Below are 57,671 nucleotides of genomic sequence, written 5' to 3'. Positions count from 1 at the left end.
ACGTTTTTCAGTCCTTCGCGATATATGGCTTGCGCAAGGACTGTCGCCGTGGTCGTGCCATCGCCCGCTACGTCGGAGGTCTTGGATGCGACTTCGCGCACCATCTGGGCGCCCATGTTCTCGATTGTATCTTCGATTTCGATTTCCTTCGCGACTGTCACGCCATCTTTTGTGACTGTCGGGGCACCGAACTTTTTGTCTATGATAACATTGCGTCCGCGAGGCCCGAGCGTCACCTTCACCGCATCGGCGAGCGTGTCGACTCCGCGCTTCAGGGCTGACCGGGCATCAGGACCGAACTGAATTATTTTTGCTGCCATTATTTCAATCTCCTTTTGTTAAAGAATTGCAAAAATGTCACTCTCTCTCATTATGAGGTACTCTGTTCCCTCATAATTGACTTCAGTACCGGAATATTTTCCGTACAAAATCCTGTCGCCAACTTTCACCTCGATGGGAATCTTCTTTCCCTCGTCGGTGACTCTGCCTGGCCCAACGGCAACGATCTCTCCTTGTTGCGGACGCTCTTTTGCAGTGTCCGGAACATAGAGTCCGCCCTTGGTCTTCTCGTCAGCCTCAAGCGGTCTCACAACTACTCGATCTGCCAATGGCTTAATTTTCATTTCTAAACCTCCTTTTATTTTTTGCTCATTAGGGTTTGAATCCGATTGGCACTTTCATATTGCGAGTGCCAATTTAATTTGCCTCTTGCAAAAAGTCAAGCACTCGTGATGGTAGAGTGCCAACCTTCTTTCTAAGGTAAGTTGCCACTATTTCATGCGGAAAAATGACCTCAAGTATAGAATTGTGTCCTTTAATGCGGTCAATTCAAGCAAAAAACCGGCACAGCCATTGCCGTATCACGAATCAGGACCCGAATTATGGTCCTGCCGGAAATTGAAAATTCGTCCTAACGAAGTCCGTCAGAAGTTGATCTCTCGTGCGGACTTTTCAGAAGGAGGGCAGGAAATGACAAAGATCCAGAATGTTGAGCGCAATCTGACGACACAATTTTATGTAACTGACGACTGTAACGGCTGCGGATTATGCAGGAACCTGGCGCCCGACTTCTTCGACTACGTGGAGTATGCTTATTCATATTTCATCACGCACCAGCCGCGTACCGAATCGGAAGTTGCACTCCTGAGAGACGCGCAGGAGCTATGCGTACTGGACGCGATCAGGGAAACCGCCGATCAGGTTGGTGAAAGGATCGCTTGATGTTCGAAATACTTAGCAAGGACGTTCTAGCAAAGGCAATAACCAAATTTACTATACATGCTCCCTTCGTCGCTAGAAAACACAAAGCGGGTAATTTCGTCATCATCCGTGTGAACGAACATGGAGAAAGAATCCCTCTCACGATAGTTGATTCGGATGCAAAGGCTGGTACGATAACAATAATTGTCCAGACAATAGGGAAGACCACGAAGTTATTGAGTCTCCAGAAAGTTGGCGATTACTTGCTTGATGTGGCGGGTCCGCTGGGAAATCCGACTCCAATACACCGGTTCGGAACCGTTATCTGCATAGGTGGTGGCGTGGGCACCGCGGAAGTCTATCCGATAGCACGCGCGCTGAAGAACGCCGGGAACAAACTTGTCACGATCGTCGGCGCAAGATCGAAAGATCTTGTCATCCTGGAAAACGAGCTGAAGGAAATCTCCGACGAATTCTTCGTCACGACGGATGACGGCTCGTACGGCACGAAAGGACTTGTGACGTTGGCTCTCGATACTTATCTGAAAAAAGATCCTGACGTGAAAGGCGTTTACGCTATTGGTCCTATTATAATGATGAAAGCTGTTTCAGATTTTACGAAGCCGATCGGAATCAAGACATATGTCAGCTTAAATCCCATCATGATGGATGGAACAGGAATGTGCGGAGCGTGCCGCGTGACGATCGGGAAGGAGACAAAGTTCGCTTGTGTCGATGGCCCCGAATTCGAAGGTCATGAAGTTGATTTCGACGAGCTCATCACCCGCAACCGGTCATACATGGAGCTGGAAAGGATCTCGCTCGAGAAATTCGATGCGGATCTGGCAGCGGGAGATGGAGTTTCCGAAGACAGGAGAGCAGCAAATGCCTAATACTCTGAAGCCTTCGGAAAGATTGAAAATCCCCCGACAGACTCCCATCGAGCAGGACGCGGATATACGCAGAAAAAATTTCAAGGAAGTTTCTTTTGGTTTTGACGAAAGTCTTGTTTCACAAGAGGTGCTTAGGTGCATCGATTGCAAAGAGCCGCTCTGTGTTACCGGTTGTCCGGTCCATATCGACATTCCCGCTTTCATAAAGCTTGTCGTTGAAAAGGACTATTTCGGAGCGGCGAAGAAGATAAAAGAGAAGGACTATCTTCCCGCGGTGACCGGCAGGGTCTGTCCGCAAGAATCTCAGTGCGAAGCAGTCTGCCCGATCGGAAAGAAACATCTTCCTGTCGCCATCGGAAAGATAGAGAGGTTCGTGGCGGACTACGAACGCCTTCACGGGGCGTCGAACGGGTTTACAGTCGAGAACAAACGTAAGGAAAAAGTCGCAGTTGTTGGGTCGGGTCCTGCTGGACTCACTTGCGCGGCTGAGCTAGCGAAGCTCGGGTACAATGTGACAATCTATGAAGCGCTCCATGCAGCGGGCGGGGTTCTTAGATACGGCATACCAGAATTCAGACTTCCCAAAGTAATTCTCGATCAAGAAATTGAGAACGTCAAGAAACTCGGAGTGGAGATAATTACAAATTTTGTGATCGGCAGGACCGCCACTGTAGACGAGCTCATGGACGATTTGGGATTTGATGCGGTGTTCCTTGGAACAGGTGCGGGCACGCCGAATTTCCTAGGCATTCCTGGTGAAAACTTCCCAGGCGTATTTTCAGCAAGTGAATTCCTCACCCGTGTAAACTTCATGATGGGATACGATTTCCCGAACTACGACACGCCGGTGAAAATTGGGAAACGAATCGCAGTCATCGGAGGCGGCAACACGGCGATGGATGCCGTAAGAACTGCAAACCGGCTTGGAGCCGAGAAAGCTTACCTTGTTTATCGGCGGAGCAGAGAAGAGATGCCTGCCCGCGACGAGGAAATCCACCATGCAGAAGAAGAGGGAATTGAGTTCCACATCCTCACGAACCCGATCCGCATAATGCAGGGTGAGAACAAGTGGGTCAAGGCGATGGAATGTGTCAAGATGGAGCTCGGCGAGCCGGACGAATCGGGACGGAGGAAGCCTGTGGTAATTCAAGGATCGAATTTCATAATGGACGTGGACACGGTCATTCTCGCCATCGGACAGAGGCCCAATCCAATACTGCAGGCCACAACGCCGGGATTGAATATGTCCAAGCGTGGGACTGTAGTTGTGGACGATTCGTGCAAGACAAGTCGGGAGAGCGTATTTGCCGGTGGCGATCTCTCGCGCGGCGGAGCAACCGTTATACTCGCCATGGAAGACGGCCAACGATCCGCGGCGGCCATCCACGAGTACCTGGAGAAGGCAAATGTCAAAAGTCAGGGGCCAAAAGTTCAAGCCAGCGGTCAGAATTAATTCCAGATGGATCAGACATCCCGGTCTTGACCTTTGTCTATTGAAATTTTGAGGTTAAAACATGAACATCGGCATACCGAACGAATCATCCAAACACGAGAACCGAGTCGCGCTCACGCCGTCGGCAGTCGCCACGCTGACTCAACTTGGGCATCCGGTTTACGTGGAGTCGCAGGCGGGCATAGCGAGCAGGTTCACCGATGAAATGTACAGGCACTCGGGCGGCACGATAGCTTACGCCAAAGAAGAGATTTTCCGAAGATGCGAGCTCGTTTGCGGGGTGGAGCCGCCTACACCCGAAGAGGTGGAACTTATGGAGCCCGGCAAAACGAGTCTGAGTTTTGTCAATCTCCCCGTCGCGCGGCCGCAGTTTATTGAAGCGATCCTGCAGAATCGAATCAACACGATCGGCGCTGAACTGATCGAGTCGGATGACGGCGATCGTCCGGTGATACATTCGATGAGCGAGATCGCCGGCCAACTTTCGATCTTCATCGCAGCCAGATGTCTTCAAAGCGGCGATCTCGGGAGAGGAATTATCCTCGGCGGGATCGCCGGGGTCGCGCCGGCAGCGGTCGTCATCCTGGGAGCGGGAGTCGTCGGGACCGAGGCTGCCCGGACAGCAGCCGGTCTCGGGGCGCAAGTGATCGTGCTCGATAGAGATCTCGCCCGATTGAGGGAGGTTGACCGCCTACTGTCGAAGCGCGTTTCGACTGCGCTTGCAACACCGGTCAATGTCAAGAAGAGCGCGGCGTACGCCGATGTCCTTATCGGCGCTGTGTTCACGAAGGGAGAACGGACGCCGCATATCGTCACCGAAGAAATGGTGAAGTCCATGAAGCCTGGCGCCGTTATAATCGATGTGTCTATCGATCAGGGAGGATGTGTTGAGACGAGTCGGCCTACGACGATAGAGAATCCTACATTCCTGGCGTATGACGTCATACACTACTGCGTCCCGAACATTACCGCGACGGTGGCGCGCACTGCGACTTATTCGTTGACAAACACCACTCTGCACTACATCATTGAAATAGCACAGAAGGGAATCGTCAGAGCTCTGAAGGAAAATCGGAGCCTGGGACGTGCGGTCTGCAGCTTCGGTGGGAAGTGCACACAAAAACTTATTACAGAAATCTTCGGGGGCAAATACCTTCCGATAGAAAGTCTCCTGAGCTGATGGGCTGGATAGAGACATACAATAGCAAAGTCGCCACAGCCGCAGAAGCTCTGTCACTCGTAAAGTCGGGTGACAAGATCTACGTGCATCCCGGCTGCGCCGCACCGGAGGTTCTTATCGACGCGATGGTCACGAGAGCGAATGAACTCGAAAATTGTGAAGTGCTCCATATCCTGAGCCTCGGCAGAGCGATGTACGCGCGGCCGGAGATGGTCGCCCACTTCAGGCATACCGCCCTCTTTATCGGCAAGAACACGCGCGATGCCGTCAATTCCGGTCGTGCCGATTTCGTCCCCGTATTCTTATCTGAAATCCCCAGACTTTTTTATTCGGGCCAAATAAAGATCGACGTTGCTTTAATCCATGTTTCCCCTCCGGATGAGCACGGGTTCTGCAGCTTCGGCGTCGGAGTCGATACCACAAAGGCGGCAACAGAAGTCGCACGCACTGTCATCGCCCAGGTTAACCGGAATATGCCGCGCACCTTAGGAGACAGTTTCATACACGTCAGTAAGCTTCACAAGATTGTCGAGGCCGACGCCCAGATCATGGAGTTGCCGCAAGTGGAACCGGACGCGTCCGTAGAAGAAGGGAAAGTCTTCGAAAAGATTGGCGCGAACATCGCCGAATTGATCGAGGACGAATCTACCCTTCAGTTAGGTATTGGAAAAATACCGGATGCTGTTTTGATGTCGCTCGGGGGAAAGAAGGACCTCGGCGTCCATTCCGAAATGTTTTCGGACGGCGTGATAAAGCTCGTGGAGAGCGGCGTAATTACAAACGAAAAGAAAACTCTTCATCCGGGGAAGATGGTCGCGAGTTTTGTCCTCGGTTGTAGAAAGCTTTTTGATTTTATCGACAATAATCCGATTATCGAATTTCATCCTTCAAATTATGTGAATGATCCCTTCGTAATAAGTCAGAACCGGAAAATGGTCGCGATAAACTCGGCGATCCAGATCGACCTGACAGGTCAGGTGTGTGCGGACTCGATCGGGTACAACTTCTACAGCGGCTTCGGCGGTCAGGTGGATTTCTTGCGCGGAGCGGCGAGGTCCGAGGGCGGAAAACCTATCGTCGCCTTGCCTTCTACGGCAAAGGGCGGAACCGTTTCCAGAATTGCCGTTCATCTTGCCGAGGGCGCGGGCGTCACGACCTCAAGGGGCGACGTGCATCTCGTTGCAACGGAATTCGGAGTGGCGGACCTTCACGGCAAGAAGATAAGCGAACGAGTCAAGTCTTTGATCGGCATAGCTCATCCGAAGTTCAGAGATGAACTTACATGTTTCGCCAAACAGCGGTCGTGGATTTGAACAGAGTTTATTTTAGGGCAGAAATGATGCTCTATTTTATTCCGCAGAAAGGGAGTATCTATGACTACGGGCAAGTTATTGAAGATCGGAGATGTAGCTAGAAGGCTAGGAGTAGCCGTTTCGACCATTCGGAAGTACGAGGCTTCGGGAATAGTACTGCCGATCAGAACTGTCGGGAAACATCGCATGTTCTCCGAGGATGATGCTTACTGGCTTGCGGCTGTGAGAGACATGATAACCCACAAAGGGATGACTCTAGAGGCTATAAAGAGAATGATCGCGATTGTCCCATGCTGGGCGATGCAGGGGTGCTCCCCGGAGGAGAGGGTGAAATGTCCGGCGTATACGGATGACTCAGCGCCATGTTGGACCCTCGAATGTGTGAAGCGAGGCCGTACTACTGCCGACTGCCGGACTTGTTATTTCTACAAGAGCGTTACCCACTGCAAAAGTATTAAAGCTCTCGTTTCAGAGTATCTGGGCCCGTCCGGGAATTAGTCACGCGCAAATCCTCGGGCCCGCGTTGGTAATATCTGTGAGCTATTTCATCCAGATTTCTTACCGGGCGATTCTCAACCTGCGCTCAGCGATATTTTCAGAAGAATATTCCTCGGCTCTCCCCATGCTTCTCCGCTGAAGAACGATCCCTTCAACAGATACTCATGATTCAAGATGTTATTTACGAAGAACTCCGGTTTTATGCTGTAGCTTCCGATGAAAAAGGTTTTTCCCAAAGAGCCGTTCAAGATAAAATGCGGAGAGACATGTCCGTTGTTAAGTCCGTTCGTGAGTCCGCTTCCGTATGAGCCGATGAGTCCGGCAAAGGAATTGTCGTTCGTAAGATTCAATCCGACAGTATAGGTGATTCTCTGATCGTGGTCGAGATCGAACGCGGTGGTCGGCGGCAAAGCCGGCAGGAATCCTCCGCTTGTTTTGCCGTCACCCTCTGCATGGCTCAAAGCAATGTTAAAGAATCCGGAAAATGGTCCAGCAGGATGGTAATCGAGGCCTAACTCGACACCCCGCACAAAGATATTCTGGATATTGACAGCCGTCTCTAAGTTTGTCCCGGGAATCGTGTTGTCGTCCATACCTGGATTTTCAGAAGTGTAGTATCCGACCAGCTTGGAGGACAGCGAATTAGTTAATGCCTGTGTGATTCCCGCCTCGACATAATTACCTCTCACGGCTTTCGTCGGGGCAGAGATGGTTCCCGATGAGCCGGTGATCTCCCTCAATTGTTCCGCGAGGACCGGCACAAAGATTCTTCCATAGTAAACGTACGTTGTAGTTGAAAAATCCGGGAGGTAAGTCAGTTTTATTTTTGGCGAGACTTGTGATTCCTGACCGATGCCCTTTGCATAATGTTGATCGTACCTTATCCCGGCGCTGAGTTGTAAAACCGGCAGCGGCTGAAATTGAGACTGTGCATAAATTCCAAAATCGTAACCGCGGAGATTCTCAGAAGATTGCGGACCTGAACTGTTTCCGTTGAAAGCACTGAAGTCCTCGTTGCCGGTTGTGTAATAAAGCGCCGATCCACCTTTGATGCTCAACTCGTCTTCCGGACGGATTGTGACGTCGGTCTTGGCTCCATACACATCAAATTTCCTGGTCTCTGAAATGTTAAAGGCTGTACTATCTCCGGCGAAATAAAATGACGGCACATCATTTTCTCCCGGAGAGTATGATAACGATCCCCGCCTGTGTGTAAGTCCAAGGAAGAAGTCGCCCTCGTTTCCGCTGGACCCGAATCCATGACGGAAGATCAGATCCTGGAACCCGTCCGATTCCTGTTGATTGTCATTCGCGTTGATCCCGCCAGTCGAATCATACGGGACCTGGAAGGTAGACTTGCTCTGATCAATGTCCAGAGCGATTATGTCGTCGGGTGAAAGAATGTATTGTATCTTTCCAAGTCCGAAAAGGTCTTCGCCGTGATCGTGGAAAATGTCGGGAAGCGGTGTGTCTATTCTCCTGTCTGTGATTTTCCTGGAGCCGGCCAGGAAGTAAGCGAAATTGCCCGTGTGTCCTGTGAACGACAGCGACTGCCCGGATGAATTGAAGCTTCCTACATATCCGGAGGCTCCAGCGTTGAAGGAGGTCGCCGGTATTTTTGTCCTGACATCTATTATTGCCAGCGCGTCGGAATATTCCGCCGGTAGATCACCTACGAGAAATGATATCCTGTCGATCACTCTCGGGTCGAACAATTCGGTCATACCTTCGCTTTGAGTTTCGGGAACGGGCAGCCCGTCAACATTGTATGAATACTCTGCATGTTGGCCTCTGATGTGCACCTCGCCTGATGGGGCCTGGACTGCGCCGGGGAGGTTCTGCTGGATGATCGTCGACGGTAGACTTGTCGGTGTGGTGTGATACGTGGCTTCCTGAAAGACTGGCGCGCTCGTCGCGATGTCAAGTCTCTGTTGCCGGGGTTTTTCATTCGCCGCCGCTGTCACGGTCACCTCCTGAAGAGTAATGTCCGATGACTCCAGCGGAAAATCGAATTGATAATGCCTGGCAGTCAGAGTTGTATCTAATAGCGCTCTCTTGAAACCGAGCGTGCTTGCCTGAATCGTATAATGGTCGGGGGGAAGGTTTTTGATCTGGAAATTTCCAAGTTCATCGGTCGTCGTTCCCGTGACTACCGACATTCCCTTCAACACTACGACTTCCGCGTACGCTATCGGGTGCCCGTCCGTTTTCTCCGTGACCTTTCCGCTTATCGACGCCCGGTTTGGCAGATCAGTAGGGGCGGCAAGCAAGACAAAGGGAGCGAGCGAAAATAAGCCTGCAATTCGAATTAATGTGCTGAACATTAAGATTCCTTCTCCAGGAGAATGTTATTGGAAATGAATTTGGCGAAAGAAGCTGGATTACGCCTGAGGAGGAGCGCGGGCGAAAAGTCGGCGGGAGGTATCCGAAGAGATCCGGCCGGGGATCGAGAATCTGAGGAATGAGAATGATTCCGGGGAAGTGAAGTCTTGTTCCAGAACGGGAGTGCTGGCAGTAGACTGCGCGAAATTGTGCGCAGGGCAGACGAAGCTGTCGTCGTTGCTTCCAAGGTTCTGGGTTGATATGGCACCGGGCAGGAAGGACAGTCTGCTTCCGAGCGGAACACAATCCTTATGGGAAAAGGGGAAGGTCGCCGTTATAAAGGCGTAGACAATGAGTATCGCTTTCGCGAATGTCCTTCTCTTTTCTATCGACATACTACAACTTAGTTCGTTCCATTTACTATCTCAAATTACAGACGCAAAAAAACCCAAATAAGTTCCACAGTGATTGCCTTTGGCGATTTGCGGGCAGAAAAGAGCTCAGATTCTCGAGAGAGCCTGTTTCAAGTCGTTTATGAGATCGTCCGCGTCCTCGACTCCTACCGAAAGCCTAATCAATGTATCATCTAGTCCCGATTGAAGTCGGACTTTTCTGGGCAGCGAGGAGTGAGTCATGGAGGCGGGATGCTCAATGAGCGATTCCACTCCGCCTAGACTTTCCGCGAGTGCAAAGAGCCTGGTATGAGTTGTAAGCTTCTTCGCGATGGCCATCTTGTCGTTCTTGAGAGTGAACGAAACCATCCCGCCATAGCCGCTCATTTGTCTCTCCGCCACGTCGTGGTTCGGGTGGGTCCTGAAGCCGGGGAAGTTCACGTGTTTGACTTTCGGATGGCTGGCAAGAAACTCTGCGACCTTCGCCGCATTTTCGCAGTGTCGCTGCATTCGGAGGTGAAGGGTCTTTGTACCTCGGAGCGCGAGAAAACAGTCGAACGGACCCGGCACGGCGCCGCTTGACTTCTGTATGAATAGGAGCTTTTCCGCGAGTCCCGCATCGTTTGTTACTGCTGCGCCAAGGATGACATCCGAGTGACCGCCAAGATATTTAGTAGCACTGTGTACCACGATGTCGGCGCCAAGCGTGAGCGGTTTCTGCAGATAAGGAGTCGCGAACGTATTATCCACGGCAGTCATGATCTTCTTGCTTCGCGCAATCTTTGTTATTCCCTCTATATCGACGATCCTCAGCAGAGGATTCGTAGGCGTCTCGATCCAGATCATCTTTGTATTCGGCTTCAGCGCTTGAGTGACATTGTCGGGACGGCCCATGTCGATGAAATCGAATTTCAAACCGAATTGTTCAAAAACTTTAGTGAAGAGCCTGTACGTCCCGCCGTACAAATCATTGCCCGCGATTACGTGGTCGCCGGAACTAAGAAGCTTGGTGACTGCGTCAATTGCCGCCATTCCGGAAGCAAACGCGGCGCAAAAACTTCCGCCTTCGAGTGCCGCGAGATTGGCTTCGAGCGCGGTCCTCGTCGGGTTGCCCGCCCGGGAGTAATCGTACCCTTTGTGAACTGTGGGTTCGGACTGAACATATGTCGAGGTCTGGTAGATCGGCGTCATCACAGCTCCCGTGGCGCTGTCAGGTTCTTGTCCGGCGTGAATCGCGATGGTAGCGAACTTCATTATCTCTCCGTTTATTCGGCTGAATTCTGAGTCAGCGCGTACATCAAATCTGATTTTGTCAATATATCGAGCGTTTTGTCGTCGTGCTCCACGATGACAGCGGCCGCTTCCTTGTCGAGAGTCTTGTACAAGCTTTCGATCGAAATCTTGTCCTTCACAATAGGGAATGGCTTGTCCAGGAACTCTCTGACTTTGTGCCCGCGCAAACCCGGATTTGAAACAAGTGTCGATAGAACTTTGTTCTCCGTAAGGCTCCCGACGAGAGAACCGTTCTCGATTACCGGAAGCTGCGAGACCGCATTCTCCTGCATGAGCGAAATAGCCTCCACAAGTGTTGCCTCAGTTCCGACAGTGATTAATCCTCGCTTTGCTTTCCTGCGGGCCGTTATGTCACCTGCCGATAGTTTTAATTTTGGCTCGAGATACTGGTTCTCTTTCATCCAGTTATCGTTGTAAAGTTTCGACAGATATCTCGAACCGTGATCCGGAATTATCGTCACGATAATATCCTCTTCTGAAAGCCCCTGCGCGATCTTTAGCGCAACGTGAATGACTGAGCCAGCCGATCCACCGGCGAATACTCCTTCCTTGCGAGCGAGGAGCCGAGTAGCGAGAAATGATTCCTTGTCTGATACTGTAATTACGTCGTCGATATTTGTGAAATCCATTATCTTCGGCATGGAGTCCTGCCCGATTCCCTCAACCTTATATGGATGGCTTGTAGGAAGTTCTCCCGTGCGGAAGTAATCCGCGTATATACTTCCCTCCGGATCCACACCAATCACATTGACCCTCTTGTTCTTCTCCTTGAGATATTTCGCCACTCCTACTATCGTACCGCCGGTGCCAACGCCGCACACGAAATGAGTGATCTTGCCTTCTGTCTGCTCCCATATCTCTGGACCTGTCGTTTCATAGTGCGCCTGAGGATTACCCGGATTGTCATACTGGTTCGGGAAATATGAGTTGGGTATTTCGTGGTTCAGGCGATGTGCGACGGAATGATAACTTCTCGGGTCGTCCGGCTCGACGGCCGTAGGCGTTACGATTACTTCGGCGCCGAATGCGCGGAGCAGGTCGATCTTCTCCTGGCTCATCTTGTCGGGCATCGTGAAGATGCATTTGTACCCCTTCATCGCCGCGACCAGTGCAAGTCCCATTCCCGTGTTCCCGGACGTGCCTTCGATGATCGTGCCGCCCGGTTTCAAAATGCCGTTCCGCTCAGCTTCCTCGATCATTGTCAGCCCGATCCTGTCTTTCACGGAGCCGCCAGGATTCAGATACTCCAACTTTGCGAGAAGGATCGGTTTGATCCCGGGCGCGAGTCGGGATAGTCTCAACATCGGAGTGTTGCCGACTACTTCAAGAATTGAATTGTACCACATCTGATGTACTTTGGTTGATTTCAGATTCGTTAGTTAACCATGAATAGGTATTAAGTGAAATGGTGAACAGGGTAGAGATCGGTTCAACCTGCTTGTCCTGACCTGTATTTTCGAGCGTCTATTTCTTCCGACAATGTCAGATGAACCGTTGTTCAGGTTCGAAGCCTGCGGCTTTGATTGACCTCTTGATCTGATTTAGGTTGAAGCCGGAAAAATGTTTGGTTCCGGCAGCGCTCACTACGTTCTCTTCTATCATGAGACTTCCGAAGTCGTCTGCACCGAATTGTAGACCGATCTGAGCAACCTTCAGCCCCTGGGTTACCCAGCTTACCTGGATCGAATCGACATTGTCGACCATGAGTCTGGAGATTGCTAGAGTCTTGAGATAGTCGAAAGCAGAAGATTTCTCTCTCAGGTTATCGTGGTTCTCTGCCAGCTCGGTATTTCTCGGTTGGAAGGTCCAGGGTATGAAGGCAGTGAACCCACCGGTCTTGTCCTGGAGCTCCCGCACGACGATCATATGCTGGAGCCGGTCTTCATAACTCTCTACATGGCCGAACATCATGGTCGCTGTAGTCTTCAGCCCGAGCCGGTGCGCTTCGTTCATCACTCCGAGCCACTCGTCAGACGTGCATTTTTTCGGAGCGATTTTATCGCGGACATCGTCGACCAGTATTTCAGCGCCGCCACCTGGGATGGAATCGAGACCCGCGTCTATCAGTCTCTTTATCACTTCTCTGGTCTTGAGTCCGTTCTCGCGTGCGATGAAAACGATTTCCTCCGGCGACAGGGCATGCAGCCAGATTCTATAATTTGATTTTATAAATCTGAAAAGGTCCTCGTAATAATCCATCCTGAGTTCCGGGTTCAACCCTCCCTGGAGCAGGATCCTGGTCCCACCAAGATCGATAGTCTCCTGGATTTTATTTCCGAGCGCTTCATTCGAAAGTGTGTAACTTTTCTTCTCGTCTCCCACCTTGGCGTAAAATGCGCAGAACGTGCACTCGGTAACGCATACGTTCGTGTAGTTGATGTTTCGATCTATTATATAAGTCACCACAGGCTTCGGGTGTTTCTTCCTGCGGACACTATCCGCCATCATGCCGATCACCAACAGATCGTTGGAATCAAACAGCTCCAATCCGTCCTGCAGACTGAGCCTTTCTCCGTCGCGCACTTTTTCAAAAATGTGTTTCAGCATTTTTCTCTTCTAAAATTCGCAATAAACCGCAAAAGATTCAACGTTGAGGAAGCAGCAGAGGTTGCTCGTTTTCAGTGCTACATCAAATGTCTGCGCTTGCCGCATGTGACGGCGACACGCATCTACCTTGTCGGATCCGCTCGCCGAGTGTATAGGGAACTACTACCTCCGGCGGACTTCAGGGGCTGGAACGAGATGCCCTGTCGCTTCTTGATCACAAATTTTTAAATGAGGCTGCATCCCGCACCGGCAAAGCGCTCTGGTGCGCAGGTCTGTAGCGGGACAATCTTGAACGAAGACGCTTCGCGAGATTCATCATTGCGGCCGCCAAAACATTAACGCCGGACAGACCTCCGGAGTTCAGCACTAACGAGGAATACGTCGACTTCGCGAGATGTTTTGGAACTTCAGCGTGCGGTTGTTAAATTTTGCCACAAAGCGTATGAAGAAATGAGAGCATTGATCCCCGTTGCAGGGGTGGGAACACGTCTGCGTCCACACACTTTCACTCTGCCCAAAGTCCTGCTTAATGTCGGAGGCAAACCAATCGTTGGTCATATCGTCGACAAACTGGTGAAGATTGGCGTCAAGGACATCTCGGTTGTCGTCGGATACATGGGTGACATGGTAGAAGATTACCTTCGCGGGAAGTACAAAGCGAATTTCAAGTTTATTTATCAGGAGGAACGACTCGGACTTGGGCATGCGGCCTATGTTGCCCTCTCCAAAGAACAATCGAATGAACCACTTCTGATCATTCTTGGTGACACAGTCTTTGATGTAGATCTTGACCAGATAACGAAAAGCGAATACTCGTGTATCGGTGTTAAGAGAGTCAACGATCCAAGAAGATTCGGTGTCGCGGAGACCGTAGACGGAAGAGTCACAAAGCTGGTCGAAAAGCCGGATCAGCCCACTTCAAATCTCGCTATGGTCGGCTTGTATTATATAAAAGATCCCGGGACGCTGTACAGTGCGCTTAAGGAAATTGTGGAGAAAGACATAAGGACCAAAGGGGAGTACCAGCTCACAGATGCACTTCAGTTAATGTTGAATCGCGGAGAGAGGATCAATTATTTCGAAGTAGAGGGTTGGTACGATTGCGGGAAACCCGAAACTCTGCTCGAGACGAACCGACATTTGCTGAAGAAGACTAACCATTTCAAGAGCCGTAAGGACGTGGTGATAATCCCGCCGGTTTATATCGCAGATTCCGCAAAGATAGTACATTCGGTTATTGGTCCCGACGCGACAATAGATTCCGACGTAAGCATAGAAGATTCTCTAATCCGCGACTCCATCATTGGTTCAGGGGCTTCGATTCAGAAATCTCTGTTGGAAGGATCGATAGTCGGACAAAACGCGCAGCTCAAGGGAAGTTTCAAGCGGGTGAATGCCGGCGATTCTACCGAAATAGATTTGTTTTAGAAATTTACTGGAGACGAAATGTACAAATTGTTCACATCGGAATCTGTCACTGAAGGTCACCCGGACAAAATATGCGACCAGATTTCCGATGCCGTATTAGACAAACACCTTGCCATCGAACCCGAATCGCGGGTTGCATGCGAAACTTATGTAACCACCGGTCTTGTCGTCATCGGCGGTGAAGTGACAACGACTGAAGAAGCCAAAGCGAAAATCGACGTCGCCGACATCGCGCGAGGCGTGATAGAACGGATCGGGTACATTCACAGCAGCTATAAATTTGATGCTTACTCGTGCGGCATAATAAATGTCATGCATTCTCAATCGGTCGACATCAGCCGTGGAGTCGATCGTGGAGGAGCCGGTGACCAGGGGATGATGTTCGGTTACGCTTGCTCGCAGACGGATGAGTTCATGCCTCTTCCAATCGCGCTTGCGCACAGGCTGACCCGTCGGCTGGCAGAGGTGAGAAAGAAGGGAGACAGCTCCCCGATGAAGTACCTCCGGCCCGATGGAAAGAGCCAGGTCACCGTCGCGTACCATGAAGGTGGTATAATAACTGCCGAAACGATCGTGGTTTCAACTCAGCACGATCCGGAGCCGAAGGGAGTTAACGAGAAGAAATGGCAAGAGAAGATAGCTGACGACGTGAAGAAATATATCATCAGAGAAGCAATTCCCGAGAAATGGCTGACAAAGGATACTAAGTATTACATCAACCCGACCGGTCGTTTCGAAATCGGCGGGCCTCACGGCGACACCGGACTAACCGGAAGAAAGATCATTGTCGACACTTACGGCGGATATGCGCCGCATGGAGGCGGAGCATTTTCCGGCAAAGATCCGTCGAAGGTTGACAGGAGCGGGGCATACGCCGCGCGCTATCTCGCGAAGAACATCGTTGCCGCCGGACTCGCCAAAGAATGTATGATCCAGCTTGCGTATGCCATCGGCGTTGCGGAACCCGTCTCGGTCCTCGTCGACACACGGGGAACGTCTGCCGGAGTCTCGGATGATGAGCTCGGTCGAGTTTTAAGACGGGTCATGGATCTTACTCCCAGCGGAATCACGAAACATCTTAATTTGCGAAGGCCCATTTTCGAAAAGACTGCCGCATACGGACACTTCGGAAGGAACGAAAAAGATTTCACCTGGGAGAAAACCGATCTGGTCAAGGCGCTCCAAAAAGAAGTGAAGTAATAGAATTCCAATCACTGATTGAAAACTCATGGAGAAGATTATCAATGGATGAGGTGAAAGGGCTATATAAAGTCCGGGATATTTCCTTAGCAAGCGAGGGCAAAAAGAGGATTGCGTGGGCTGAATCAAGAATGCCTGTCCTGATGGCGTTGAAGGAAAAGTACAGCTCCTCGAAACCCTTCAAAGGATTCAAGATTGCGGGATGTCTTCACGTTACAAAAGAAACCGCCGTACTCGTGAAGACTTTTGTTGCGTGCGGCGCGCAGGTAAGCTGGAGCGGCTGCAATCCTCTATCAACTCAGGACTCAGTCGCGGCAGCGCTCGCCTCTGACGAGATCTCAATTTTTGCGTGGCACGGAATGTCGGTGAAGGAGTTCTATTGGGCGATCGACGAGACGATAAAGATGAAGCCGGACCTGACTCTGGATGATGGAGCCGACTTGATATTCACGCTGCATAAAAAGTACCCGGAGCTTGCGGCCTCGGCGATTGTGGGCGGGACTGAGGAGACAACGACAGGAGTACATCGTCTTCGAGCGATGGCGGCCGACGGGGCGCTGAAATATCCCGTCATCGCGGTCAATGATGCCGAGACGAAATGGGATTTCGATAATGTGTATGGAACCGGCCAGTCGACGCTCGACGGCATACTCAGGGCGACGAGCGTTCTGCTCGCCGGAAAGAATATTGTGGTCGCCGGCTTTGGACATTGCGGCAAAGGTGTTGCGCTTAGAGCAAAAGGACTCGGCGCTAATGTGATAGTTACGGAAGTAAAACCCACCGCCGCATTAAAGGCGACACTCGAAGGCTTTCGAGTCATGACAATGGACGACGCTGCGAAAATCGGAGACGTGTTCGTGACCGCAACCGGTGTAAAGGATATCGTCGTCGACCGGCACTTCGAGAAGATGAAGGACGGGGCGATAGTCTGTAATACGGGCCACTACGACTGCGAGTTGAACCTTGTCCATTTGAAGGGGATGACCAAGAAGGTCCAGGAAATTCGGCCCAACAACGAAGAGTATCTGCTGAAAGACGGCAGGCGTATTTACGTGCTGGCACAGGGCCGCCTCGTGAACCTCGCCGCAGCAGAAGGGCACCCGTCGGAGGTGATGGATATGTCGTTTGCCAACCAGTTCATGGCCCAACTCAGGCTCGCTGAATTACACAAGAAAGGAAAGCGGCTCGAGAATACGGTACACGATATTTCCCCCAAGCAGGATCAGGAGATCGCAATGGTGAAACTGAAGACGATGGGAATCAAAATAGACAAGCTGACTCCTGAACAGGTGAAGTATCAAACGGATTACAGCTCCGGTACCTGAGTAGATTCCTCTGTTCTATATAAAGGCTGTTCCTTTGAATAGGGGGACGGCCTTTTCTTTTTCATTTGGATGATCGGAAATCTGAGATGACTTTCGTTTCTCATGAGCCTTATAAAAGCTGCCGGGCATGAAGACCCTCGAAGTTGATTCGCTTGACATTCCTGAACTTGAACCGTACCGAACTATGAGACGGACGATCGAACATAGGGAAAGGGATATATTCGTAGCCGAGGGTGAAAAAGTAGTGAGACGTCTCATCGAGAGCGATCTGCGTGTGTGTTCCGTCCTTCTCACGCCGGAATGGTTCGGGGCGTATCGCGGCCTGCTGAAAGAAAGATCCATCGAGCAGGGAATCTTCATCGCGAACAAAGCTGTCCTTGAAAAGATTGTTGGATACGGACTTCACCAGGGAATCATGGCGATCGGTAGGGTTCCTGAGAACATAGATTTGAAAAGTGCCATAATGGAAATTCCGCGGCCGGCGCTCGTTGTAGCTCTTGATGGGATTGCCAATTCTGAAAACATGGGCGTCATCGTCAGGAACTCTGCAGCATTCGGAGCTCACATACTTATTTCAGGAGAAACCTCATGCGATCCCTATCTCAGACGCTCCGTAAGAAACTCGATGGGGACAGTGTTCAAGCTCCCTATGCTGAAGGTCGCTTCTCTCCGCGACGAGCTTGTCTGGCTTCGGGATGAAGCATCGTACAACATCATTGCCGCTCATCCGCGAAGTGATTCAATCGACCTCGAGAAAGTTGATTTCACGCATGACTCATGCGTCGTCTTCGGAGGTGAGGGCGGAGGAATATCGACGGCGGTTCTTGATATTTGTGATGTGCGAGCAACAGTTAGAATGTCAAACTCAATCGACTCCATTAACGTGGCAAGTTCAGTCGCGGTCGTGCTGCACGAGGTGGATCGTCAGCGGTGCAACGTTCAGCGGTAAGGAATCATCGGAGCTAACTTCGCTCGATCTCGATGTTCAACATACTCATGTATTGTACGGCGTGAATGAGGCAGAGTGCCTCCGGTTATCCGCCCGAACCGCGAAATCAGCCCGAATGAACGCCTGAAGCTGGCACACCCGTTGTCTTAATTGGCTAGGAACGTGACGGGGCAATCAATGTCCAGCGCGATTCCCCGGTTAAGGAAAATAAGGAGTTAGGAAATGTGTTTAGCCGTGCCAGGCAAAGTCGAGAGCATCTCACCTGATCCTTCCGGAATGGCGATGGGCAAGATCGATTTCGGAGGAGTCAAGAAGGAAGTGTGCCTTGCTTATGTTCCCGAGGTGAAAATTGGTGACTATGTAATTGTGCATGTCGGATTCGCGATAAGTATAGTTGACGAAACGGAAGCCGCGCGCGTCTTCGAATATTTGAAGCAGATCGACGATTTGAAAGAGATTGATCACGACAGTATTTAGTCTTCGTCTGAGACTTTTTGAGCGGGGGAATTGATGCACGAGTTATCGATTGCCGAAAACATTGTAAACATCGTCAGGGAGAATGTTGACGGCAATGCTTCGGGGAAAGTCAAAGTCGTTCGCGTTAAAGTCGGAGAGTTGGCCGGGGTGATACCTGAGTCCCTCGAGTTTTGTTTCAATGCGATCATTGGCGGTACTCCTCTCGAAGGCGCGAGGCTTTTCCTTGAACGAACCCGGCTCACAGCCCGCTGCTCGAGTTGCGGTAAGGACTCCGAGATAAGGGACTTCACGTTTCTGTGTGCGGCCTGTGGCAGCACTGATTTGGAAGTCATTACCGGTGACGAGCTTCAGGTTATGGAAATCGAAGTTGAGAATGATTGGGGGAAATCATTATGAGCGTAGTGACGATCGAGAGAAAGGTTCTCCAGAAAAACGACGAACTTGCGGCACAAAACAGGAGAGCGATCGAATCGAAAGGAATATTTGCCATAAATCTGGTCAGTTCTCCGGGCTCCGGGAAGACGAGTGTGCTTGAGCGGACGCTTGAGTTCATCAAGGGAGAGGTAGGGATCGCGGTGATTGAGGGCGATGTCCAGACGGATTTCGACGCTCAGAGAGTCGCGAAGTTCGGTGTCCCGGTAGTGCAAATTGTAACCAACGGCGGATGTCATCTTGATGCGAAGCTTGTCGCGGATGCGCTGTCCAAACTCAATCTGGATGGCGTGAGAATTCTCGTAATCGAGAATGTCGGTAATCTCGTTTGCCCTGCGGGATATGATCTCGGTGAAGCAATGAAAGTAGTTGTCGCGAGTACGACGGAAGGTGATGACAAGCCGCTCAAGTATCCGGCCATGTTCCGGAACGCTTCTGTCCTTCTAATCAACAAGATTGACCTTCTCCCGTATGTAAATTGTAATATCGAACATCTGAAGAGGAATGCGCTTCAGATAAACCCCAAGCTTGTTGTATTTGAAATTTCCTGTACGACCGGGGCCGGAATTTCTGATTGGACTCACTGGCTTCTCGAGAAAACGGGAAAGATTTGAGTAAGCGGCTTCACATTTCTTTGCACGGTGCCGTGCAGGGAGTCGGGTTCAGACCATTTGTATACAGGCTGGCAAATGAAATGAGATTGTCGGGTTGGGTGCTCAACTCATCTCAGGGAGTCTTCATCGAGGTCGAAGGAGAACAGCCGGACCTCGATCGTTTTCTTGTGCATCTCAACTCCGACAAACCTCCTCGATCATACGTACAGGGAATGGAAACGACCGTCCTTGACCCGTGCGGTTACAGCGGCTTCGAGATCAGGGAAAGTGATGATGCCGGGGAAAAATCAGTCTTTGTCCTCCCTGACATAGCGACTTGTCCCGACTGCTTGAAAGAAATTTCAGATCCGAAAGATAGACGATACCGGTACCCGTTCACGAACTGCACAAACTGCGGCCCACGGTTCAGCATTATAAGATCGCTTCCTTACGATCGGTCAAACACGACCATGAGCAAGTTTCAAATGTGCGATGATTGCCGCAGAGAATTTCAGGATCCGTCAGATAGACGTTTCCATGCGCAGCCGAATGCTTGCCCCAAATGTGGTCCTCATCTCGACCTCCGTGACAACGCAGGAGAAATAGTGGCGTCGTACCATGATGCATTGCTTGGTGCTGCGAGGGCCGTTCGACGCGGCGAAGTTTTGGCTCTTAAAGGGATTGGAGGTTACCAGCTCATCGCGGATGCCGGGAATGACGAGGCGGTGCGCATTCTGCGGGCGCGTAAGAACAGGGAAGAAAAACCGTTCGCACTTATGTTTCCAGATATCGAAACTCTGAATCGTTATTGCGACATCTCAGAACTTGAAGAATCGCTGGTCAAATCTCCAGAAGCGCCAATCGTACTTCTGAGACGGAAGAAAAGATCGGGCAGCTCAATCCCATCGTCAGATGAATTGATTTCAGAACTGGTAGCACCTCGCAATCCTTATCTTGGTGGAATGTTGCCGTATTCTCCGGTTCATCATATTCTCATGCAGGAACTTGGCTTCCCGGTGGTCGCCACGAGCGGAAACATTTCGGAAGAACCGATATGTACAGATGACACTGAAGCCTTCGCAAAACTCAGCAGGATTGCCGATTTGTTTTTAGTTCATGACAGGCCAATTGAGCGCCATGTGGACGATTCGGTCGCGAGGATTGTCGGGGGTCGCGTACAGCTTGTTCGCCGGGCACGCGGATTCGCGCCTTTCCCGCTCGATGTCCAAAAGGAAACGAAGATATCTGTACTTGCAGTCGGAGGACATCTCAAGAATACAATCGCTCTAAATTCCGGTAAGAATGTTTTTGTCAGCCAGCATATTGGTGACCTCACGACAAAGGAAGCAACTTCGGCTTTCCACAAAGTCATTTCGGATTTCGAGAATCTATTCGAAAAATTACCGGCTGTGATCGTTCACGACAATCATCCCGATTACTTCTCAACGCGGTATGCCATTGACCAGAGCCAGCGCAATATCGGGGTTCAACATCACCTCGCGCATATTGCGGGATGCATGGCTGAAAACAGGATCGTTGGGAATGTTCTCGGCGTTTCCTGGGACGGGACGGGTTACGGCGACGACAGGACGGTTTGGGGAGGAGAATTCTTTTTGACAAACGGAAAAGATTATCGGCGTATCGGTACGTTCAAATCCTTTCGACTCCCTGGCGGCGACACGGCGGTAAAGGAGCCTCGCAGAAGCGCGCTCGGAGTTTTGAACGAGATTTACGGCCCATCATTGTCGGAGATGCATTCTCTGAGTCCCGTTATGTCTTTCTCGGCAAATGAGCTGGGCATTCTCTTGAAGATGCTTTCGTCCGGATTGAATTCTCCTATCACGTCAAGTGTCGGAAGGCTATTCGATGCAGCGTCGTCGATTCTCGGACTCCGCCAGCGCGTGAGCTTCGAGGGCCAGGGAGCTATGGAACTTGAATTCGCCTGCGACGGCGTGTCATCTGATGAATCGTATCCTTTGTCTGTTGAACAAAGATCATCGGATGCAACTTCCAATGGTCTGTTAGTGATAGATTGGCGCGAGATGGTAAAAGCTATCATTTCTGATTTAGATGCGAATGTTCCTGTAGGATTGATCTCAGTGAAATTTCATAATTCACTTGTAAATGCAATTATAGAAATCGCGAAACGTGTCGGTGAAAACAAAGTCATAATGTCGGGCGGCTGTTTTCAGAACAAGTACCTCACTGAACGTGCCATCGTTACTCTTGCTCAGGAAGGATTCAGCCCGTACTGGAATCAGAGGATACCACCTAACGACGGCGGAATTTCGTTCGGACAAATTGCGTACGCGATGGAAATCCTGACTGATGATACGGGCGGGATTATGGAGCCGCCACACGGTGACAATGCCGAATCGACAATCGAGAGACAGACTGAATCGTCTGGAGTAGCGGAAACGAAATGAAGTTCCTGGACGAATACAGAGACGGCCCTACGGCAAAGAAATACGCCTGGATGATTTCCGAATTGACTACCCAGGATTGGACAATCATGGAGATTTGCGGCGGGCAGACTCACGCAATTGTGAAATTCGGCATTGATACTCTACTGCCAAACAAAATCACTCTCGTTCATGGACCCGGCTGTCCTGTCTGCGTTACGCCTGTGGAGACAATTGACAGGGCAGTAGCGATTGCCGCGCGTCGGGATGTAATCTTCACCTCTTTCGGCGACATGCTTCGCGTCCCCGGCTCTAATAAAGACCTCCTCACGATCAAGTCTGAGGGAGGGGACGTGAGAATCGTATACTCTCCTCTCGATGCTCTCAGAATCGCGGGGCAGAACCCCGCAAAGTCGGTCGTGTTCTTCGCGGTGGGATTCGAGACAACCGCCCCGGCGAACGCGATGGCGGTTTGGCAGGCAAGACAACATGCGATAAAGAATTTCTCAATTCTCTCGTCACATGTGCTGGTGCCTCCTGCAATTGAAGCAATTCTTTCCGCTCCCTCGAACCGGGTTCAGGCGTTTCTCGCGGCTGGGCATGTCTGCGCGGTGACAGGTTTTGAAAGCTATTTTCCGATTGCTCGAAAATATAGGACGCCCATCGTCGTCACAGGATTTGAACCTGTTGATATTCTACAGGGCCTATATCTCGCCGTGAAACAACTGGAAGAGGGAAGGGTCGACGTTGAGAACCAGTATTCTCGCGCTGTGAGAAGAGAAGGGAATAGAGAAGCTATGGAGCTCATCGGAAAAGTATTCGAAGTGAGCGACAGGAAATGGCGCGGGATCGGAACGATTCCACATAGCGGGTGGACGTTAAGGGCTGATTTTGCCCGACACGATGCTGAGAAAATATATGAAGTAGAAAAGATCGAGACGAAAGAATCTGTAGTCTGCATCTCAGGAGAAATTATGCGCGGGATGAAGAAGCCGCAAGATTGTCCGGCGTTCGGAGCGGAATGCAAACCTGAAAAGCCGCTCGGTGCACCTATGGTTTCGTCGGAAGGCGCATGTGCAGCATATTACCACTACGGCAGGATCAAATTGTGATTATAGCATTCGGAAAAAACTATTTCCTGCTTCTTGTTCCTTCAGAGTTGTCCCTCAACCGGTCGACTTTTGGTCTTATGACTTTGTGATTTGACTTTTAACACGGTGCCTTATGAGCCAGAAACTTAATTCCGACATACTCTCAGGTTTCTCTTGTCCGATTCCAAAATCGGATTATGCCAATGTTCTACTCGCTCACGGGAGCGGTGGAAAACTCACCAATCAATTGGTCGAGAAGATGTTCGTTCCGCAATTCAAGAACGACTTACTCGACCAGCTCCATGATGGTGCGGTCTTTGCGATAGGCGGACAGAAGTTTGCCTTCTCTACCGATTCGTTCGTAGTCGATCCTATATTTTTCCCCGGCGGGGATATCGGTGAGCTCTCAGTCAACGGGACTGTAAATGATCTCGCGATGTGCGGCTCGAAACCGCTCTATCTGTCGGCTGCTTTCATTATCGAAGAAGGGTTGCCAATTGACGATCTGTGGAAGATTGTACTTTCGATGCGGGCAGCGGCTGAAAAGGCAGGTGTCCTGCTCGTCACCGGCGACACTAAGGTCGTCGACCGCGGTAAGGGAGACAAGATATTTATAAATACGTCGGGGATTGGAATTGTGCCGGAGGACGTCGACATCGGTCCGAAAAGGGTGAAGGTCGGCGACCGAATAATTGTGAACGGAGACATAGCCCGACATGGCATCGCGATTTTGTCTGTACGCAACGGGCTCGAGTTTGAAACGGAAATTACGAGTGACACGGCGCCTTTGAACGGACTTGTTGCCGATATATTGAAGGTGAGCAAGAATGTTCATGTTCTTCGAGATCCGACGCGGGGCGGAGTGGCCACGATACTTAATGAGATCGCCGGGCAATCACATCTCGGCATCGTCCTTGACGAAGAAAAGATTCCTGTTGCCGATGCTGTCCGCAGCGCCTGCGAAATCCTCGGACTGGATCCGCTCTATGTCGCTAACGAGGGAAAGTTACTCGCCTTCGTCCCTCCGACCGACGCAGATAAAGTCCTGGCTGTTATGCGGAATCATCCGTTAGGTAAAGGCTCGGAAATAATCGGAGATGTCGTGGCACAGCACATCGGCACCGTGGTCATGAATAGCAAAATCGGCGGAGCCAGGGTCGTGGACATGCTCAGCGGCGAGCAGCTCCCAAGGATTTGCTAGAATCCCATAGAAGACTTTTCCTGCGGAGGCTGACCGACCGGGGGCACGCAATTTTTGTAACCATTTTTCCTTATCTTAATCGACGATTTCAGTCGAGCCAAAACCATATCAACCGTTAATAGAGAAACGAGTGGCATATGATCAAAACACTTAAGCTTCTTGGTCGCCTTGGTATGCTGTTGATGTTGACATGCGCGTCCTCCTTCTCTCAAGACCTGAGCAACGGGGACTTTCTTACAAGAGCGATTGACTCCACAGTCAGTCCGGGAACGGACTTCTTCAAGTTTGCCACGGGAACATGGATGAAGAACAATCCCATACCTCCTACCGAGAGAGCATGGGGTATAGGGAACCTCGTCGAGGATGAGACTTACAACCGGCTTAAAGGAATACTCGAAGAATCAGAAAGCTCGAACTCTCCTAAGGGGAGCAACGGGCAAAAGCTGGGGGATTTTTATTACACGGGAATGGATTCTGCGGGAATAGATGATCAAGGTTTGTCTCCGCTTAGTCCGGAACTTAAAGCCATTGGGTCGATTACGAGCAGTTCAGATGTCTTCAAGGTCGTGGCACTCCTGCAAAAGGAAGGCGTCAACGAGATGTTTGGAATATTTATTGACCAGGATCAGAAGAAGAGCGATTCGTATGCGCTGTATCTCTGGCAGGGAGGACTCGGACTTCCGAACAGGGAATACTATTTCCGGAACGACGCCCGCACTCAGAAGATACGGGATGAGTACAGGAAGCACGTGGCCAAAATGCTCCAGCTCGCCGGTGAAAGGGTCGATGATGCCGTTGCTAACGCCGACTCGATTTATCAGCTCGAGTTGTTTCTCGCTGACTCGTCGAGGAAACTCGAAGACCTGAGGGATCCATACGCGAATTATAACAAGATGGATTTTGCACGACTTAAGGAGAAATTCTCTGCCATTTCGTGGGGTGAGATCTTCGAAGACGAGGGAGCTCATAATGTCGATTCAGTCATCGTGGGTCAACCGGAATTTTACAACCAACTTTGTGCGGCAATTTCCAGGTTTGGGATCGAGAAATGGAAAGAGTATTTGAAATGGCATCTCTTGAATTCCTTCGCGGACAGGCTCGGGAGTAAGCTGGAAGAAGAAAATTTCCATTTCAAAGGAACAGTGATGTCCGGTGTCAAGGAGCAAAGACCCAGGTGGAAGCGTGTCCAGGACGCGACAGAACGTGCAATGGGAGAACTTCTCGGCCAGGTCTACGTTCAAAAGTATTATTCACGTCAAACCAAGAAACGGTATGAGAAACTAGTGGCCGACATGGTCGCTGCCTTTGCCCAACGCATCAAGAGTCTCGATTGGATGAGCGATTCCACAAAACAGAAGGCGTTGTACAAACTCAGCAGGATAACGAGAAAAGTCGGCTATCCTGATAAGTGGAAGGATTTCTCGAAATTGTCGATCGACAGAAGCTCGTTTGCGAGAAATACGATCAACTCAAACATCTTCTGGTTCGACCGGGACATGAATAAACTTGGAAAGCCGGTGGACCGTCAGGAATGGGATATGACGCCGCAGACTTATAACGCTTACTACAATCCGTCGAACAACGAGATCGTTCTTCCCGCCGCGATCTTCATCATACCGGGCGTTCCCGATTCACTCATCGACGATGCGGTTGTCTACTCGTATGCAGGCGCTTCGACAATAGGCCACGAGATGACACACGGCTTCGACGACGAAGGGAGACTTTACGACGCGAACGGAAATCTGTCCGACTGGTGGACAAAGGAAGATGCGGAGAAGTTCGAGGTAAGAAGCAAGAAGATGGTCGATCAATTCAACGGCTACGTCGTTCTGGACAGCATGCATATAAACGGGAAGGCCACACTGGGTGAGAATATAGCCGATCTCGGCGGGCTCGTGATTGGATACGATGCGTTCCAGAAGACAGCAGAGTACGTGGAAGGGAAATCGATAAACGGTCTGAGTCCATCTCAAAGATTTTGGCTCGGCTATGCATATTCATGGCTTGGTCATACACGGCCCGAAGCCCTTGCGCAGCAGGTACTGACCGACGTACATTCGCCAAATTTCCTGAGGGTGAATGGTCCACTAAGCGACCTACCTGCTTTCTACGAGGCGTTTGGGATCAAACAAGTAGAACCGATGTGGCGGTCCGAACAGGAGCGGGTAAAGATTTGGTAAGTATGCGAAATTCGAAGAGCGCTCGGCTACGGGATATGTTCAGCGCCGAAGAGAATGACTTCTTGCGCAAGTTCAAGAGGCCGTATGATATTCAACTCTACCTGAATGAACTGACTTACGACGCTATTCCGGGTACCGGCTCGCCGCGTGTGGTGATGAGAGAGCGGAAGGCAAACTGTTTCGAAGGGGCTCTCTTCGCAGCAGCAGCATTGAGATTTCTCGGCCACAAACCTGTCGTTCTCGACATCATGGCGCAACTTGATGATGACCATGTGATAGCACTCTTCAAGAAGGACGGACGCTTTGGCGCAGTCACGAAATCTAATACGACTGTCTTAAGATACAGGGAACCCGTCTATCAGTCAGTTCGCGAACTCGCGATGTCATATTTCGACATGTACTTCAACGTGAAGGGGAAGAAGTCGATGCGCAGTTATTCCAATCCGGTCGACCTCAGCCGGTTCGATGCGCAAGACTGGATGACCACAGAGGCGAACCTCGATTTCATCGGCGACTACCTCACCCGCGTGAAGCATCATAGTGTTCTGACGCGGGCCCAACTCAGAAACCTGAGCCCCGTCGATACTGATTTGGTCAAAGTCTGTTTTGCGGGTTCCGTCGAGGAAGGACTCTTCGACCCGGACTACGATTAGTGGCTTACAGTCCGGGACTCTCCGTTGGTGTCGGCCGAAGCATTTGACAATAGCCGTCATCTGGGCTAAATTCTCTTGCACATTGTCAGGGTGCTTCGTGAGTACGGCGAGTGAAAATCAACTGGAAAATTTCTCGTGCGACCGATTTGGTCGCATGACTCTTCGTTCCTTGAGGTCTGGCAGATTCAATTCGCGATTTCGGGGGACCCGATCGTAGTGTTATCGAAGAATGGGTGGTTCGTTATCGTAACTCTTTGATTTCTTCACACCTCATTCAAGCAGATCTGTGTACCGCAGTTACCATGAAGCCGTCTGACTGATAAGTCTCCTCAATTTCTGCACAAACGGAGGGTAAGATGAATAAATTCACAAAAGCTTTCATCGCAGTTGCCTGCCTGAGCAGTTGGATCATTGCGGGATGCAGCAAGAACGAGTCAACCACTGCATCGTCGGCAGACCAGGCAAAAGCCGTGGAGCGCGTTAATCAGGCGAATCTTATTTTTGTCCCGCGACTCGCGCTCGTGATCAGTTCAGAAGGTAAAGACACGACCGGGTTCGACATGTCCGCCGCGACTTCTTTGTACAAGGAAGCGCTAACCTACGACCCCGACAATGTCGATGCTCATTTTGGAATCGCTGTTACCGAGTTCTTTACAGTATTTTCAGATCCGTCGCTTCGATCTGCGTTTGCCAACCTGCAATCTCCAACCTCATTGATGTCCGTCTCACCATTTTCAGTTTTCGACCGCAAATCCGGGATGGAACGCTTCGGCGGTCTTCTCAACGGAAGCATCAAGTCTAATCTCGCCCAGGTCATAGATCCAATGTACCCGGTGAAGATGGCTCGAAGTCACGTGATGAGCGTGAATGGTCAGCCGTTCAGTTATTATCAGGGACTCATTGAAACGAAAGTCCTGCCTTCATTGTCAGACGCCATTTCGCATCTCAACATAGTCACCCAGCATTCCAGTTACATTTTTTACATTACTCCCGAGGAGGTCGGAGAGAACATTGGAGATTCAATTCGCATCGGACTCACAGAGATCTATGTTCTCCTTGCCACGTGTCAGACAGTGGACGCAGGCGCGTCACTTGTGGTTGCGTACAACGTCGATTATGATGCGACCGACTCTTCCGCTGTAAAGGCAGCTTGGCAGCCAAATTCCGCTTTCCTGGCACTCAGAAGCGGTGGAGCGCAAAGAATGAAGGACGTTCGAACGAACATCATTGCCGCCGCCACGAGCATCCAGAGTGGAGTGAACTTTCTCATACAACATCCGGCTAACGGCATAATTCCTTACCGTTCCGAGGATGCCGCCACCTTGAGCGAATTGAAAAGCGCGATGGATTCTGTCAAGACGTATCTTTCCGGCCCCGTCCAGATTAGTGTCTCAGTCGGCGGCAATAGTCAGGCTACCACCACGATCACGGTAAACCTGAAAAATGTTTTTGACAACGCCATTCCAAACTTCAAGTTGAAACTTCCCGGGTATACCGTGAGCATTCAACCTAATGGCACTCATTATGATGCGGTCCTGATGTGGCAGGCGGCTTCATTCTCACAATGGATCTTTCCTGACCCCACATTTAATAACATTCTTCCCGGCATGACGTCCGACGCTTTGCTCAAACAGACTTTCGGCATCACTTCTTCAGGTTGGCAGCCATACGTGATCATACCGGGATGAGGCGCGCCGTCAAATGGGCTCGCGTTCCGTTGCTCTCTTAACAGTATTCAGTCTCGCGGCATTCGTCCCGGGATCGGTGCATGCGCAGGACGTTCAAGGTTTTTTCCTGGACGGCGAAGAGGAGTTCATCCCGATGGGCGGGAACCCGCTTTCGCTGTTTAATTCTGATGTTCAATGTGAAAGCTTTATTCCAGGGAGTTTGTCGCGTTGCGTCAGTTTCAATTTCCACGAGGACAATGTATTTCGCGAGCTGCACGCGGACGGCACGGAGAATTTACTCCAGCGTTTCTCGCGTGAGGTCAATGTAAGTCTTCCGCTCTCGGAGAGTCCGTACTCACCGGGATTCAGACTCAACGTGTCGTCGGTAAGCTCGATGGGGTTGGTAAATCAGTCGCCTTCTGAGTTGGCGAACTATCAGGGCGAGTCGAAAGCGGCAACTCTCTACTTCCAAATGCCCCTCGGCCCTGCTTTACGTGTCGGGGCATCTGTCGGGCGTTCTCTGGCCGCAGGGCCCAGGAGCTTGAGTTACGAGAGTAGGTTCTCTTTCCTTTTCCAAAACGGAGTGCTTGTAAATGTGGACGTGGGCAGATGGAATACGAGTCAGACTTTGCAGATTCAATACGATGATGGAGAGGGCGTCCTTCCGCTCGACTTTGTTTCACAGGGAGCCCGCATTTCTGTGTCGGCACCTGTCGGCGCGCTGACAATGGTCTTGAGCGGTCACAAAAATTTCTTGTCTTCAATTCCCGACGCCGTCGATCAGTCTGACACTAGATTCTGTCCTAATGGAAATGATGCAGGCTTGAGACTCGATATTCTAGGATTCCTATCGGCGGGATGGAAAACCCTTCTTACAGCCAACGAGGAGGCGACGCTGGGCAGCGGGAGCTTTTATTCGGAAGAAAGGAAATATGGCTCACTCAACGGATTCGATCTCAGGACCGTCACTCTTCAGGCTGCGATTGAAAAGAAGGGTCTCTCGGGCGATATTTTCGAATCGGACCTCAAATGGAAACTATTGCGGGGAAAGGTTGATGGATTCGCCGAAGACTGGCCTTTCACAAGTCTGTTCGATTCGCCTATTCCTGTTCGCGAAAACATCAGCGCGTCGGGTTCTTTGAACGTGCTTCAACTTCATGCGGGATGGTTGAAACCAATTCGGGAGAGAGTCCGGTTCGGAATCGGTGCAAGTCTCCTCTGTATGAAGCCGCAGCTTGAACTCGATTCGTGGGAGTCGAAATATCTGGTGTTCGGAGTGAGAGGTTATAAGGAAAGATTTCTCACCGTAGATGTGGTTGATGCAGCATTGATATCGACCGGGCTGCAAGTCGACCTCTCACCATTCTCATTGGATTACGCGTTCACCCAATTCGTTCCTCTATACGTCGGTCGAACCAATGTGAACGGCACTTCCGGCATTTCGGGACCGGCGGCAGGGACGAGTCGCAGTTCTGGCGGTCAGTTCCACTCAGTCGGAATAAAATATGAGTTCTAGATGAAAGCGGATCCGAAACTCATCGCAGTCGAATTCAATAACTGTATTACAAACCATGATTCGGCGGGTCTGGCAAGTCTTATGACCGATGATCACGTCTTTATTGATCGAGACGGGAATGTCCATCGCTCTAAGGAATTTATGGTGAACGCCTGGATAAAATTCTTCGAGCAATTTCCTAATTATAAGAACACATTCACAAGAATTGAATCGCGGGGAGACAGAGCGGTAATGTTGGGTTACGCATACTGGTCTGAGACAAATCGGCACGATCCCGCGATATGGACTGCCGAGATAGTCGGCGGACTTGTCGCCGAATGGCACATTTACTACGACACAGAGCAAAACAGACGAAGATTCGGGCTCACATGAGACGAGCCGGTGAAATCTGATTTCTGAACCGAAATTTTTCCGCTCGAACTTGAATCAAAGGGGGAATCTAAAATGAAGAACGCCGATAACGCAGTTGCGAAGTTCACAGAAGGGTTCAACTGCGCTCAGTCCGTCTTCTCCTCTTTTTGCGATATTCTTGGGATAGAAAAAGACACCGCCCTCCGGATCGCGACGGGGTTCGGGTCGGGAATGGCGCGGAAGCAGGAGGTGTGCGGCGCGGTAACGGGTGCGATCATGGTGATCGGTGCCAGGTATGGACGCAGCAACAGCGAAAGCGCGGAGCGGACGGGAGAAACCTACGAGAAAGTCCGCCTGCTCATGGACAGTTTTGCCCGTGAGTATGGCACCTGGAATTGCAGGGATCTGTTGGAGGGTTGCGACCTCAATACTCCCGAAGGACAAAGAGAAATCAGTGAAAAAGATCTCTCGAACAAAGTGTGCCGCAGGTGTGTGAAGAGCGCCGCCGAAATGGTTGAGGAACTTCTCCGCTAGCGAAGTCCTAGAACTTAAGCGTGAAAACGGTTTCGCGTTGTGGGTCCGACCTGAGCGTTATGCTCCCGCGGTGAGCCCGCATTATCTGTCGTGACAAGCTCAAGCCGATGCCCGACCCTTCCTTCCTGGTCGTAAAGAATGGTATGAATATTTTTTCCTGGAGGTCTTCCGCAATTCCGTGCCCGTTGTCCATGACCTGAACGAGGACCGCTCCACGGCTGTCGATCTTTCCGCTCAACCGGATTGTGGGAGCTGTTGTGGCAGTGAGTGCGGAAAGTGAATTCAGGATCAGATTAATCAATACCTGTTCGATCAGGTCGGGATCGGCTGTCAATTCGAGATCCAACGGATCGACAGAATAAGCGAATTCTATTTTGCGTATCTGGAATCTGTCCGCAAATAGTTTCTGTATCCTTTCAAATAAATCCCGCACTTTAATTATCTGGAAATTCGGGATCGGGATGCGGGTCAAGTTCCTGTAATCGTCCACAAAATGGAGCAATCCCTCGCTTCGCTTCGCGATCGTATCGAGCGCACCCTTCACATCCCTGAGCCGTTCGCCATCCACCTCGGGCCCGCTGCGCCCCTCGCCAACTGAGTCCACGAGAAGCGAACTCGCGGTTGAAGAAAGCGACACTATCGGCGTGACGGAATTCATGATTTCGTGTGTGAGAACTCTTATAAGATTCTGCCACGCCTCCATTTCACGCTCTTCCAATTCGCTCTGGATATTCGTCAGCGACACGAGAGTGTAATGTTTCTCCCGCATCTTGAATTCAGCCGCATATATCGACAGCTGCGAAAGTTCATTATCCCCCGCGATCTTCACCAGGACTTTGTCGCCCGCCTTGATTCCGCGGAGTGTACCGGCAAGCAGCGGACTTACCGCGTCGAGCTCGGATATATTGCTGATTCCGTTCAGCTTCAGCAGGCGTTTCGCCGCGGTATTCACGAGCTCCACCTTCCCATCCTGCGTATATGCCATCAAACCTATCCCGACGTGCTGAACTACTATCTGTAGGTAACGATAATGTTCTTCCTTCTCCGATCGCGCTTTCCTGAATTCGTCGATCACATCGGAAAACGCGCTGCTCAGTTCCTCGAATGATGAACCTTTTACAGTACTCCTGAACGTCTGTGAGAAATCGGAATACTTGATCGATTCAAAGAACCTCGCGATCTCCCTGTTCGTCTTCTGAACATAATGCATCAGTGAGTATAATTGTGCCAGTATGAGCAGCGAAACAATAAAGGGCGTTGCTATGAAGCTCGTCCTTGTCACGAGATAGATCAGCACGAACACGGAAAGGCACAGGAGGACTGTCCTGAAAACGACTATGACGCTAAATCTTCTAAAGACCATATTTTTCGATCCTTCGATAAAGCGATGCCCTGGTGAGGCCGAGTTCCTTCGCGGCCTTCGAAAGGTTGCCGCCGTGTTTGCTCACTGCTTTCATGATGAGGATCCTTTCTGCGTCTTCAAGATGAAAACTGTTTATTTCGAGCCCGCTCTCTTTGCTGTCCTGCGATGAGAAATTGAAATCGTCCGGTCCCAAATTGTCAGACTCCGCAAGGATAACAAGCCGCTCGATTGTGTGCTGCAGTTCTCTCACATTACCCGGCCATCGATATGCGAGGAGCTTCTCCTTTGCGTTGCTTTCAATCGTCTTTAACCGCTTTCCGTACTTCCTGCAGTAAACTTGGAGAAAGTGGTCCGCAAGGAGAGGAATGTCGACTGTCCGCCTCCTCAGTGGAGGGAGGTTTATCTCCACCGTGTTTATTCTGTATAGCAAGTCTTGCCTGAAACGTTTTTCCGATGTGAGCTCCTCCGTCGGCAGGTTTGTCGCGCAGATCAATCTGATGTCGATGTCTCTTGTCGCGCTTGACCCGATTCTCGTGACCTTGCGGTTTTGAAGGACCGCCAGAAGCTTCATCTGCAAATTGGGAGAAAGATTTCCGATCTCGTCGAGAAAAAGAGTGCCGCCCGACGCGACCTCGAACCGGCCGGCTCTGTCCTCCTTCGCGTCCGTGAAGGCGCCTTTGACGTATCCGAACAGCTCGCTTTCGAAAAGAGACTCGCTGAGCGAGCCCACGTCCACACCAAGGAATATCTCTGTGTTCCTTGCGGACTGCCTGTGAATTGCGCGCGCGACGAGTTCTTTACCTGTTCCGTTTTCTCCAAGGATCAAAACGTTCGCGTCCGTCACGGCGACTTTCTGGATTGTGTTGAATACCGAACGCATCTCCTCCGATACGCCGATGATCTCATGGAACTGACTGTCGATGTCCTGGCTCAATTGCTTTTGCTTAGAGATAAGACTGTCTATCTCCTGTTTCGAGTCACTGAGCTTCATCGCTGCTGACACCGTCGCGAGCAGTTTTTCGTTCTGCCATGGCTTCAGCACGAAATCCGTCGCACCCTGTTTGATAGCGCTGACCGCCATCTCTATATTTCCGAATGCTGTTATCATGATAACCACAGCCGACGGCTCCAATTCCAGGACTTTATTCAGCCAGTGAAAGCCTTCACGACCGCGCGTTTCATTGCCCGTGAAATTCATGTCGAGGAGAATGACGGCAAACTGTTCCGTCATCAAGATGGCAGGAATCTGATTCGGATCCTTTTCGACCCGCACATCCGCGTAATGTCGCTTCAGGAGGAGCCTCGCAGAATATAAAATATCCTCATCGTCGTCGACGACAAGAATTTTCCCGGTATTCAACGCCATGAACAGTAAGTCTTCTTTTTCAATTTGCCGCCATCATCTTATGGTCTGCAATTACCGTTCCTCAATGGACTTTCAATCTCGAATTCATGGAGGCTCTCCTGAAAGAGTCGGCTCTCCATATGTCCGCTGCCGGACACGACTGTCCGTAATCGGACAAATGGAACTTGGCAAGTGGACAGAAAATAATCAAATAGAGTCAGGCAAGATCTCATCTTTCACCCAAATCTGTGGAATTCTTCATTGAATGGCCTCATCGGCGCAATCAACTTCCGATGGTGATCTTGATGTTAAAAGGCATACCAATTGTACTTGATGTATCATGCGGAACCAACTTTCCGATTTCGACGTACTCGAATTAGTGCAAAAGGAATATCAAGTGGATCGACGAATCGAGAAGAAACCATTTTACAGAACTAGACGGTTTTGGTTGTATATCGGCGGCGGAATTATTTTTCTCACTTTGATCATTCTCATTCTCGCTGATACCGGTTCGAAACTGAATGTCGAATCGGATAAGATAACAATATCGACTGTTGAAGTCGGAGACTTTCAGGAATTCATACCAGTGACGGGCACAATACTTCCCCGAACCACTTTCTATCTTGACGCGATCCTCGGAGGAACTGTCGAGAAGAAATTCGTGGAAGAAGGTGCGATTCTGAAGAAGGGGGACAGGATACTTCAGCTTTCGAACACGAACGTTCAGTTAAACGCTTTGCAGCAGGAGACATTTACCTACCAGCAAATTAACGATGCTCGGAACACACGGCTTCAGATTGAGCAGAACAGTAATTCGCTTCAGAACACTCTTGTGGCGGCTAACTACAACCTCATAAGCGCGGGGCAGACATATGATCGACAGAAGGCACTGTGGAACAAGAAACTGATTTCCGCGGCCGACTTCGAGCAGGCGGAGAACAGTTTCAATCTCGCGGTCGACCAGCAGAAGCTCGCCTACCAGAATTTCTCGAGAGACTCGGTTCTAAAGCAGAACCAGCTTCAGCAGATCGGCGAGTCGATTGAACGGCTGCAGAAGAATCTCGAACTGATCCGCGAAGAAATCGACAACCTTACAGTCAGGGCACCGATCAGCGGGCAGTTGACTGCGCTCAACGCGGAAACGGGCCAGGCCAAATCGCCGGGCGACCAGATGGGACAGATTGATGCGCTCGATGGCTTCAAGGTGCGAGCGGATATAGATGAGTTTTATATCGCACGTGTTGCACAAGGCCTGCATGCTACCGTCGAAATCGACGGAAAGAATTATGGTCTTGTGGTAACCAAAGTCTACGCCGAAGTGACAGGCGGAAAATTCCAGGTCGACATGAATTTCGACAGCGACGTTCCGGGCGGCATAAGGAGAGGGCAGACTCTTCAGATCAGATTACAATTGAGTGAAAGAACCAAGGCGCTCCTCCTTCCTCGAGGCGGATTCTACCAGAAGACGGGCGGCCAGTGGGTCTTCGTGCTGAATAAGTCCGGCGGTGAAGCCGTGAAAAGGTCCATCAGCCTCGGGCGGCAGAACCCGGATTACTTTGAAGTGTTGAAGGGGCTTTCACCTGGAGACAGGGTAGTGACCTCTTCTTACGATAACTTCGGCGATGTGGACGAGTTGCTTATAAAGAACTGAAAACAGCCAAATAAACGGGAGAGGAATCAATGGCATTTGAAAATGTACTCGCAGGCGGAAGCAATCATCAGAAGACCGCTCGCAACAATACGATGCTTCGCACGGTCAACCTGAAGAAGATCTACACGACCGAAGAGGTGGAGACGACGGCTCTTGACAATGTGAGCATCGAAATAAAAGAGAAGGAATTCGTCGCGATCATGGGGCCGTCAGGATGCGGCAAGTCTACGCTCTTGAATATTTTCGGCTTGCTGGACAACCCATCGGGCGGCGAATATTACTTTTTGAATGAAGAGGTATCGAAGCACACCGAGCGTCAGCGTGCTAACGTACGGAAGGCAAACATCGGGTTCGTGTTCCAGAGCTTCAATCTCATCGATGAGCTGACGGTATTTGAAAATGTTGAGCTTCCTCTTCTATATCTCGGCGTTTCTGCGTCGGCCCGTACCAATATGGTGAACGAAGTTCTCGAACGGATGCAGATCATGCACCGGAAGGATCACTTCCCCCAGCAGCTCTCCGGCGGTCAGCAGCAGCGTGTGGCGGTAAGCAGGGCAGTAGTCGCGAAGCCCGCCCTGATTCTTGCCGACGAACCGACGGGAAATCTCGATTCCGCGAACGGTGAAGAAGTAATGAACATACTCACGAAACTGAACGAAGGCGGAACGACGATCGTCATGGTCACTCACTCGCCGCACGATTCCGAATTCGCACACAGGATCATTCATCTCTTCGACGGACATGTCGTGACGGAGAATTATAAAGAAAAGTTCCACGTATGAGACGCAGAGCGCAGGGGGCGAGGCGCAAAGCGCATTAAGAAAGGGGTTCAAAATGAAGTTCAGGTTTCAGGATTTACAGATTTGGCAGTTTGCTATTGAGATCTCTGATGAGCTTCTAAACATTGCAGACCAGTTGGAACAAAGGAAGCTCTTCAGGTTCGCGGAGCAACTGCGAGGTGCGGCAATGAGCATGAGCAACAACATAGCTGAAGGTTCCGGATCCACATCAAATAGAGGTTTCAAGAATTTCTTGAATATTGCCAGGAAATCCACTTTTGAGAACGCAAATATCCTCATTATTCTCAGTCGAAGAAAGCTCATACCCGAGCAAGAACTTGACGAGGTGCTCGATAGACTAGATAAGGAATGCAGAATGATAACCAACTTCGGAAGAACTTTATGAAGATAGCCTTACCCTTTGCACTATGCGCTTCGCTAAGTCACGGGAGACTCCCATGATCAGACTCTCCGCCATTGAAAAATTCTACGCTACCAAAGTCATCAAGACCTACGTTCTCAGAAACATCAACCTCGAGGTCAAGGAAGGTGAATTTATTTCCGTCATGGGTCCTTCCGGTTCTGGAAAGACCACACTCCTCAATATCATCGGAATGCTCGACGTGCCGTCGAACGGCGAATATTATTTCTATGATGAGCCGGTCCACAAGATGAGCGAGAAGAAGCTATCCGAATTGCATAAGATGCATATCGGTTTTGTGTTTCAGAGTTATCATCTGATAGATGAGCTCACGGTTTATGAGAATCTTGAGACTCCTCTCCTTTATCAGAAAGTCAAATCAAACGACAGAAAAGGGAGAGTCGCTGAGACACTCGACAGATTCAATATCGTGGCGAAGAAAGATCTGTTCCCAAATCAGCTCTCCGGCGGTCAACAGCAGCTGGTTGCGATCGCGCGAGCGGTCATCGCTGAACCCAAATTGATTCTCGCGGACGAGCCGACAGGCAACCTCCATTCAGACCAGGGAAAAGAGATAATGGATCTGCTCAAGGAGTTGAACAAGCAAGGCACAACAATCATCCAGGTGACCCATTCTGAAACAAACGCAGGCTACGGAAATAGAATTATCAAATTGAAAGATGGATGGATGGAATAATGGTGCCGCGGGACGGGATCAATATGCTTGAGCAACCCCTATGTCACGGCTTAGCTGCAGGAGCTCGATATGCTTAGGAACTATTTGAGGGTCGCGGTCAGGAACCTTTTGAAGAACAGAGTCTTCTCATTCATAAATATCGTCGGACTCGCCGTCGGGATGGCAGGGAGTCTCCTGATTCTCTACTACGTCGCCAACCAGCTGAGTTATGAATCGATGCATGAGAACAGGTCACACATCTATCGTGTATCGATCGAGTTTGGAAGCGGTACTTCGACGATCAAGCTGGCGGGCGCTTTTCCTGCGCTTGGTCCGGCAGCTGCGACGGAACTGCCTGATGTCAAGGCATCTGTGAGATTCAGAAACGATGGAAATGCCGTCATAACAGCCAACGAGAGGGAATACAAAGAGAGCAATTTCTTTTTTTCCGATTCGAACGTTTTCAGTGTCTTCACATTTCCGCTCATGGCAGGCAACAGCAGCACTGCCCTGAATGATCCCTCCTCGATAGTCATTTCTGAAAATCTCGCCCGCAAATACTTCGGTAGCACTGACGTGATTGGAAGAAGACTCACGTACGATAAGAAATACGACTTCGTCGTCTCAGGTGTCATGCGAAATGTACCGGCAAACACTATGATAAGGTGCGAACTTATAGCTCCATACTCGCGGGCGTTGGAAATCCAGAGCCCTCCCCTGCCGTGGCTGCAGTGGGGTCAGGATTTCACATATCTCTATCTGAATGACGCCGCGTCTCTTGAAAATGTGAAATCGGAACTTGAGAAGATTTACCTTAAGAATACAAACAAGCTGATGGCGTCCATGATGCACTTCCGGCTTATTCCTATTTCAGATGTCTACTTCAAGTCCGACATGATGGGGGAACTCGCGCCTACCGGAAATATCACGACCGTGTACCTCCTTTCATCAGTCGCCGTTCTCCTCTTATTGATCGCGTGCCTGAATTTCATCAACCTGTCGACTGCCCGCTCTCTCCGCCGATCGAAGGAGGTGGGATTGCGAAAGACTTTTGGAGCGAATAGAAGCAGTCTCGTTCTTCAGTTCTTCGGCGAGTCGCTCTTCGTCTCGATGCTCGCACTTTTGTTGAGCCTGATAGTGTACGAAGCGGTCTATCCGGTTCTTTACGACTACTTCGGGATGAGTGTCTCAAATTCCCCCGTTCTCAGTCTCAACTTCATTATTGTTTTGTTTTCGACAATGCTGTTTGTCGGACTCGTTGCGGGAATTTATCCCGCTCTGTTCTTGTCAAAGTACAAGCCTGTTGAATCGCTGAAAGGTCAGAATACTTCCGGGTCATCGGGGGCGGCACTGAGGAAAGGTCTGGTCACGACTCAATTTGCAGTTACAACCATCCTCATTATCGGCACGATGGCGATCTACAGGCAGCTTAATTTCATGCGCAACTCGAATCTTGGGTTCAACAAGGAGAACGTACTCGTAGTTGATTATCCAATTTCCGACAAGAACGCGGCGGCAAAATATTCTGTGGTGAAAGAGGCCTTTCTTTCAATTCCTGGCGTGATCGATGTTTCGGGGAGCTATAGTCTCCCCGGTATCGCCAACAAAGAAACGCAAAGCGTTCAGTTGAAGGGAAAAACCGGGACGGACTTCGTGATGTTCCAGGCCGATGGGGTCGACTATGATTATGTGCAGACTCTCGGACTTGAATTGATCAAAGGGAGAAACTTTTCAGAGAAGTTTGTCTCCGACAGCACGAATGCGATCATATTGAATGAGACGGCAGTGAGGGATCTCGATCTCAAAGATCCAATTGGCGCTGAAGTCTACATACCAGGAGGGAACAATACTCAACGGCTCGCCAAGGTCATCGGTGTGATCCGGGATTTCCATCTCTCCTCATTCCACAACAAGATCGAGCCGATGTTTCTCTACATCAACCCGGCGAGGTACTTCAACATAGCGCTCAAGATGAACGCAGTGAGCGTCGGCACGATCTTACCGATGCTCGAAGGGAGATGGAAGACGATACTACCCGGAAAAGATTTCAGCTACTCGTTTCTGGATCAAGCATACAATAATCTCTACCAATCGGATCAAAAGACGGGAAGCCTCTTCTCAATCTTCGCTTCTCTATCCATCGTGGTGGCATGCATGGGTCTTTTCGGACTTGTGGCATACACTGTAGAAGTGAGGACGAAGGAAATCGGCGTTAGGAAGGTGTTGGGAGCCGGACTTCGCAACATTGCGCTCCTCCTTTCAAAAGATTTTCTCAAATGGGTTCTGATATCGAATTTAATCGCCTGGCCTCTGGCGTACTATCTCATATCGAAATGGCTCGAAGGATTCGCGTATCGGACTGATGTTGGACCGGTAGTGTTCGTGTTTGCCATGGTGCTGACATTATTAATTGCCGCACTTACGATCAGTCTGCAGGCAATCAAGGCAGCCCGGACTGATCCGGCAAGAAGCCTAAGGTATGAATGAATTGATAAGACGCGCACCAATTGAATCAGCAGCTTGAGGTGAGGAGGAGAAGGACATGATCAGAAATTATATCCGAGTTGCACTAAGGAACATCGCCAAATACAGATCCTATTCGCTCATAAATATAGTCGGGCTCGCGGTCGGCATCGCGTGCTGCATTGCTATTCTACTTTTCGTTCGCGACGAGTTGAGTTACGACAGGTACAACGAATTTGCGGACCGGATATATCGGCCACGGCTTCTCGGCCGGGTAAACGGACATGATATGAATATGGCATTGTCTCCTGCAGCGATGGGACCGGCAGTTTATCACGATCTGCCGGAAGTCGTTGGGTACACTCGCTTGATTATGAGCGGTCCGACTGTTGTCCGATATGAAAACAAAACATTCATTGAAGAAAGGTTCTTTGGAGCAGACTCGACGGTGTTCGACATATTCACGTTTCCCTTCGTCGCGGGAAATTCGAAAACGGCTCTCACTCAGCCGAACACAGTTGTGATCACCGAATCCATGGCGCATAAGTATTTCGGTAATGAGGGCGCGGTTGGCAAGATCCTGAATACGGGGAAACAGGATAACTTTGTGGTAACCGGTGTTATCAAAGACATCCCTCAAAATTCACATTTACATCCGGATTTCATGGTTTCGCTCACAACATTGCAGGACAGCAGAAATCCGACATGGCTGAGCAACAACTATTACACGTATCTTCTGCTCCAAAAGGGAGTAAACCTTGTTCAATTTCAAAAAAAGTTGGATGAGGAGGTTATCAAATATGGCAGTCCGCAGTTGAAGGCAATAACCGGTTTTTCTCTTGAACAGTTCAGGGTGGCTGGGAACAAGTATGGATTCGTGCTGCAGCCTCTTACCTCGATACATCTCAACTCGCATCTCGATTATGAGATAGAGGCGAATGGCGACATCACATACGTTTACATATTTTCCACAATAGCCATCGCGATATTGCTGATCGCATGCATAAACTTCGTCAACCTCTCGACGGCACGGTCTGATAAGCGAGCGAAAGAGGTGGGAGTTAGGAAAACGTTGGGATCGACCCGACCATATCTCGTTGGACAGTTCATGTCTGAGTCGATTCTGATGAGCATTATTGCCGTTGTTTTGGCAGTCGGTATAGTCGAGCTCCTGCTTCCTTTTTTCAACCAAATCGCCAACAAAACGATGAGCCTGAATCTGTTCACCAATCCATTATCAATTCCAGTTCTTGTCTGCTTTGCTGTCGTGGTTGGGATCGTTGCAGGAAGCTATCCCGCCTTCTACCTGTCGTCGTTCCACCCCATCGATGTTCTTAGATCCGACACCAGGAAAGGAGGAAGGAAATCATTCCTTAGAAGTGGACTGGTGATTTTCCAATTTGCGATCTCAATTGCCCTGTTCGTGGGCACTTTCATTATCTTCGCGCAACTGAGGTATGTCCAGACGAGAAATCTCGGATTCGACAAAGAAGAGACCATCGTAGTAAGCAGGACAAACGATCTTTCCGGTCAGCTCCAATCGTTCGAGGATGAGTTGAGAACAAATAGGGACATCGTAAATCTTACCAATTCAAACGCGATTCCCGGGAACCAGGGCGGTGACAATGCGTGCCGGCTTGAAGGCGCATCCGAGAACCAATATGAAGACGTCCAGCAAATGTTCTGCGATTATGATTTTGCAAAAACATATAAGTTAGGGATAGCCGACGGAAGGTTTTTCTCGAAAGAGCATCCTTCGGATAGTGCTGCCGTGGTTGTCAACGAAGAGGTTGAAAAGAGCTTCAATGCAAAAGGGATCGTCGGCAAACATCTCGTTTTCCCGGGCGCGGGCCGTGCAGGATCTGAACTAAAATTTGAGATAGTGGGAGTGGTGAAAAATTTCAACTACAGATCGCTTCACGAAGCGATTCGTCCTCTGGCCATTCGCCTCTTCCCGAACCGAGGGTTCATCGGACAATTCGTTACAGCCCGTCTGGCACCGGGGGATCATTTGAGTACAATCTCTTTCATTGAAAATGTCTGGAAGAAGTATGCGGGAGATGAAGAATTCAACTGCAACTTCCTTGATGATAACCTTCAGAAACTCTATGCAGCAGATCGGAGAACCAGTGAGATAGCCGGGGCATTTTCAGTCCTGGCGATCTTCATCGCATGTCTGGGCCTTCTGGGACTGGCGGCATTTGTCACCGAGCGGCGAACGAAGGAAATTGGGATCCGGAAGGTATTGGGTGCTTCGGTTGGGGAGATAGTGGCACTCCTTTCCAAGGAATTCGTGATATGGGTACTGATCGCGAACGTGGTCGCATGGCCTCTTGCCTACTATGTTATGAACAATTGGCTGAAAAACTTTGCTTACAGGACTGACGTGAGTGTTTGGATTTTCGTTGCGTCAGGAGGTTTGGCGTTGATTATCGCATTGCTCACCGTTAGTTCACATGCGATCAAAGCCGCGACGGCAAATCCGGTTGAGAGTTTACGATATGAGTAAACTCGAAATCCCGCCTTCGCGGGATGGAGTCCTTGAGCTATGAATAAATTCGCGAGACGCACAGAGCATGGAGCAAAGCGCAACCAACACGCTGCGCGCTCTGCCCTTTGCGCCATGCAAAGGAAAACTGGAGCAAGGGTATGTTGAAGAATTATTTCAAGATCGCGTTTAGAAATCTTTCCCGGCACAAGGTCTTTTCGCTAATCAATATTGCAGGACTGGCGGCGGGAATGGCGTGTACCATATTAATCCTTCTGTGGGCGCAAGACGAACTGAGTTACGATAAGTTCTTCAGAGATTCAAATAATATCTATCTTGTGCTTCGCGGCGATCGCGGCGGAATGACGGCGGTTACATCCCGAATGCTTGCGCCAGCTTTGAAGGAAGAATTTCCGGAGATCAACAAATCGACAAGCTTCATGCAGTTGCCTGCGACTTTTAAGTTTTTGATCCAAAATGGCAACACCGGCTTCGATGAAAATGTGCTGTTCGCGAGCTCCAATTTCTTCGATCTTTTCTCTTTGAAGCTCAAGGAGGGTAATCCATCCACTGTGCTTTCCGATCCGAACTCGATTGTGATAGACGAAGAGACAGCGAGAAAATACTTCGGATCTGAAAATGCTGTCGGTAAATCGCTCAACGTCTCAGGCTTCGGTGGCAAATCTTTAACAAAGGTGAGTGGTATCCTGGAAGATATGCCGTTGGAATCGCAGATCAGGTCTCATATCATTTTACCAGCAGCTTGGTTTAAGTCAATCGGGATCAATTTTGACACGTGGTATGATCAATCCTTTCATACATACATAGAGACCGAAGGGAATATCGATATTCAAGGCCTGTCGTCGAAAATCAGGCAATGCGAGATAAGAAACTTCCCGAACCAGAACACGGAAAATCTGAGCTATTCGCTTCTTCCGCTTACAAAAGTCCATTTGTTCAGCGGCAATATCAAATTCCTTCAGGGAACAGGAGACATTAAGTATGTCCGGATATTCATCGCTATAGCTGTAGTCATTCTTTTGATCGCAAGTATCAACTATATGAATTTATCGACGGCTCTGTCTCTGAAAAGGAGGAAGGAGATAGCCGTCAAGAAGACGATTGGAGCAAGCAGGAAAAGGCTGATGGTTCAGTTCCTGGGAGAAAGTCTGATCGTTTCTTGCATCGCGTTCATATTAGCAATTCTCTTCGTCGAGTTATTCCTCCCAGAATTCAATGCCTTGTCTGGAAAAAGCTTGATGATCAGGTACCTGGATACATCCTTCATGATCCTCTCAATCGCAGTCGTAATCGGCACAGGTCTCGCGTCGGGATTCTATCCCGCCATGTTGCTGTCTTCATTCAGTCCCATCCAGATCCTGCGAAAAAGCTTGACGTTCAAGCCGGGTGGTCTGTTCACGGGATCAGGCCTTGTCATTTTTCAATTTGCAGCCTCCATTGCCATGATCCTGTGCGCGATCGTGGTTTCCAATCAGTTGTCTTTTGTGATGAACACTAACCTCGGCTTCGACAAAGAGAATTTGATATGCATTCGACTGACGGCTGACGCGAATAAGAAATTTGAGTCAATGAAAAATGAATTGGAATCAAAACCACAAGTCATAACTGTGTCACGTTCTGAACCCGTTAGCACTTCACTAACGAGAACCGAGGGCGTTTATTGGGAAGGCGAGCCGGCGAATGAACAGGTGCATTTTTGGGTGCTCCACTCTGACTTTAATCTGGCTGCCACTTATAAATTCGAGATGGTTCAGGGAAGATTTTTTTCAAAGGACTACCCGACTGACCGGACAAGCGCATTCGTAATTAACGAAGCAGCTGTGAAGACAATGGGACTAAGTTCTCCGCTGAACAAAGAAATGGGTTTGTGGGGGAAGCGGGGCAGGATTGTGGGCGTGGTCAAGGACTTTCATTTTGCTTCTTTTCATACGGCTATCGAACCTCTGGTTTTTACCATTCCTGATAGCAATCAGCAGGACAGCCGTTACCAGATCATGTCTGTTCGGATCAAGCCTGGAAATCCACAGGGTGTAATTTCCTCAACCGAAACGATATGGCACGCAGAGATGCCTGGTGTCCCGCTCGATTACTATTTCTACAATGATTCCGTGAACAAACAATATTCTTCCGAAATGCGGATGCGCACCATCTTCCAGTACTTCTCGTTTGTTTCGATAATGATTGCCTGTCTTGGATTGTTTGGCCTTGCGTCTATTTCTACGGAGCAGAGGACTAAAGAAGTAGGTATCCGCAAAGTTTTGGGTGCCTCTGCGTCGAATGTGGTGTTCACTCTTTCGAAGAAGTTCATGGCATGGGTTGTTCTGTCAAATATCGTTGCGATTCCGATAGCGTGGTACTTCATGAGCAAGTGGCTTCAGGAGTTCGCCTACAGAGTCCCAATAAGCTGGTGGACGTTTATAATCGCAGGTGGTTTTGCATTTATCGTCGCTCTCTTGACGGTGGGTGTTCAGGCGATCAAAGCGGAGATGGCAAATCCTATAGAATCTTTGAGATATGAATGAAGTCAATTTGCAGCCAGCGGGGATGAGTCAGTATAAATAGTTGGATATCGACAAGTATAAATGAGGAGGAGTAGCACATGATAAAAAATTATTTGCGAGTAGCGCTCAGGAACATTGCGAAATACAGGTCTTATTCTATCATCAACATTGTCGGTCTTGCAGTCGGCATCGCGTGCTGCATCGCCATTCTGCTCTTTGTCCGCGACGAATTGAGTTACGACAGGTTCAACGTGAATGCGGATCAAACGTACCGAATTCACTTCCACGCCTTCTTCAACAACAAGGACATTAATCTCGCTGCCAGCTGCGACCCGCTGGAGCCAACCCTGTTGCGCGATTTTCCAGAGGTCACCGCCGCGACGCGGGTGACCAATTTCGGGTTCCCGGTTCTGCGTTACAAGGACAAGGCATTCAGCGAAGAAAGATTTTACTGGGCCGATTCGACTTTCTTCGATGTCTTTACGGTTAAGTTCATCTCGGGGAATCCGAAGACTTCTCTCACCCAACCGAACACGGTTGTCATCACTCAAGCAATGGCGAAGAAATATTTCGGCAACGAAGATCCGATGGGAAAAGTTCTCAACGCCGACAGGCGAAGAGACTATATTGTCACCGGTGTAGTTGACGGGTTTCCGCAGAATTCACATTTCCAATTTGACTTTCTGGGTTCAATGGTGAGCTATCCCGCGACCAACAATCAGTTCTGGCTCAGCAATAATTGCTACACGTACGCCGTATTGCGAAGCGGGACAGATCCGGTTGAGTTCGAAAAGAAAATGAACGATGACCTGAAGAAGTACATTGGTCCTCAACTAAAAACCGCCACCGGCGCGACGTACGAGCAGCTTGAAGCGGCGGGGAATAGAGTCGGATTCTACTTACAGCCCCTGACCTGGATCCACCTTCACTCACATCTGGACTATGAAATCGAACCAAACAGCGATATTGCGTACGTGTGGGTCTTCTCTGCGATCGCACTCTCGATACTTCTGATCGCCTGCATAAACTTCATGAATCTTTCGACCGCACGATCGGAGCGTCGCGCGAAAGAAGTAGGCATAAGGAAAACGCTCGGCTCGACCCGCGGCAGACTGATCTACCAATTCATGTCGGAATCGACACTGATGAGCCTGATCGCGGTGTTCCTGGCAGTTGGGCTTGTCGAGCTCCTTCTTCCGCTGTTCAATGACGTCTCGGGTAAACAGCTTTCGCTGGGCATCTTCGACAATTTCTATTCAGTACCGCTGCTCATTTTGTTCGCGCTCATTGTGGGACTCCTCGCCGGGAGTTATCCGGCGTTTTATCTCTCGTCGTTCCTGCCCGTCGACGTACTGAAGTCGGATGGAAGGAAAGGAAGCCGAAAGTCCCTTCTGAGAAGTACTCTTGTCATCTCTCAGTTTGTGGTTTCGATCGTGCTCTTCATAAGCACTCTTATTATTTACGATCAACTCAACTTCATTCAGGATAAGAATCTTGGGTTCAACAAGGAACAGGTGGTGATCATAAACAAGACAGACGATATCGGGGCACAACTTGGGTCGTTCAAGCAGGAGCTACTCGGGAATCCCGCGGTAATCAGTGTTTCAAATTCCACCGGAATTCCGGGCGATCAGGTCGGCGACAATGTCTTCGAGCCCGAGGGAGGAACAACACAGGACGCACGGAGCCTCCGTACAATACGCTCCGACTACGATTTTGCGAAAACGTATCAGATCCAGCTCGTTGCAGGGAGGTTTCTTTCCGTCGATCATCCATCCGACTCAATGGCAGTAGTTCTCAACGAAGCTGCAGTGGATGCATTCGGGATCAAGGATCCTGTCGGCAAATACATCACGGAACTTCCCAACGGACCACAACCTCCGCCGAAGTACGAGATCGTAGGCGTTATGAAAGATTTCAACTACGAATCGCTACGTCAGGTTGTCCGTCCTCTTGCAATGGGGATGTTCCCGCGGGGCGGTTTCGGAAAATTCGTAGCTGTTCGTATCGCTCCCGGCGACTATGAACGCACGATGGCTTTTCTGGAGGCCACGTGGAAAAAATACGCGGGCAACGAGGCGTTCGAAGGAAATTTCCTGGATCAGAATCTCGAGCGATTGTACAGGGCCGACATCAGGACTAGCAAGATAGCTGCTATTTTCTCCATCCTCGCGATTTTCATCGCATGTCTCGGGTTGCTCGGACTTGCGGCGTTTATCACTGAGCAGAGAACCAAAGAAATCGGAATACGCAAGGTCCTCGGCGCAACGGTCACGGAAGTTGTCGCGCTTCTCTCGTCCGAGTTTGCCAAGTGGCTACTGATCGCGAACGTCATCGCGTGGCCTCTTGCTTATTTCATGGTGAGAAGATGGCTGCAAGACTTCGCCTATCGGGTGGATATCGCGCTGTGGATCTTTATCGTTTCGGGTATCATGGCGTTCATCATTGCATTGCTCACCGTCAGTACACACGCCATCAAAGCTGCGACGAAAAATCCGGTGGAGTCCTTGAGGTATGAATGACGGGGACAAGGGATCTATCTGCAGAGTCTGAATTAAAATTGAAGGAGGAGTGTGCTAAAAAGCTATTTCAAATTTGCTTTCAGAAATCTCTGGAGAAATAAGGCATATTCGTTCATAAACATTTTTGGTCTATCGGTCGGCTTGGCATCGTGCTTCATTATCTTGCTTTATTCCGTTCACGAGTTGAGCTACGACAGATATAACGAGAAATTGGACAGGATTAATCTCCTGACAATGAATTTTACTTTCAAGAGCCAGGGATGGACACAACCTTTGGTTCCATTCCCAACGGGCCCGACCCTGAAAACTGAATATCCAGAAGTCAAAGAGTTTGCCAGGTGCGGATTTAGTTCGTGCACCATAAAATGTGGAGGAAGGATTTTTGATTTTGTTCCCTGTGCTTCCGCCGACTCGGGCATATTTAAGATCTTAACGCTGCCCGTTGTTTCTGGAAATCTTGAAAAAGCATTTGCCGAACGAAACTACGCGGTCATAAGCCCCGAAATGGCGAAAAGAATGTTTGGCAATGGAGAGGCAGTTGGACAGGTAATCAATGTAAAGTGGTACGGGCAAGAATATTACCTCACCGTAGCAGCAGTCATGGCTAACATCCCTTCGACTTCGACCTTTCAGGCAGATTGTATACTTCCCATTTTTCTTGCAGAGCGTTCGATCCAGAAGGGTTACGCCAGCAATCCAGATATTCTCAACGCGTGGATGCCGGGGGTAATCAATACATATCTACTTTTATCTAATAAGAATTTGGCTGATCAATTCAATAAGAAGCTGGTCACCTTTTCAAGGGAACATTCAACCATTCCATCCTGGCCGCTGGTGCTCCATCTCGTTCCGCTCAAAGAGTTATACTTTCGGCCGGAAACGATTGTAAATACATACCTAATCCCTAAGGGAAATATCGCCGACGTCGAAATCTACTCGACTGTAGCGCTCTTGATACTTCTCATTGCGTGTCTAAACTTCGTAACGTTAAGCTCCGCAAGAACAAGTATCAGAACGAAAGAAGTCGGTATGCGAAAGGTTGTGGGAGCTTCGAGACTCGATATTGCAAAGCAGATAATGGTGGAATCAATGCTGGTCTCGATTTTATCTCTTCCGATCGCACTTGTACTCGTTGAATTTTTCATGCCCTCTTTGACGACATTGCTCGGAAAGAGACTACCGACTGATTATAATCGCAGTATTGACTCGATAATTCTGTATGTCGGTATCACCCTCGCAGCAGGAGTCTTGTCAGGAAGTTATTTATCATCCCATCTTTCCAGCTTTCATCCGGCTGAAATCTTGAGAAACAAATTCAACATGGGACACGACAGGATAACTCTGTGCAGAATCCTCATCGGCGTTCAGATGGTCATTTTCATCGGGCTCCTTTTAACTTCAATTACGATATACAGACAGATGCGGTATCTTCACACCAAAGATATGGGATTTGAAGCTGAAAATTTGGTTGTGTTTTCTAATTGGAAGACAAGTTTCGTTGATGCCGACAATGGGACCCGATTCCAAACACTTCTGTCTGATTTAGAAACTTTCCCGAACGTACTCTCTGTTGCCGCGGGTACTTGGATTCCTCCAACCCCTGGAGCCGCTGGGGATGTAACAAGCCAGGCACCCAACTTGACTAACCCTCAAATGCTTGTGCTGTTCACCGAAGATTGGGTAAGCCACGATTATTTTGAAGCGCTGAGGATGAAAATGATTTACGGGAAAACTTTCGGACAGGTGCCGCCTGAAGAGGCGAAAGATGCCGTCATCATGAATCAGGAAGCGATTGAAGAATTCGGAATTACAGATCCGTCAGTGCAGTTGTTCGAGGGACACCGAATCATTGGTGTCGTGAAGGATTTCAATTTCCTTTCCTTGCACCAGAAGATCGGCCCCGCGGTATTCTACGGGGATCAGACTCGTGGGCAGAACAACATAGTGGTCAGACTGAAAAGTTCGAAGGATGCACCGAAGACCATTCCAGCGATTGAGAGGCAGATTGAAGAATTCGATGGAGGAAAAGAAGCGCATTACCAATTCTTTGACGACAGGGTAAGCGCGATGTACGGGAGTGATTACAAGTTCGCCGATATGATTGCGTATTTCACCGTCCTTGCAATTTCCATAGCCTGTCTCGGTTTATTCGGGATGTCACTTTTTGTGATTCAGCGCCGGGTAAAGGAAGTGGGTGTAAGAAAAGTGCTCGGTGCATCGGTTACGAGTATTCTCCTGTCTTCTGCGAAAGAATTTGTGATGGTCCTGTTGGTCTCGGCCATTATCTCATTGCCCATCAGCACCTATTTTATAAATAGCTGGTTGCGGGATTATGCCTACCACATAAATGTCGATATCATTTCCGTCTTGGTTACTTTTCTTGTGGGATTGCTTATCGTTTTTCTAACTATCAGTTATCAAGGATTTAAGGCAGCGACGGCAAATCCGGTGGAGTCGTTGCGATATGAGTAAGCTGGACGCAGAGAGCGAACCTCGAATGACACCTCGCGCAATATTCTCAGCTCTGCGCACCTTTCGCCAATATCAAAGGAGATAGCTATGATCAAGAATTACCTGCAAGTTGCCATTAGAAACATGTCGCGGCGAAAGATGTACTCATTCATCAATATCACTGGTCTCGCGATAGGGCTTGCGGTGACAATCCTGATCCTCCTTTTCGTGAATAACGAATCATCTTTTGACAAATTCAATCTAAACGTAAGCAAGATATACCGTGTAAACTCCGAATGGAAAAGAAATGGTGAACCCATTCTGCACAGTGACCAGCCGGTCCCTCTCGGCCCCGCATTAGTTTCTGAATTCCCGGACATAATTTCATCTGTCAGATTATACCCCGGTGAGGCTGTTGTTTCACACAATGGAAACTATACCAGGGAAGACGTCACATTCACTGACCCGGATATCTTTTCAGTTTTTTCTTTTCCGCTTTTAAGAGGTGATCCGTCCAGCGTTCTGGCGCAACCAAACTCGGTAGTCCTCACGGAAAAAAAGGCCCGTGAAATATTCGGAGGACAGGACCCGGTCTCAAAAGTTCTAACGATTAACCTCGACGGCAAGCTTGACAGCTATGTAGTAACCGGAATTGCGAAGGACATTCCTGATAATTCAAGCATTGATTTCGGTGTTCTCCTTCCGATAATCAGCATGCCGAGATACCAGAGTATGCGGACCGACTGGACTTCATTTTCCGGGTCGACATACCTCCTTTTGTCAGGCTCGACGAGCATCGCAAATATTGAACGAAACATTCCCGAATTCGTCTCGAAGCATTTTGGAAAGTTTATTGCCGAGAGCCAGACCAACGGGTGGATAGACAAATCGGACAATGTGTTCCGGCTTCGATTTGAGCCCCTTTCCCACGTCCACTTCTCAGGCGTGAAGTTTCAGAATGAGCGTACCGGAAATCCGGTATATTCATACGTCCTCTCCGTCATTGCACTGATCATAATCCTTATCGCATGTGTGAATTTCATTTCTCTTTCATTAGGACAAGCAGCGTATCGGACAAAGGAGGTCGGGGTCAGAAAAGTTTTGGGCGCGGGGCAGAACGATATCATGATCCAGTTTTGGATCGAGTCAATATTATTGACTGCAGCCGCCTTCCTTTCGAGTCTCTTTTTGGTCGAACTTCTTCTCCCGATTGCCAATCAGATTTCTGGAAAACATTTTGGAATATCAGATCTGTTCTCGCCTGCTTTCATCGCCGTTCTAATCGGGCTGGTTTTCATTGTCGCGATGTTGGCGGGGAGTTACCCTTCAATTGTCCTGTCAGACTATCGACCAGCGGAAGTGTTGAAGGGTAAATCAAGGACGAGAAAAACAACTGTTTTGTCCAGGAGCCTCGTTGTCGGGCAATTCGGCCTTGCTGTCTTCTTGACCGCCTGCGCTATTATCGTCTGGTCGCAACTCAAATATGTTCAGACCCGGGACCTCGGCTATAGCGGCGATCAGGTAGTTGTTGTCCCATTCGGTTGGGGCCACGGTGATGGCTTGAGAATGGTAAGTGTCTTCAAGAACGAGCTATCGGGTCATCCGGGGATAATCGATGTTTCCTGTACCAGCGCGACATTTGGAAATGGATACAACCGAAAAGTATTTCGATATGATGGGAAGACTCATGAGACATACGTCTATAGTGCAGACGATAGGTATATCTCTACTCTGGGCCTTCATCTGCTGGAAGGGAGGAATTTCAGGGCGGGGTCGACGGCCGATTCTATGCTGTCCGTAATTGTCAACGAAGAATTTGTGAGGGAGTTAGGGTGGAGGTTGCCAGTGACCGGTAAGAAAATACCAGGCTGGACATGGAGCGGAGATGACAAGGAGGATCTAAGAATTGTCGGGGTGATAAAGGACTATAACTTCCTTTCCCTGCATGATGAGATCGCGCCGGTCGTGCTGACGATGAATCCGGAGTGGGGTGTGTCATCGATGATGATAAAAATCGGAAAAGACAATATCCCTGCAACAATTTCTGACATAAAGAGAGCATTTCAGAACATCGTTCCCGATACGCCATTTGAATTTACATTTCTGAACCAGGATGTTCAGAAACAATACGATGACGACCTGAAGGAGGGAGAAATTGTCGGTACGGCATCTGTGTTCGCGGTGTTTATCTCGTGCCTCGGTTTGTTTGGATTGGTATTGCTTGCAGTTTCCGCACGAACAAAAGAAGTCGGAATTAGAAAAGTACTGGGAGCATCAGTGGCAGGCATCGTCACGATCATCACCGGAGATTTCCTGAAGCTCGTTGCACTCTCTAATCTGATAGCCTTGCCGATCGTGTTCTACGTGGGAACTAAGTGGCTGCGGGGCTTCGCTTACAGGATCAGCATAACCCCGTGGATTTTCATTCTCGCGGCAGGAGCCACCTTTGCGATTTCCATTATGACTATCGCCTTCCTGGCAGTAAAGGCCGCGACGAAAAATCCTGTGGAGGCATTACGATATGAGTAATGCCGAAATCCCGCCTTAGCAGGATTGAATCCTTGAGATGCGAATAGAAAACTGGGAGGTGTAAAATGAAAGATGTGAGTATTCCATTACCCGATTTTGTCGACCGGCAAATCGCCGAGATTGAGGTGAAGATAAACGGCAAGAAAAGACAGTACAACTTCAGAGTCGAGGCGTTCCGGTGGGAGCCAGAAGATGAAAAATGGACTGTTGAAGAGAAGATCAAGCTGCTTCAGAAGGGATTGGCGAGCTACGACAAGTCGTGGGAGCTGATTCAAATCTTCAAGCCGAAAGAAGACTCGAAATTTATACAGGTCCTGTACAGGCAGCGTGGCACGACGGGCTTCGGCGATACCCATGTAAATGCCGCGTAGGGTTCTTCATCTAAGCCGGTTGTTACAGCGTCCGAAACTGAACGCATGATCTTCAAATTCGGACAGATCCGTTCTGATTCTCGTCATCTTGTCGGTGAAATTGTCGTTTTTCTTGATCGCTCTCGGTACGCTTGTTGTTAAATAGTTCTGTGTGATATTCTTGTGAAATGTCATTCTGCATGAACGAGGTATAAGGGAGCAAGGGCATGATAAGCAATTACCTGAAAATCGCAGTCAGGAATATTCTAAGATCGAAATCTCTCTCGGCCATCAATGTCGTCGGCCTATCAGTCGGCATCGCCGCGTTCTTCCTGATCTTCTCATATGTGTATAATGAAATGAATTACGATTCATTCCAAAGGAACGCGTCCGACATTTACAGGATTTATACCGTGACAAAAGCGCCCGGCAACGCAACTGAAAGATATTTCGCGGTAACGCCCGATCCTCTTCCAAAAGCTCTGCTGAATGACTATCCCGGGATGTTCAAAGTTGCGCGACTCTTCTTCAATGAGTTCTGGATTACATCCGGCAACAGATCATTCAAGGAGCTGGTCTATTGCAGCGCCCCATCGTTCTTCGACGTATTTAGTTTCAATTTGCTCGAAGGAGATCGCGGCTCCGCACTTAACAATCCCAATTCGGTTGTGATCAGTAAACAGTTCGCACAAAAGATTTTCGCGAGTGCTGAACCGATGGGACAGGTTCTGAAGATAAACAACACCGATTTCATGGTCACGGGGGTGCTGGACGATTTTCCGGTTAACTCGAGCATCATGTTTGATGTTCTCATCCCGACAAAGTTCAGGCAAAAAGTCGATCCCGGATTTGAAGATAAGTGGTATTCGATGGGGACACACACTTTCATATCCTTTACAGGGAAGATGACCCCCGACGAACTACGCGACCAATTTCCAAGGATAATCGCCAAGTATGTGCCTGATTTCGTGAAGACCGGAGGTTTCAGTCTGGTTCTCGAGCCTCTGGAAAGTATTCATCTTCATACCGGAATTGAGTACGACATTGTGCCACCCAGCTCGAGGACATTTCTGCTGGTCCTTATGCTTATCGCAATTTCCATACTTCTCATCTCATGTGTGAACTTCACGAATATTTCGATTTCCCGTCACACGGAACGGATTAAGGAAATTGGAATGAGGAAAGTGCTCGGTGCACAGAGAAGCCAGGTCGTCGTTCAATTTCTTTGCGAATCGATACTCATGAGTTTCGTTTCTCTGATGATAGGAATCGGACTGGCAGAAATATCTTTGGATCAATTCAGAAATCTGACAGGCAAGGAAATTTCCATATCTCCTTTTCTTACGATGCCGAATATCCTCGTCATCGGCGCCTTCGGGATATTTGTCGGACTAATAGCAGGAAGTTATCCGGCCCTTGTCCTGTCGAAACACATGCCTGCCGAGGTTCTCGAGAAGCATGCGGCTGGAAGAAGCAAAAGCACAGCCCGAAATATTTTGGTTGTGGGACAATTCGTGATAGCGGCTGTTTTGGTGACGAGTGTGTTCCTCATCTCGCAGCAGGTTGGATTCATGAAAAGTTATGACATGGGATTCCAGCCGGATAATATTGTGGCAGTTCCTGTGGAGACTGAAGCGGAAGCCGGACAATATGAGAAAATTAAGAGCTTCTTCAACTTGATTAGCTCGAACGAGTCGACTCACGGGATATTGTCGGTAGCGATGTCGGAGAACATACCAGGCGATCATTTCAATAATACCTTCGGGATTGTGCCGGTTGGAGCGAACGACAAGGAGGCGATTCAAATGGTTGTGTCCTCCATGGATGAGAATTTTGTGGACACGTACAGGATCAGGATCATTGACGGGAGGAATTTTTCGCTAGCGTTTGCCACTGATAAGTCCGACGCCGTTATCATCAATCAGAGTGCTGCAAGAGCTCTTGGATGGACAAGTGCCGTGGGGAAGAAGATCTGTTACATCCATGAGCATTATCCGTTGACGGTAATCGGCGTCATAAAGGACATAAATTTTCAGTCGCTGCAGAATCCTATGGAGCCCATGGTCTACAGGTACGCCGCGGGCGGTTATGAGAATACTGCAGTGTCGTTGAGACTGGATCCATCACGAATCAGCGAGGGACTTAGCTTTATCAGGGAAAATTGGGCTAAAGTCTTCCCGATGTTCCCCTTTGATTATTTTTTTGTAAAGGACAAATATACTGCGGCGTACCTTCCCGAGGAGAAGATGGAAACTATTGTCGAGGTATTCTCCGGGCTTGCCATATTTCTTGCGGGACTGGGATTGTTCGGTTTGTCTTCGCTCAAGGTGACCCAGCGGACCAGAGAGATAGGGGTTCGAAAGATACTCGGCGCGGGTTTATCCGATATACTTGGACTATTCGCGAAGGAATTTCTGACGCTTGTCCTCATCGCGAATCTAATCGCTGTCCCGGTTTCATATCTTGTTTTGAACAAATGGCTTCAGGATTTTGCGTACCGGACAGAAATCAGTGTTTGGATCTTCATCCTCTCTACTGTCTTAGCGCTGGCAATTGCTTTCGTGACTGTAGCCTCCCACGCGTTCAGGATCTTTACAGTGAACCCGGCGGAAGTAATACGGCGTGAGTGAATCGGACAATTCGTTGTGAAAACCTCGAAGGCACGAGGGATTCATGGGATTCAAAGTAGATGGAGAGAGACGAAATGATCGGTGACTACATCAGAATGTCGGCGAGGAGCTTGCGATACGAGTGAACGAGATGCTCTACTTCAGCGGGATTGAGACGTTGAGGCGCGAGTAATATATTTACTGCGTGCGGTGGGTAGGAGCAACCACATACGGTTTCGCGTTGGAGCAAAACGAATGAAAGCGTAACATCGTCGGGCCGTAACCCCACTTGAATGTCCACTTCACCTCAAGAAATCAAATCGAGGTATTTAATGGTTGATCAAAAGAGCGGAAGAAGCGATGCAATTTCGGTACACGAATTAAAGGATCGGCTCGATAAAGGAGAGAAGATCACAATACTGGATGTCCGCGAAAAGTCCGAATTTCAAATTTGCAATATCGGAGGAATCCTGATTCCTCTCAGACAACTTCCTGAGAAGATGAGCGAGCTCGACGCCGAAGGAGAGACCGTCGTCATTTGCCATTCCGGGAACAGGAGTCTGATGGCAGTTAGGTTTCTTCAAAGCGCGGGGTTTCAAAACGTCAAGAATCTCACGGGCGGAATAGACGCGTGGGCAAGATTTATCGATCCTGCCATGCGCAGATATTGAGCGTAGCTACAGGTACGTAAGAGTGGTATAAATGTCCGGTCTCGTTTAAATTCCAATAAAGTCAGGCAGGAAATGAAAATCGTTTTCATGGGTACGCCGGAGTTTGCAATCCCCTCGTTAAAAGCCATAGCGGCGACGGGTCATCGACTCGTTGCGGTCGTCACAAATACAGATGAGCCGCAGGGGAGAGGTTTGAAAGTAACCCCCCCGCCCGTGAAGATTGCTGCAGCCGAAATCGGTGTGCCGGTCATTCAGGTTTCGTCGTTGCGAGATCCCGAATTTGCCGACCGGCTAAGGAGCCTTGAGCCGGATGTCATAGTGGTTGTAGCTTTTCGAATATTGCCGAAGGAGATCTTTACAATAGCGAAGAAGGGTACATTCAACCTTCATGCGTCGCTTTTGCCGAAGTACAGAGGAGCTGCGCCCATCAATTGGGCAATTGTAAAAGGCGAACGAGAGACCGGAGTGACGACATTCTTTCTCGATGAGAAAATCGACACAGGGAAGATAATTCTCCAGCGAAGGACGGAAATTGGAACGGATGATACCGCCGGTGAGCTCGCCGACCGTCTTTCGAAAATTGGCGCTGACGCCGTGGTGGACACGCTTGATTTGATAGAGCGGAATCAGGTTAGCATAATCGAGCAGGACGATGCTAAAGCCACAAAAGCTCCCAAGATTTCAAAAGAGAATTGCCTGATCGATTGGTCGAAGCCTGCCGAAGACGTTCACAATTTCATACGCGGGTTTTCGCCAGAACCTGGAGCATTTACATATCTCCAGAACAGGATGGCGAAAATCATAAGGGCTCGTATCGCCGAACGACCCGCTCACGGCGCTGTTGGAGAATTGCAAACGGATTCCGGAAAGCTCAATGTGGTTTGTGGCGACGGAGCGGTGGAGATTCTTGAAATTCAAATGGAGGGGAAGAAAAAATTGCGTTCGGTCGAATTCCTCAGAGGGGCGCGAATTACTCCAGCGACAGTATTCTCAAATAAGAGATAGGGATTCTTCTAATCCGACTTCTTTGTAGACTTGGTTTTCGCAACCGCTGGCTTTTCGGCAGGCGCCTTTGTTTTCGGTTTTGATTCCCCGTTGCTGCCTGCCGGAGACGCGCTGGATTTTTTATAATCTGTCAGGTAAAATCCCGAGCCCTTAAATATGAGGCCGACGCCCGAACTTATGAGTCTCTGCACTTTTCCACCGCACTTCGGACAGGTGGTCAGCGGATCATCCGTCATCGATTGAATCTCTTCAAAAGTTTTGCTGCAACTCTCGCACTTGTATTCGTAGGTTGGCATCGTGCTGCTTTCGACTAATTCATCCGTCAAAATTTAAAATACACGCTTCGAACATTCAACTTTCAGCAAATTCAACAGTCTTCGATACAACTTCGTTCCGTCTTGTTTGATGATCCGGTCGGCGTGTGGATTCGTGTGCCGGCGGCAAAAGTATCTTGTTTAGGAACCGGCCCGTGGTTATATTAAAGCCTGATCGCGGGGTGGAGCAGCTGGTAGCTCGTCGGGCTCATAACCCGAAGGTCGAAGGTTCGAATCCTTCCCCCGCTACTCATGAAGTCCGTTTTAAAACGGACTTTTTCTTTTTAGGGGTAGTATCAAGGCGTGATTGTTTTGTATCTTAAAAAGTGATTCTGGATGATGGAACATTTCTTGAGAATGAGCTGTATTTGAAAATCCTCGTCGTCAATATCAAGTACCTCGGCCACTTGATTGTCTCCTCG

Annotated in this window: 45 protein-coding genes and 1 tRNA gene (1 of these 46 running past the window's edge); 37 read left to right on the top strand and 9 right to left on the bottom strand. The window is 49.5% G+C overall.

Translation table 11 applies throughout. The features are described 5' to 3' along the window. A protein-coding gene (groL, locus tag VIS48_00300; GenBank protein ID HEY9164582.1) for a chaperonin GroEL crosses the window boundary here: on the bottom strand, positions 1–320 show its 5' end (the start). 1,306 nt of this gene lie to the left of the window's left edge; the window shows 320 of its 1,626 coding nt (coding positions 1–320); it begins with the start codon at positions 318–320; the stop codon falls past the left edge of the window. 18 nt (positions 321–338) lie between these two features. Next, the gene (groES, locus tag VIS48_00295; GenBank protein ID HEY9164581.1) at positions 339–623 is read right to left on the bottom strand and encodes a co-chaperone GroES; all 285 of its coding nucleotides are present in this window, start codon (positions 621–623) and stop codon (positions 339–341) included. Positions 624–969: 346 nt separating this feature from the next. Here groES and VIS48_00290 point away from each other — a divergent pair, with 346 nt between their 5' ends. The 5 genes from VIS48_00290 to VIS48_00270 all read left to right on the top strand — a co-directional run bounded on the left by VIS48_00290 (position 970) and on the right by VIS48_00270 (position 6,039). After that, positions 970–1,221: a ferredoxin gene (locus VIS48_00290; protein HEY9164580.1), complete on the top strand. Its 252-nt coding sequence runs from the start codon at positions 970–972 to the stop codon at positions 1,219–1,221. After that, positions 1,221–2,093 carry a sulfide/dihydroorotate dehydrogenase-like FAD/NAD-binding protein gene (locus VIS48_00285; GenBank protein HEY9164579.1) on the top strand — a complete coding sequence of 291 codons (873 nt, stop codon included), beginning with the start codon at positions 1,221–1,223 and terminating at the stop codon, positions 2,091–2,093. Before VIS48_00290 ends, VIS48_00285 begins: the two co-directional genes overlap by 1 nt. After that, a complete protein-coding gene (gene gltA / locus VIS48_00280; GenBank protein ID HEY9164578.1) occupies positions 2,086–3,546 on the top strand; it encodes an NADPH-dependent glutamate synthase in 1,461 nt (486 codons plus the stop codon). Before VIS48_00285 ends, gltA begins: the two co-directional genes overlap by 8 nt. 61 nt (positions 3,547–3,607) lie before the next feature. Continuing rightward, positions 3,608–4,726, top strand: coding sequence for an alanine dehydrogenase (locus VIS48_00275; GenBank protein HEY9164577.1), 1,119 nt, complete (start codon positions 3,608–3,610; stop codon positions 4,724–4,726). Continuing rightward, the gene (locus tag VIS48_00270) at positions 4,726–6,039 is read left to right on the top strand and encodes an acetyl-CoA hydrolase/transferase C-terminal domain-containing protein (GenBank protein HEY9164576.1); all 1,314 of its coding nucleotides are present in this window, start codon (positions 4,726–4,728) and stop codon (positions 6,037–6,039) included. Before VIS48_00275 ends, VIS48_00270 begins: the two co-directional genes overlap by 1 nt. A gap of 572 nt (positions 6,040–6,611) precedes the next feature. Here VIS48_00270 and VIS48_00265 read toward each other — a convergent pair. Further along, positions 6,612–8,861: a TonB-dependent receptor gene (locus VIS48_00265; GenBank protein ID HEY9164575.1), complete on the bottom strand. Its 2,250-nt coding sequence runs from the start codon at positions 8,859–8,861 to the stop codon at positions 6,612–6,614. Between the two features lie 157 nt (positions 8,862–9,018). Here VIS48_00265 and VIS48_00260 point away from each other — a divergent pair, with 157 nt between their 5' ends. Beyond that, positions 9,019–9,207, top strand: coding sequence for a hypothetical protein (locus tag VIS48_00260; GenBank protein HEY9164574.1), 189 nt, complete (start codon positions 9,019–9,021; stop codon positions 9,205–9,207). Positions 9,208–9,359: 152 nt separating this feature from the next. Here the strand turns inward: VIS48_00260 and VIS48_00255 are convergent, their stop codons facing one another. The 3 genes from VIS48_00255 to mqnC form a co-directional block, all read right to left on the bottom strand. Further along, the gene (locus VIS48_00255) at positions 9,360–10,505 is read right to left on the bottom strand and encodes a cystathionine gamma-synthase (GenBank protein ID HEY9164573.1); all 1,146 of its coding nucleotides are present in this window, start codon (positions 10,503–10,505) and stop codon (positions 9,360–9,362) included. 11 nt (positions 10,506–10,516) lie between these two features. After that, the gene (locus VIS48_00250) at positions 10,517–11,890 is read right to left on the bottom strand and encodes a cystathionine beta-synthase (GenBank protein HEY9164572.1); all 1,374 of its coding nucleotides are present in this window, start codon (positions 11,888–11,890) and stop codon (positions 10,517–10,519) included. A 136-nt stretch (positions 11,891–12,026) separates the two neighbouring features. Next, positions 12,027–13,091 carry a cyclic dehypoxanthinyl futalosine synthase gene (mqnC, locus tag VIS48_00245; protein HEY9164571.1) on the bottom strand — a complete coding sequence of 355 codons (1,065 nt, stop codon included), beginning with the start codon at positions 13,089–13,091 and terminating at the stop codon, positions 12,027–12,029. A gap of 450 nt (positions 13,092–13,541) precedes the next feature. On the opposite strand from mqnC, the gene VIS48_00240 reads away from it, so the two are divergent. From VIS48_00240 to VIS48_00165, 16 genes are all read left to right on the top strand, one after another. Beyond that, positions 13,542–14,519 carry a sugar phosphate nucleotidyltransferase gene (locus VIS48_00240; protein ID HEY9164570.1) on the top strand — a complete coding sequence of 326 codons (978 nt, stop codon included), beginning with the start codon at positions 13,542–13,544 and terminating at the stop codon, positions 14,517–14,519. Positions 14,520–14,537: 18 nt separating this feature from the next. After that, the gene (gene metK, locus VIS48_00235; protein HEY9164569.1) at positions 14,538–15,719 is read left to right on the top strand and encodes a methionine adenosyltransferase; all 1,182 of its coding nucleotides are present in this window, start codon (positions 14,538–14,540) and stop codon (positions 15,717–15,719) included. 44 nt (positions 15,720–15,763) lie between these two features. Further along, complete coding sequence (locus VIS48_00230; GenBank protein ID HEY9164568.1) at positions 15,764–17,044, top strand: adenosylhomocysteinase; 1,281 nt, start codon at positions 15,764–15,766, stop codon at positions 17,042–17,044. 127 nt (positions 17,045–17,171) lie between these two features. Then, the gene (locus tag VIS48_00225) at positions 17,172–17,993 is read left to right on the top strand and encodes an RNA methyltransferase (GenBank protein ID HEY9164567.1); all 822 of its coding nucleotides are present in this window, start codon (positions 17,172–17,174) and stop codon (positions 17,991–17,993) included. 222 nt (positions 17,994–18,215) lie between these two features. Then, a complete protein-coding gene (locus VIS48_00220; GenBank protein HEY9164566.1) occupies positions 18,216–18,470 on the top strand; it encodes a HypC/HybG/HupF family hydrogenase formation chaperone in 255 nt (84 codons plus the stop codon). Between the two features lie 33 nt (positions 18,471–18,503). Further along, complete coding sequence (gene hypA / locus VIS48_00215) at positions 18,504–18,866, top strand: hydrogenase maturation nickel metallochaperone HypA (GenBank protein HEY9164565.1); 363 nt, start codon at positions 18,504–18,506, stop codon at positions 18,864–18,866. After that, positions 18,863–19,516 (top strand): hydrogenase nickel incorporation protein HypB, encoded by a 654-nt coding sequence (gene hypB / locus VIS48_00210; GenBank protein ID HEY9164564.1) that lies wholly within the window; start codon positions 18,863–18,865, stop codon positions 19,514–19,516. Before hypA ends, hypB begins: the two co-directional genes overlap by 4 nt. Beyond that, positions 19,513–21,921 (top strand): carbamoyltransferase HypF, encoded by a 2,409-nt coding sequence (gene hypF / locus VIS48_00205; protein ID HEY9164563.1) that lies wholly within the window; start codon positions 19,513–19,515, stop codon positions 21,919–21,921. The genes hypB and hypF overlap by 4 nt, the downstream gene beginning before the upstream one ends. After that, positions 21,918–23,009 carry a hydrogenase formation protein HypD gene (gene hypD, locus VIS48_00200; protein HEY9164562.1) on the top strand — a complete coding sequence of 364 codons (1,092 nt, stop codon included), beginning with the start codon at positions 21,918–21,920 and terminating at the stop codon, positions 23,007–23,009. Before hypF ends, hypD begins: the two co-directional genes overlap by 4 nt. A gap of 112 nt (positions 23,010–23,121) precedes the next feature. Further along, positions 23,122–24,189: a hydrogenase expression/formation protein HypE gene (gene hypE / locus VIS48_00195; protein HEY9164561.1), complete on the top strand. Its 1,068-nt coding sequence runs from the start codon at positions 23,122–23,124 to the stop codon at positions 24,187–24,189. Between the two features lie 137 nt (positions 24,190–24,326). Continuing rightward, positions 24,327–26,369, top strand: a complete 2,043-nt coding sequence (locus VIS48_00190; GenBank protein ID HEY9164560.1) for a M13 family metallopeptidase — start codon at positions 24,327–24,329, stop codon at positions 26,367–26,369. A gap of 62 nt (positions 26,370–26,431) precedes the next feature. Continuing rightward, positions 26,432–27,022, top strand: coding sequence for a hypothetical protein (locus VIS48_00185; protein HEY9164559.1), 591 nt, complete (start codon positions 26,432–26,434; stop codon positions 27,020–27,022). Between the two features lie 356 nt (positions 27,023–27,378). Next, complete coding sequence (locus VIS48_00180) at positions 27,379–28,710, top strand: hypothetical protein (protein HEY9164558.1); 1,332 nt, start codon at positions 27,379–27,381, stop codon at positions 28,708–28,710. A gap of 13 nt (positions 28,711–28,723) precedes the next feature. Then, positions 28,724–30,205: a hypothetical protein gene (locus VIS48_00175; GenBank protein ID HEY9164557.1), complete on the top strand. Its 1,482-nt coding sequence runs from the start codon at positions 28,724–28,726 to the stop codon at positions 30,203–30,205. Continuing rightward, positions 30,206–30,577: a nuclear transport factor 2 family protein gene (locus tag VIS48_00170; protein HEY9164556.1), complete on the top strand. Its 372-nt coding sequence runs from the start codon at positions 30,206–30,208 to the stop codon at positions 30,575–30,577. Positions 30,578–30,649: 72 nt separating this feature from the next. After that, complete coding sequence (locus tag VIS48_00165) at positions 30,650–31,090, top strand: C-GCAxxG-C-C family protein (GenBank protein HEY9164555.1); 441 nt, start codon at positions 30,650–30,652, stop codon at positions 31,088–31,090. A 7-nt stretch (positions 31,091–31,097) separates the two neighbouring features. Here VIS48_00165 and VIS48_00160 read toward each other — a convergent pair whose 3' ends face one another. After that, entirely contained in the window at positions 31,098–32,453 is a 1,356-nt protein-coding gene (locus VIS48_00160) for an ATP-binding protein (protein HEY9164554.1), read from the bottom strand. After that, complete coding sequence (locus VIS48_00155; GenBank protein ID HEY9164553.1) at positions 32,443–33,819, bottom strand: sigma-54 dependent transcriptional regulator; 1,377 nt, start codon at positions 33,817–33,819, stop codon at positions 32,443–32,445. Before VIS48_00155 ends, VIS48_00160 begins: the two co-directional genes overlap by 11 nt. Positions 33,820–34,195: 376 nt before the next feature. Between VIS48_00155 and VIS48_00150 the strand changes: the two genes are divergently transcribed. The 14 genes from VIS48_00150 (at position 34,196) to fmt (ending at position 56,935) form a co-directional block, all read left to right on the top strand. Then, positions 34,196–35,449: an HlyD family efflux transporter periplasmic adaptor subunit gene (locus VIS48_00150; GenBank protein ID HEY9164552.1), complete on the top strand. Its 1,254-nt coding sequence runs from the start codon at positions 34,196–34,198 to the stop codon at positions 35,447–35,449. Between the two features lie 92 nt (positions 35,450–35,541). Further along, positions 35,542–36,231 carry an ABC transporter ATP-binding protein gene (locus VIS48_00145; protein ID HEY9164551.1) on the top strand — a complete coding sequence of 230 codons (690 nt, stop codon included), beginning with the start codon at positions 35,542–35,544 and terminating at the stop codon, positions 36,229–36,231. 52 nt (positions 36,232–36,283) lie between these two features. After that, positions 36,284–36,634, top strand: a complete 351-nt coding sequence (locus VIS48_00140) for a four helix bundle protein (GenBank protein HEY9164550.1) — start codon at positions 36,284–36,286, stop codon at positions 36,632–36,634. Positions 36,635–36,686: 52 nt separating this feature from the next. Further along, complete coding sequence (locus tag VIS48_00135) at positions 36,687–37,346, top strand: ABC transporter ATP-binding protein (protein HEY9164549.1); 660 nt, start codon at positions 36,687–36,689, stop codon at positions 37,344–37,346. 69 nt (positions 37,347–37,415) lie between these two features. Continuing rightward, the gene (locus VIS48_00130; protein HEY9164548.1) at positions 37,416–39,812 is read left to right on the top strand and encodes an ABC transporter permease; all 2,397 of its coding nucleotides are present in this window, start codon (positions 37,416–37,418) and stop codon (positions 39,810–39,812) included. Positions 39,813–39,867: 55 nt separating this feature from the next. After that, entirely contained in the window at positions 39,868–42,297 is a 2,430-nt protein-coding gene (locus tag VIS48_00125) for an ABC transporter permease (protein HEY9164547.1), read from the top strand. A gap of 140 nt (positions 42,298–42,437) precedes the next feature. Then, on the top strand, positions 42,438–44,819 hold the full coding sequence (locus tag VIS48_00120; protein ID HEY9164546.1) for an ABC transporter permease: 2,382 nt from the start codon (positions 42,438–42,440) through the stop codon (positions 44,817–44,819). 77 nt (positions 44,820–44,896) lie between these two features. After that, complete coding sequence (locus tag VIS48_00115) at positions 44,897–47,320, top strand: ABC transporter permease (GenBank protein HEY9164545.1); 2,424 nt, start codon at positions 44,897–44,899, stop codon at positions 47,318–47,320. A 51-nt stretch (positions 47,321–47,371) separates the two neighbouring features. Beyond that, positions 47,372–49,792, top strand: coding sequence for an FtsX-like permease family protein (locus VIS48_00110; GenBank protein HEY9164544.1), 2,421 nt, complete (start codon positions 47,372–47,374; stop codon positions 49,790–49,792). An 87-nt stretch (positions 49,793–49,879) separates the two neighbouring features. After that, positions 49,880–52,300, top strand: a complete 2,421-nt coding sequence (locus VIS48_00105; protein ID HEY9164543.1) for an ABC transporter permease — start codon at positions 49,880–49,882, stop codon at positions 52,298–52,300. Positions 52,301–52,365: 65 nt separating this feature from the next. After that, the gene (locus tag VIS48_00100; GenBank protein ID HEY9164542.1) at positions 52,366–52,671 is read left to right on the top strand and encodes a hypothetical protein; all 306 of its coding nucleotides are present in this window, start codon (positions 52,366–52,368) and stop codon (positions 52,669–52,671) included. 206 nt (positions 52,672–52,877) lie between these two features. Then, complete coding sequence (locus VIS48_00095; GenBank protein ID HEY9164541.1) at positions 52,878–55,280, top strand: ABC transporter permease; 2,403 nt, start codon at positions 52,878–52,880, stop codon at positions 55,278–55,280. 311 nt (positions 55,281–55,591) lie between these two features. Continuing rightward, positions 55,592–55,930: a rhodanese-like domain-containing protein gene (locus tag VIS48_00090; GenBank protein HEY9164540.1), complete on the top strand. Its 339-nt coding sequence runs from the start codon at positions 55,592–55,594 to the stop codon at positions 55,928–55,930. 72 nt (positions 55,931–56,002) lie between these two features. Further along, positions 56,003–56,935, top strand: a complete 933-nt coding sequence (fmt, locus tag VIS48_00085) for a methionyl-tRNA formyltransferase (protein ID HEY9164539.1) — start codon at positions 56,003–56,005, stop codon at positions 56,933–56,935. 8 nt (positions 56,936–56,943) lie between these two features. On the opposite strand, the gene VIS48_00080 is transcribed toward fmt, so the two are convergent. Then, positions 56,944–57,231 (bottom strand): FmdB family zinc ribbon protein, encoded by a 288-nt coding sequence (locus VIS48_00080; GenBank protein ID HEY9164538.1) that lies wholly within the window; start codon positions 57,229–57,231, stop codon positions 56,944–56,946. A 194-nt stretch (positions 57,232–57,425) separates the two neighbouring features. On the opposite strand from VIS48_00080, the gene VIS48_00075 reads away from it, so the two are divergent. Then, positions 57,426–57,498 (top strand) — tRNA-Met (locus VIS48_00075). The last annotated feature ends 173 nt before the right edge of the window (positions 57,499–57,671 follow it).

This window comes from Candidatus Kryptoniota bacterium (assembly GCA_036567965.1).
In the GTDB taxonomy this organism is placed as follows: domain Bacteria; phylum Bacteroidota; class Ignavibacteria; order Kryptoniales; family JAKASW01; genus JAKASW01.
The sequence above is the reverse complement of the archived record's forward strand: the minus strand, read 5'-3'. Positions and strand labels throughout refer to the sequence as shown.

Excerpts from the sequence above, each read along its gene's own strand:
- groES (HEY9164581.1), bottom strand. The coding sequence starts at position 623 with ATGAAAATTAAGCCATTGGCAGATCGAGTAGTTGTGAGACCGCTTGAG.
- VIS48_00290 (HEY9164580.1), top strand. The coding sequence starts at position 970 with ATGACAAAGATCCAGAATGTTGAGCGCAATCTGACGACACAATTTTAT.
- VIS48_00285 (HEY9164579.1), top strand. The coding sequence starts at position 1,221 with ATGTTCGAAATACTTAGCAAGGACGTTCTAGCAAAGGCAATAACCAAA.
- gltA (HEY9164578.1), top strand. The coding sequence starts at position 2,086 with ATGCCTAATACTCTGAAGCCTTCGGAAAGATTGAAAATCCCCCGACAG.
- VIS48_00275 (HEY9164577.1), top strand. The coding sequence starts at position 3,608 with ATGAACATCGGCATACCGAACGAATCATCCAAACACGAGAACCGAGTC.
- VIS48_00270 (HEY9164576.1), top strand. The coding sequence starts at position 4,726 with ATGGGCTGGATAGAGACATACAATAGCAAAGTCGCCACAGCCGCAGAA.
- VIS48_00265 (HEY9164575.1), bottom strand. The coding sequence starts at position 8,861 with ATGTTCAGCACATTAATTCGAATTGCAGGCTTATTTTCGCTCGCTCCC.
- VIS48_00255 (HEY9164573.1), bottom strand. The coding sequence starts at position 10,505 with ATGAAGTTCGCTACCATCGCGATTCACGCCGGACAAGAACCTGACAGC.
- VIS48_00250 (HEY9164572.1), bottom strand. The coding sequence starts at position 11,890 with ATGTGGTACAATTCAATTCTTGAAGTAGTCGGCAACACTCCGATGTTG.
- mqnC (HEY9164571.1), bottom strand. The coding sequence starts at position 13,091 with ATGCTGAAACACATTTTTGAAAAAGTGCGCGACGGAGAAAGGCTCAGT.
- VIS48_00240 (HEY9164570.1), top strand. The coding sequence starts at position 13,542 with ATGAGAGCATTGATCCCCGTTGCAGGGGTGGGAACACGTCTGCGTCCA.
- metK (HEY9164569.1), top strand. The coding sequence starts at position 14,538 with ATGTACAAATTGTTCACATCGGAATCTGTCACTGAAGGTCACCCGGAC.
- VIS48_00230 (HEY9164568.1), top strand. The coding sequence starts at position 15,764 with ATGGATGAGGTGAAAGGGCTATATAAAGTCCGGGATATTTCCTTAGCA.
- VIS48_00225 (HEY9164567.1), top strand. The coding sequence starts at position 17,172 with ATGAAGACCCTCGAAGTTGATTCGCTTGACATTCCTGAACTTGAACCG.
- VIS48_00220 (HEY9164566.1), top strand. The coding sequence starts at position 18,216 with ATGTGTTTAGCCGTGCCAGGCAAAGTCGAGAGCATCTCACCTGATCCT.
- hypA (HEY9164565.1), top strand. The coding sequence starts at position 18,504 with ATGCACGAGTTATCGATTGCCGAAAACATTGTAAACATCGTCAGGGAG.
- hypB (HEY9164564.1), top strand. The coding sequence starts at position 18,863 with ATGAGCGTAGTGACGATCGAGAGAAAGGTTCTCCAGAAAAACGACGAA.
- hypD (HEY9164562.1), top strand. The coding sequence starts at position 21,918 with ATGAAGTTCCTGGACGAATACAGAGACGGCCCTACGGCAAAGAAATAC.
- hypE (HEY9164561.1), top strand. The coding sequence starts at position 23,122 with ATGAGCCAGAAACTTAATTCCGACATACTCTCAGGTTTCTCTTGTCCG.
- VIS48_00190 (HEY9164560.1), top strand. The coding sequence starts at position 24,327 with ATGATCAAAACACTTAAGCTTCTTGGTCGCCTTGGTATGCTGTTGATG.
- VIS48_00180 (HEY9164558.1), top strand. The coding sequence starts at position 27,379 with ATGAATAAATTCACAAAAGCTTTCATCGCAGTTGCCTGCCTGAGCAGT.
- VIS48_00175 (HEY9164557.1), top strand. The coding sequence starts at position 28,724 with ATGGGCTCGCGTTCCGTTGCTCTCTTAACAGTATTCAGTCTCGCGGCA.
- VIS48_00170 (HEY9164556.1), top strand. The coding sequence starts at position 30,206 with ATGAAAGCGGATCCGAAACTCATCGCAGTCGAATTCAATAACTGTATT.
- VIS48_00165 (HEY9164555.1), top strand. The coding sequence starts at position 30,650 with ATGAAGAACGCCGATAACGCAGTTGCGAAGTTCACAGAAGGGTTCAAC.
- VIS48_00160 (HEY9164554.1), bottom strand. The coding sequence starts at position 32,453 with ATGGTCTTTAGAAGATTTAGCGTCATAGTCGTTTTCAGGACAGTCCTC.
- VIS48_00155 (HEY9164553.1), bottom strand. The coding sequence starts at position 33,819 with ATGGCGTTGAATACCGGGAAAATTCTTGTCGTCGACGACGATGAGGAT.
- VIS48_00145 (HEY9164551.1), top strand. The coding sequence starts at position 35,542 with ATGCTTCGCACGGTCAACCTGAAGAAGATCTACACGACCGAAGAGGTG.
- VIS48_00140 (HEY9164550.1), top strand. The coding sequence starts at position 36,284 with ATGAAGTTCAGGTTTCAGGATTTACAGATTTGGCAGTTTGCTATTGAG.
- VIS48_00135 (HEY9164549.1), top strand. The coding sequence starts at position 36,687 with ATGATCAGACTCTCCGCCATTGAAAAATTCTACGCTACCAAAGTCATC.
- VIS48_00130 (HEY9164548.1), top strand. The coding sequence starts at position 37,416 with ATGCTTAGGAACTATTTGAGGGTCGCGGTCAGGAACCTTTTGAAGAAC.
- VIS48_00125 (HEY9164547.1), top strand. The coding sequence starts at position 39,868 with ATGATCAGAAATTATATCCGAGTTGCACTAAGGAACATCGCCAAATAC.
- VIS48_00120 (HEY9164546.1), top strand. The coding sequence starts at position 42,438 with ATGTTGAAGAATTATTTCAAGATCGCGTTTAGAAATCTTTCCCGGCAC.
- VIS48_00115 (HEY9164545.1), top strand. The coding sequence starts at position 44,897 with ATGATAAAAAATTATTTGCGAGTAGCGCTCAGGAACATTGCGAAATAC.
- VIS48_00105 (HEY9164543.1), top strand. The coding sequence starts at position 49,880 with ATGATCAAGAATTACCTGCAAGTTGCCATTAGAAACATGTCGCGGCGA.
- VIS48_00100 (HEY9164542.1), top strand. The coding sequence starts at position 52,366 with ATGAAAGATGTGAGTATTCCATTACCCGATTTTGTCGACCGGCAAATC.
- VIS48_00095 (HEY9164541.1), top strand. The coding sequence starts at position 52,878 with ATGATAAGCAATTACCTGAAAATCGCAGTCAGGAATATTCTAAGATCG.
- VIS48_00090 (HEY9164540.1), top strand. The coding sequence starts at position 55,592 with ATGGTTGATCAAAAGAGCGGAAGAAGCGATGCAATTTCGGTACACGAA.
- fmt (HEY9164539.1), top strand. The coding sequence starts at position 56,003 with ATGAAAATCGTTTTCATGGGTACGCCGGAGTTTGCAATCCCCTCGTTA.
- VIS48_00080 (HEY9164538.1), bottom strand. The coding sequence starts at position 57,231 with ATGCCAACCTACGAATACAAGTGCGAGAGTTGCAGCAAAACTTTTGAA.